The 54,781-nt window shown below is 72.7% G+C and carries 60 protein-coding genes and 1 tRNA gene (2 of these 61 cut by a window edge); 24 read left to right on the top strand and 37 right to left on the bottom strand.

What is annotated here, in order from left to right; all coding sequences use genetic code 11:
* The 3 genes from AB0F89_RS08340 to AB0F89_RS08330 form a co-directional block, all read right to left on the bottom strand.
* Window positions 1-576, bottom strand: partial view of a TAXI family TRAP transporter solute-binding subunit gene (locus tag AB0F89_RS08340; protein ID WP_367134218.1) — the 5' portion only. 420 nt of this gene lie to the left of the window's left edge; 576 of the gene's 996 nt are visible here — the first part of the coding sequence; it begins with the start codon at window positions 574-576; its stop codon lies off the left edge, out of view.
* Entirely contained in the window at window positions 557-2,539 is a 1,983-nt protein-coding gene (locus AB0F89_RS08335; RefSeq protein ID WP_367134216.1) for a TRAP transporter permease, read from the bottom strand. Before AB0F89_RS08335 ends, AB0F89_RS08340 begins: the two co-directional genes overlap by 20 nt.
* Before the next feature lie 107 nt (window positions 2,540-2,646).
* Window positions 2,647-2,907 (bottom strand): UBP-type zinc finger domain-containing protein, encoded by a 261-nt coding sequence (locus tag AB0F89_RS08330; RefSeq protein ID WP_367134214.1) that lies wholly within the window; start codon window positions 2,905-2,907, stop codon window positions 2,647-2,649.
* Between the two features lie 28 nt (window positions 2,908-2,935).
* Here AB0F89_RS08330 and AB0F89_RS08325 point away from each other — a divergent pair, with 28 nt between their 5' ends.
* Both AB0F89_RS08325 and AB0F89_RS08320 read left to right on the top strand, forming a co-directional pair.
* On the top strand, window positions 2,936-4,489 hold the full coding sequence (locus tag AB0F89_RS08325; RefSeq protein WP_367134212.1) for a Na+/H+ antiporter: 1,554 nt from the start codon (window positions 2,936-2,938) through the stop codon (window positions 4,487-4,489).
* A 138-nt stretch (window positions 4,490-4,627) separates the two neighbouring features.
* Complete coding sequence (locus tag AB0F89_RS08320) at window positions 4,628-5,731, top strand: glycerophosphodiester phosphodiesterase (RefSeq protein ID WP_367134209.1); 1,104 nt, start codon at window positions 4,628-4,630, stop codon at window positions 5,729-5,731.
* Between the two features lie 52 nt (window positions 5,732-5,783).
* Here the strand turns inward: AB0F89_RS08320 and AB0F89_RS08315 are convergent, their stop codons facing one another.
* The 5 genes from AB0F89_RS08315 to AB0F89_RS08295 form a co-directional block, all read right to left on the bottom strand.
* Window positions 5,784-6,959 (bottom strand): LLM class flavin-dependent oxidoreductase, encoded by a 1,176-nt coding sequence (locus AB0F89_RS08315; protein WP_367134207.1) that lies wholly within the window; start codon window positions 6,957-6,959, stop codon window positions 5,784-5,786.
* Window positions 6,956-7,909 (bottom strand): ABC transporter substrate-binding protein, encoded by a 954-nt coding sequence (locus AB0F89_RS08310; RefSeq protein ID WP_367134205.1) that lies wholly within the window; start codon window positions 7,907-7,909, stop codon window positions 6,956-6,958. Before AB0F89_RS08310 ends, AB0F89_RS08315 begins: the two co-directional genes overlap by 4 nt.
* A complete protein-coding gene (locus AB0F89_RS08305; protein WP_367134203.1) occupies window positions 7,893-8,594 on the bottom strand; it encodes an ABC transporter ATP-binding protein in 702 nt (233 codons plus the stop codon). The genes AB0F89_RS08310 and AB0F89_RS08305 overlap by 17 nt, the downstream gene beginning before the upstream one ends.
* Window positions 8,579-9,403 (bottom strand): ABC transporter permease, encoded by an 825-nt coding sequence (locus tag AB0F89_RS08300; protein ID WP_367134201.1) that lies wholly within the window; start codon window positions 9,401-9,403, stop codon window positions 8,579-8,581. The genes AB0F89_RS08305 and AB0F89_RS08300 overlap by 16 nt, the downstream gene beginning before the upstream one ends.
* A 152-nt stretch (window positions 9,404-9,555) precedes the next feature.
* Window positions 9,556-10,845: an adenylosuccinate synthase gene (locus AB0F89_RS08295; protein ID WP_367134199.1), complete on the bottom strand. Its 1,290-nt coding sequence runs from the start codon at window positions 10,843-10,845 to the stop codon at window positions 9,556-9,558.
* 95 nt (window positions 10,846-10,940) lie between these two features.
* Here AB0F89_RS08295 and AB0F89_RS08290 point away from each other — a divergent pair, with 95 nt between their 5' ends.
* The 3 genes from AB0F89_RS08290 to AB0F89_RS08280 all read left to right on the top strand — a co-directional run bounded on the left by AB0F89_RS08290 (window position 10,941) and on the right by AB0F89_RS08280 (window position 12,635).
* Window positions 10,941-11,612 (top strand): hypothetical protein, encoded by a 672-nt coding sequence (locus tag AB0F89_RS08290; protein WP_367134197.1) that lies wholly within the window; start codon window positions 10,941-10,943, stop codon window positions 11,610-11,612.
* A 108-nt stretch (window positions 11,613-11,720) separates the two neighbouring features.
* Entirely contained in the window at window positions 11,721-12,380 is a 660-nt protein-coding gene (locus AB0F89_RS08285) for an HNH endonuclease family protein (protein ID WP_367134195.1), read from the top strand.
* Window positions 12,381-12,386: 6 nt separating this feature from the next.
* On the top strand, window positions 12,387-12,635 hold the full coding sequence (locus AB0F89_RS08280; RefSeq protein ID WP_367134193.1) for a hypothetical protein: 249 nt from the start codon (window positions 12,387-12,389) through the stop codon (window positions 12,633-12,635).
* On the opposite strand, the gene AB0F89_RS08275 is transcribed toward AB0F89_RS08280, so the two are convergent.
* A complete protein-coding gene (locus AB0F89_RS08275; protein ID WP_367134191.1) occupies window positions 12,632-13,735 on the bottom strand; it encodes an aromatic acid exporter family protein in 1,104 nt (367 codons plus the stop codon). The genes AB0F89_RS08280 and AB0F89_RS08275 overlap by 4 nt on opposite strands.
* Before the next feature lie 5 nt (window positions 13,736-13,740).
* Window positions 13,741-14,148, bottom strand: coding sequence for a DUF3151 domain-containing protein (locus AB0F89_RS08270; protein WP_367134189.1), 408 nt, complete (start codon window positions 14,146-14,148; stop codon window positions 13,741-13,743).
* A 343-nt stretch (window positions 14,149-14,491) separates the two neighbouring features.
* Between AB0F89_RS08270 and AB0F89_RS08265 the strand changes: the two genes are divergently transcribed.
* Complete coding sequence (locus AB0F89_RS08265) at window positions 14,492-15,589, top strand: hypothetical protein (RefSeq protein ID WP_367134187.1); 1,098 nt, start codon at window positions 14,492-14,494, stop codon at window positions 15,587-15,589.
* Between the two features lie 66 nt (window positions 15,590-15,655).
* Window positions 15,656-16,849, top strand: a complete 1,194-nt coding sequence (locus AB0F89_RS08260; protein ID WP_367134185.1) for a serine hydrolase domain-containing protein — start codon at window positions 15,656-15,658, stop codon at window positions 16,847-16,849.
* Window positions 16,850-16,908: 59 nt separating this feature from the next.
* On the opposite strand, the gene fbaA is transcribed toward AB0F89_RS08260, so the two are convergent.
* Window positions 16,909-17,943 (bottom strand): class II fructose-bisphosphate aldolase, encoded by a 1,035-nt coding sequence (gene fbaA / locus AB0F89_RS08255; RefSeq protein WP_106616058.1) that lies wholly within the window; start codon window positions 17,941-17,943, stop codon window positions 16,909-16,911.
* 94 nt (window positions 17,944-18,037) lie between these two features.
* Here fbaA and AB0F89_RS08250 point away from each other — a divergent pair, with 94 nt between their 5' ends.
* From AB0F89_RS08250 to AB0F89_RS08240, 3 genes are all read left to right on the top strand, one after another.
* Window positions 18,038-18,325: a DUF427 domain-containing protein gene (locus AB0F89_RS08250; protein WP_367134182.1), complete on the top strand. Its 288-nt coding sequence runs from the start codon at window positions 18,038-18,040 to the stop codon at window positions 18,323-18,325.
* A 259-nt stretch (window positions 18,326-18,584) separates the two neighbouring features.
* Window positions 18,585-19,517 (top strand): aldo/keto reductase, encoded by a 933-nt coding sequence (locus tag AB0F89_RS08245; protein ID WP_367134180.1) that lies wholly within the window; start codon window positions 18,585-18,587, stop codon window positions 19,515-19,517.
* Window positions 19,518-19,587: 70 nt separating this feature from the next.
* A complete protein-coding gene (locus AB0F89_RS08240; protein ID WP_367134178.1) occupies window positions 19,588-20,442 on the top strand; it encodes an SDR family oxidoreductase in 855 nt (284 codons plus the stop codon).
* Between the two features lie 28 nt (window positions 20,443-20,470).
* Here the strand turns inward: AB0F89_RS08240 and AB0F89_RS08235 are convergent, their stop codons facing one another.
* Entirely contained in the window at window positions 20,471-20,749 is a 279-nt protein-coding gene (locus AB0F89_RS08235) for a YciI family protein (RefSeq protein WP_367134176.1), read from the bottom strand.
* A gap of 66 nt (window positions 20,750-20,815) precedes the next feature.
* Here AB0F89_RS08235 and AB0F89_RS08230 point away from each other — a divergent pair, with 66 nt between their 5' ends.
* The 5 genes from AB0F89_RS08230 (at window position 20,816) to AB0F89_RS08210 (ending at window position 24,625) form a co-directional block, all read left to right on the top strand.
* Window positions 20,816-21,394 (top strand): SigE family RNA polymerase sigma factor, encoded by a 579-nt coding sequence (locus AB0F89_RS08230; protein ID WP_367134174.1) that lies wholly within the window; start codon window positions 20,816-20,818, stop codon window positions 21,392-21,394.
* A 221-nt stretch (window positions 21,395-21,615) separates the two neighbouring features.
* The gene (locus AB0F89_RS08225; RefSeq protein WP_367134172.1) at window positions 21,616-22,521 is read left to right on the top strand and encodes an ROK family protein; all 906 of its coding nucleotides are present in this window, start codon (window positions 21,616-21,618) and stop codon (window positions 22,519-22,521) included.
* Window positions 22,518-23,675: an N-acetylglucosamine-6-phosphate deacetylase gene (gene nagA, locus AB0F89_RS08220; protein ID WP_367134170.1), complete on the top strand. Its 1,158-nt coding sequence runs from the start codon at window positions 22,518-22,520 to the stop codon at window positions 23,673-23,675. The genes AB0F89_RS08225 and nagA overlap by 4 nt, the downstream gene beginning before the upstream one ends.
* A gap of 4 nt (window positions 23,676-23,679) precedes the next feature.
* Window positions 23,680-23,865, top strand: a complete 186-nt coding sequence (locus tag AB0F89_RS08215) for a hypothetical protein (RefSeq protein ID WP_367134168.1) — start codon at window positions 23,680-23,682, stop codon at window positions 23,863-23,865.
* Window positions 23,866-23,875: 10 nt separating this feature from the next.
* Window positions 23,876-24,625, top strand: coding sequence for a DedA family protein (locus AB0F89_RS08210; protein WP_367134166.1), 750 nt, complete (start codon window positions 23,876-23,878; stop codon window positions 24,623-24,625).
* 15 nt (window positions 24,626-24,640) lie between these two features.
* Here AB0F89_RS08210 and AB0F89_RS08205 read toward each other — a convergent pair whose 3' ends face one another.
* The gene (locus tag AB0F89_RS08205; RefSeq protein ID WP_367134163.1) at window positions 24,641-26,020 is read right to left on the bottom strand and encodes an FAD-binding oxidoreductase; all 1,380 of its coding nucleotides are present in this window, start codon (window positions 26,018-26,020) and stop codon (window positions 24,641-24,643) included.
* 213 nt (window positions 26,021-26,233) lie between these two features.
* Between AB0F89_RS08205 and AB0F89_RS08200 the strand changes: the two genes are divergently transcribed.
* On the top strand, window positions 26,234-26,899 hold the full coding sequence (locus tag AB0F89_RS08200; protein WP_367134161.1) for a DedA family protein: 666 nt from the start codon (window positions 26,234-26,236) through the stop codon (window positions 26,897-26,899).
* A 22-nt stretch (window positions 26,900-26,921) separates the two neighbouring features.
* Here AB0F89_RS08200 and AB0F89_RS08195 read toward each other — a convergent pair whose 3' ends face one another.
* Entirely contained in the window at window positions 26,922-27,557 is a 636-nt protein-coding gene (locus tag AB0F89_RS08195; protein WP_367134159.1) for a nucleoside/nucleotide kinase family protein, read from the bottom strand.
* Entirely contained in the window at window positions 27,539-28,363 is an 825-nt protein-coding gene (locus AB0F89_RS08190) for a PfkB family carbohydrate kinase (protein ID WP_367138780.1), read from the bottom strand. The genes AB0F89_RS08195 and AB0F89_RS08190 overlap by 19 nt, the downstream gene beginning before the upstream one ends.
* Window positions 28,364-28,439: 76 nt before the next feature.
* Here AB0F89_RS08190 and AB0F89_RS08185 point away from each other — a divergent pair, with 76 nt between their 5' ends.
* Both AB0F89_RS08185 and AB0F89_RS08180 read left to right on the top strand, forming a co-directional pair.
* Window positions 28,440-29,396: a LacI family DNA-binding transcriptional regulator gene (locus tag AB0F89_RS08185; protein ID WP_367134157.1), complete on the top strand. Its 957-nt coding sequence runs from the start codon at window positions 28,440-28,442 to the stop codon at window positions 29,394-29,396.
* Window positions 29,397-29,409: 13 nt separating this feature from the next.
* Window positions 29,410-30,174, top strand: a complete 765-nt coding sequence (locus AB0F89_RS08180) for a TIM barrel protein (protein ID WP_367134155.1) — start codon at window positions 29,410-29,412, stop codon at window positions 30,172-30,174.
* On the opposite strand, the gene AB0F89_RS08175 is transcribed toward AB0F89_RS08180, so the two are convergent.
* The 5 genes from AB0F89_RS08175 to pyrE are packed head-to-tail and all read right to left on the bottom strand — an operon-like array spanning window position 30,161 to window position 33,679.
* Window positions 30,161-31,222, bottom strand: a complete 1,062-nt coding sequence (locus tag AB0F89_RS08175) for a glycoside hydrolase family 76 protein (protein ID WP_367134153.1) — start codon at window positions 31,220-31,222, stop codon at window positions 30,161-30,163. The two genes, AB0F89_RS08180 and AB0F89_RS08175, sit on opposite strands and share 14 nt — an antisense overlap.
* A gap of 25 nt (window positions 31,223-31,247) precedes the next feature.
* On the bottom strand, window positions 31,248-31,952 hold the full coding sequence (locus tag AB0F89_RS08170) for a TrmH family RNA methyltransferase (protein WP_367134151.1): 705 nt from the start codon (window positions 31,950-31,952) through the stop codon (window positions 31,248-31,250).
* Window positions 31,953-31,998: 46 nt separating this feature from the next.
* Complete coding sequence (locus AB0F89_RS08165; RefSeq protein WP_367134149.1) at window positions 31,999-32,376, bottom strand: DUF2784 domain-containing protein; 378 nt, start codon at window positions 32,374-32,376, stop codon at window positions 31,999-32,001.
* 57 nt (window positions 32,377-32,433) lie between these two features.
* Window positions 32,434-33,123, bottom strand: coding sequence for a hypothetical protein (locus tag AB0F89_RS08160; RefSeq protein WP_367134148.1), 690 nt, complete (start codon window positions 33,121-33,123; stop codon window positions 32,434-32,436).
* 1 nt (window position 33,124) lies between these two features.
* Window positions 33,125-33,679 (bottom strand): orotate phosphoribosyltransferase, encoded by a 555-nt coding sequence (pyrE, locus tag AB0F89_RS08155; RefSeq protein ID WP_367138778.1) that lies wholly within the window; start codon window positions 33,677-33,679, stop codon window positions 33,125-33,127.
* Between the two features lie 53 nt (window positions 33,680-33,732).
* On the opposite strand from pyrE, the gene AB0F89_RS08150 reads away from it, so the two are divergent.
* Window positions 33,733-34,302 carry a hypothetical protein gene (locus AB0F89_RS08150; protein WP_367134146.1) on the top strand — a complete coding sequence of 190 codons (570 nt, stop codon included), beginning with the start codon at window positions 33,733-33,735 and terminating at the stop codon, window positions 34,300-34,302.
* Between the two features lie 45 nt (window positions 34,303-34,347).
* On the opposite strand, the gene AB0F89_RS08145 is transcribed toward AB0F89_RS08150, so the two are convergent.
* From AB0F89_RS08145 to clpB, 6 genes are all read right to left on the bottom strand, one after another.
* A complete protein-coding gene (locus AB0F89_RS08145; protein WP_367134144.1) occupies window positions 34,348-34,782 on the bottom strand; it encodes a hypothetical protein in 435 nt (144 codons plus the stop codon).
* Window positions 34,779-35,708, bottom strand: coding sequence for a WXG100 family type VII secretion target (locus tag AB0F89_RS08140; protein WP_367134142.1), 930 nt, complete (start codon window positions 35,706-35,708; stop codon window positions 34,779-34,781). The genes AB0F89_RS08145 and AB0F89_RS08140 overlap by 4 nt, the downstream gene beginning before the upstream one ends.
* The gene (locus AB0F89_RS08135) at window positions 35,705-36,061 is read right to left on the bottom strand and encodes a hypothetical protein (protein ID WP_367134140.1); all 357 of its coding nucleotides are present in this window, start codon (window positions 36,059-36,061) and stop codon (window positions 35,705-35,707) included. Before AB0F89_RS08135 ends, AB0F89_RS08140 begins: the two co-directional genes overlap by 4 nt.
* A 66-nt stretch (window positions 36,062-36,127) precedes the next feature.
* A complete protein-coding gene (locus tag AB0F89_RS08130) occupies window positions 36,128-36,907 on the bottom strand; it encodes an SDR family NAD(P)-dependent oxidoreductase (RefSeq protein WP_367134138.1) in 780 nt (259 codons plus the stop codon).
* A complete protein-coding gene (locus tag AB0F89_RS08125; RefSeq protein WP_367134136.1) occupies window positions 36,904-37,599 on the bottom strand; it encodes a hypothetical protein in 696 nt (231 codons plus the stop codon). Before AB0F89_RS08125 ends, AB0F89_RS08130 begins: the two co-directional genes overlap by 4 nt.
* A gap of 188 nt (window positions 37,600-37,787) precedes the next feature.
* Window positions 37,788-40,373 carry an ATP-dependent chaperone ClpB gene (clpB, locus tag AB0F89_RS08120; RefSeq protein WP_367134134.1) on the bottom strand — a complete coding sequence of 862 codons (2,586 nt, stop codon included), beginning with the start codon at window positions 40,371-40,373 and terminating at the stop codon, window positions 37,788-37,790.
* A gap of 176 nt (window positions 40,374-40,549) precedes the next feature.
* On the opposite strand from clpB, the gene AB0F89_RS08115 reads away from it, so the two are divergent.
* Window positions 40,550-40,930, top strand: a complete 381-nt coding sequence (locus tag AB0F89_RS08115; RefSeq protein ID WP_367134132.1) for a VOC family protein — start codon at window positions 40,550-40,552, stop codon at window positions 40,928-40,930.
* Window positions 40,931-41,436: 506 nt separating this feature from the next.
* The gene (locus AB0F89_RS08110) at window positions 41,437-42,540 is read left to right on the top strand and encodes an FAD-binding oxidoreductase (RefSeq protein ID WP_367134130.1); all 1,104 of its coding nucleotides are present in this window, start codon (window positions 41,437-41,439) and stop codon (window positions 42,538-42,540) included.
* Window positions 42,541-42,589: 49 nt separating this feature from the next.
* Here the strand turns inward: AB0F89_RS08110 and AB0F89_RS08105 are convergent, their stop codons facing one another.
* From AB0F89_RS08105 to AB0F89_RS08070, 8 genes are all read right to left on the bottom strand, one after another.
* A complete protein-coding gene (locus AB0F89_RS08105) occupies window positions 42,590-43,012 on the bottom strand; it encodes a helix-turn-helix transcriptional regulator (RefSeq protein ID WP_367134128.1) in 423 nt (140 codons plus the stop codon).
* Complete coding sequence (dnaJ, locus tag AB0F89_RS08100) at window positions 43,009-44,184, bottom strand: molecular chaperone DnaJ (protein WP_367134125.1); 1,176 nt, start codon at window positions 44,182-44,184, stop codon at window positions 43,009-43,011. The genes AB0F89_RS08105 and dnaJ overlap by 4 nt, the downstream gene beginning before the upstream one ends.
* A gap of 18 nt (window positions 44,185-44,202) precedes the next feature.
* Entirely contained in the window at window positions 44,203-44,925 is a 723-nt protein-coding gene (gene grpE, locus AB0F89_RS08095) for a nucleotide exchange factor GrpE (protein WP_367134123.1), read from the bottom strand.
* On the bottom strand, window positions 44,922-46,772 hold the full coding sequence (gene dnaK / locus AB0F89_RS08090) for a molecular chaperone DnaK (RefSeq protein ID WP_367134121.1): 1,851 nt from the start codon (window positions 46,770-46,772) through the stop codon (window positions 44,922-44,924). Before dnaK ends, grpE begins: the two co-directional genes overlap by 4 nt.
* Before the next feature lie 236 nt (window positions 46,773-47,008).
* Complete coding sequence (locus AB0F89_RS08085) at window positions 47,009-47,791, bottom strand: DUF4097 family beta strand repeat-containing protein (protein WP_367134119.1); 783 nt, start codon at window positions 47,789-47,791, stop codon at window positions 47,009-47,011.
* Window positions 47,792-47,911: 120 nt separating this feature from the next.
* Window positions 47,912-48,481, bottom strand: a complete 570-nt coding sequence (locus tag AB0F89_RS08080; protein ID WP_367134117.1) for a hypothetical protein — start codon at window positions 48,479-48,481, stop codon at window positions 47,912-47,914.
* Window positions 48,482-48,504: 23 nt separating this feature from the next.
* Complete coding sequence (locus AB0F89_RS08075; protein ID WP_367134115.1) at window positions 48,505-49,038, bottom strand: TetR/AcrR family transcriptional regulator; 534 nt, start codon at window positions 49,036-49,038, stop codon at window positions 48,505-48,507.
* On the bottom strand, window positions 49,025-49,357 hold the full coding sequence (locus tag AB0F89_RS08070; protein ID WP_367134113.1) for a multidrug efflux SMR transporter: 333 nt from the start codon (window positions 49,355-49,357) through the stop codon (window positions 49,025-49,027). Before AB0F89_RS08070 ends, AB0F89_RS08075 begins: the two co-directional genes overlap by 14 nt.
* A gap of 137 nt (window positions 49,358-49,494) precedes the next feature.
* Between AB0F89_RS08070 and AB0F89_RS08065 the strand changes: the two genes are divergently transcribed.
* Complete coding sequence (locus AB0F89_RS08065) at window positions 49,495-51,768, top strand: (Fe-S)-binding protein (RefSeq protein WP_367134111.1); 2,274 nt, start codon at window positions 49,495-49,497, stop codon at window positions 51,766-51,768.
* 70 nt (window positions 51,769-51,838) lie between these two features.
* Here the strand turns inward: AB0F89_RS08065 and AB0F89_RS08060 are convergent, their stop codons facing one another.
* Window positions 51,839-52,222 carry a phage holin family protein gene (locus AB0F89_RS08060; protein ID WP_367134109.1) on the bottom strand — a complete coding sequence of 128 codons (384 nt, stop codon included), beginning with the start codon at window positions 52,220-52,222 and terminating at the stop codon, window positions 51,839-51,841.
* Window positions 52,223-52,351: 129 nt separating this feature from the next.
* Between AB0F89_RS08060 and AB0F89_RS08055 the strand changes: the two genes are divergently transcribed.
* Window positions 52,352-53,350 carry a cation diffusion facilitator family transporter gene (locus AB0F89_RS08055; RefSeq protein ID WP_367134107.1) on the top strand — a complete coding sequence of 333 codons (999 nt, stop codon included), beginning with the start codon at window positions 52,352-52,354 and terminating at the stop codon, window positions 53,348-53,350.
* Here the strand turns inward: AB0F89_RS08055 and dcd are convergent.
* On the bottom strand, window positions 53,347-53,928 hold the full coding sequence (dcd, locus tag AB0F89_RS08050) for a dCTP deaminase (RefSeq protein WP_367134105.1): 582 nt from the start codon (window positions 53,926-53,928) through the stop codon (window positions 53,347-53,349). The genes AB0F89_RS08055 and dcd overlap by 4 nt on opposite strands.
* A gap of 83 nt (window positions 53,929-54,011) precedes the next feature.
* Between dcd and AB0F89_RS08045 the strand changes: the two genes are divergently transcribed.
* A tRNA-Gly gene (locus tag AB0F89_RS08045) sits at window positions 54,012-54,082 on the top strand.
* 54 nt (window positions 54,083-54,136) lie between these two features.
* Here AB0F89_RS08045 and AB0F89_RS08040 read toward each other — a convergent pair.
* A protein-coding gene (locus tag AB0F89_RS08040; RefSeq protein ID WP_367134103.1) for a phosphotransferase enzyme family protein crosses the window boundary here: on the bottom strand, window positions 54,137-54,781 show its 3' portion. Its footprint extends 309 nt past the window's final position; the window shows 645 of its 954 coding nt (coding positions 310-954); the start codon falls outside the window, past its right edge; the stop codon is at window positions 54,137-54,139.

The following is a 54,781-nucleotide window of genomic DNA, read 5'->3' as shown; positions in this document are numbered from 1 at the left end:
CAGGTCGAGCCGCTGGGCCTGCACGTCGGTCTCCGGGTTCAGCCCGGCGGCGGTGAGCAGCCGGTTGGCGATCACCTCGGTGCCGGACTTGGGCGACCCGGTGGAGATCCGCTTGCCGCGCATGTCGGCGATGGAGTCGATCCCGGAGTCGGCCCGCACCAGCACCTGCGTGTAGTTCGGGTAGAGCCTGGTCAACGCCTGCACCTGCTGCGGCTCGCCGTCGAACGCGCCCTTGCCCGCGACCGCGTCGGCCGCCGTGTCGGCCAGCGAGAACGCCACGTCGTAGTCGCCCGCGACGAGCTGCTGGATGTTCTGCACGGACGCGCCGGTCTCGGCGGCGGTGGCCTTGAGCCCGGTGTTGTCGCTGATCAGCTTCGCCAGCCCGCCGCCGATGACGTAGTACACGCCGCCGGAGTTGCCGGTGGCGATGGTGATCCGGCCGTCGCCCGCCTCGCAGGCGGCCCCGCCCGCGGTGCCGCTCGGCGACGCGGCCGGGGTCTGCTTGCCCCCGCACCCGGCGGCGACGAGACCGACGGCGAGCACGCCCGTGGCGGCCCTAAGCGTCCAGCTGCGCATGCTGATCCTTCCTCCTCAGGAGAACGTGCACCACGACCGCGGCCAGCAGGAAGCCGACGCCGACGGCGATGGTGACGGGTTGCAGGTAGAGCAGGGCGACGGCGGCGGGCGCGCACAGCACGCGTTCCGGCCACCGGGCCCGACCGATCAGCCAGCCCCCGGTGAGCACGGCCAGCGCGGCCACGCCCAGCGCGGAGACGGCGAACGCCCAGAGGCCGCCGAGGAACGACGTGCGCAGCAGCAGCCCGGCGCCGTTGTCGGTCAGCACGAACGCCAGCGGCACGAGGAACGCGGGCAGCGTGTACTTCCACGTGCGCCACATCGTCTTCATCACGTCGCCGCCGGTGATGGCCGCGGCGGCCACGGCGGCCAGCGCCGTCGGCGGCGTCACCTCGGACAGCACCGCGTAGTAGAAGATGAACATGGCCGCTTCCTCGCGCGCCACGCCCAGCTCGATCAGCGCGGGCCCGATGACGACCCACGCGATGATGAACGACGCGGTCACCGGCACGGCCAGGCCGAGCAGGCTCACCGCGACCGCCGCGAGCACCACGGTCACGAACAGCACCGCGGTCGGGTTGGACGAGATCGCGCCGGCGATGTCCACCAGCGCCGACGCCAGCTCCTGCCCCAGCCCGGTCTTGGTGATGGTGGACGTGATCACGCCCGCCGCCGCGCACACCGCGATCACCGGCAGCGCCGACCGCACGCCGCTGGACAGCGAGTCCGCCATCGCCCGCAGCCACTCCCGCACGTCACCGCGCTTGGCGACCAGCGCGAACAGCGCCGCGACGCCGGTCGCGTAGACCACGGCCGAGAACACCGGGATGTCCAGGGCGAGGAACACGACGATCACCGCGAGCGACAGGAAGTGGTAGCCGCCCTGCTTGAGCAGCGCCCACGGGCTCGGCGAGTCGATGTCGACCGCCTTCGCGCCGAACTTGCGGGCGTCGATCTCGACGGCCAGCGCGATGCCCAGGTAGTACAGCAGCGTCGGCAGGATCGCCCAGACCAGCACCTGCAGGTACGAGGTCTCCAGGTACTCGGCGATGATGAACGCCGCCGCGCCCAGGGTCGGCGGCGACAGGATCGCCCCGATGCCGGAGGCGGCGAGCAGCCCGCCCGCGCTCTCCTTGGGGTAGCCGGCCTTCTTCAGCATCGGCCACGTCACCGCGCCCAGCGACACGGTCGTCGCGGTGCCCGAGCCGGACACGGTGCCGAGCAGGAACCCGGCGGTGGCGGCGGTGCGGCCGGGCGCGGTGCGGGACCTGCGGAACGCGGAGAAGCTGATGTCGACGAAGAACGTGCCCGCGCCGGACGCGTTGAGCACCGAGCCGTAGATCGTGAACAGCACGATGTACGTGGCGGCGACGTCCAGCGGCGTCCCGTAGAACCCGGTCGCGTCGTTGTAGAAGCCGTTGATGATCTGCGAGAAGTCCACGCCGGCGTGCGAGATCGCCCAGGACGGCGGCAGGAACCCGCCGTAGTAGGCGAACGCGACGAACGCGACGCAGACGACCGGCAGCACCCAGCCGGTGGTCCGCCGGCACGCCTCCAGCACCAGCACCAGCAGCAGGGTCCCGGCGACCACGTCCAGCGCGGTCAGCTGCCCCTGGCGGTCGAGGAACGCGTCGAACCCGCCGAACAGGGGGTAGGCGCCGACCACGAACGCCAGCAGCGCCGCCGCCCAGTCGAGGACGCCGGGGTCGTCGGTGTCGCCGCGCCTGCCGCGCGGCCGGTAGCAGAGGAAGACCAGCGGCAGCGTGACCGCCAGGAAGATCACCAGGTAGTACTGGCCGCCCTTGCTGAAGGGCCAGAACACCTGTTTGAGCACGAGCAGCGCGATGGCGAGGCCCGCCACCCACACGCCCAGCTCCCAGCGCCGGGACAAGGCGCGCGAGGGGCGCTCCTCGTCGTACTCGGCGAGCAGTTCATCGACTTCGACCTGCGACTTGGTCGGCACGCGCACCCCTTCGTGTCGCGCTTGATCCAGCGCTCACGAAGCTAGCTGTGTCGACCGTCACAGCCATAGACCGACCGTCTAAAGGGACTGTAAAGACGGTCGGAGGGTCACACGACCCGGGCGTCCAGGTAGCACCAGCGCCAGTCCTCGCCCGGCTCGAACGAGCGCATCACGGGGTGCTCGGAGGCGTTGAAGTGCGCGGTCGCGTGCCGGCGCGGGCTGGAGTCGCAGCACGCGACGTGCCCGCAGGACAGGCAGATCCGCAGGTGCGCCCAGTTGTGCTCGCCGACGGCGAGGCAGTCCGCGCAGCCCTCGGGGTGGTCCGGGGCGACCGACGGCGGCAGGTCCGCGACGTGAGGACAGGTCATACCGGCCATCATCACGCAAGATTGCGCCATGCACGGACCGGAACTGCTCCTGCTGCTCGTCGGCGCGCTGCTCGTCACGGCCGCGGCCAAGCGCCTCAACTGGTCGGCGCCGCTGGTCCTGGTCGGCGTCGGGCTGGCGGTGTCGTTCATCCCGGGCCTGCCCGAGTTCGGCCTGGACCCGGAGCTGATCCTGGTCCTGGTGCTGCCGCCGCTGCTGTACTCGGCGGCGCTGGACAGCTCGTACCACAACATCCGGGCCAACCTCAGGCCGATCGGGCTGCTCGCGGTGGGCCTGGTGCTGGCCACCACGATCGGCGTCGGCTGGGTCGCGCACCTGGTGCTGCCCGGCCTGTCGCTGCCGGCGGCCCTGGTGCTGGGCGCGGTGGTCGCGCCGCCGGACGCGGTCGCCGCGGTCGCCATCGGCCGCAGGCTCAACCTGCCGCGCCGGACGATGACGCTGCTCACCGGCGAGAGCCTGATCAACGACGCGACCGCGTTGACGGCCTACAAGGTGGCCGTCGCGGCGGCCGCCGGCGTCACCGCCACGTGGGTCGACGGCACCCGCACGTTCGTGATCAGCGCGGGTGGCGGTGTGCTCGTCGGCCTGGCCATCGGCTGGGCCGTGCGGCGGGTGCGGGCCCGGCTGGACGACGGCGTGCTGGAGAGCGCGCTCGGCATGCTGGTGCCGTTCGGCGCGTACATCTTCGCCGAGGAGCTGCACGCCTCCGGTGTGCTCGCGGTGGTGATCGCCGGGCTCTACATCGGGCACAACGCGCCGCGCAGCTCGTACTACACCCGCCTGCAGGACGGCGCGGTGTGGCGGTCGGTGGACGCGCTGCTGGAGTCGTTCGTGTTCGCGTTGATCGGCCTGCAGCTGAACAGCGCGGTGCGCGACGTGGACGTCACCGCCGGGTTGGTGTGGGCGGCGGTGGTCGTGCTGCTGGCGACGATCCTGGTGCGGTTCCTGTGGATGTACCCGGCGGCGTACCTGCCCCGGCTGCTGTCGAAGCGGGTCCGGGAGCGGGAGGGCTCGCCGGGGTGGCGCGGCGTGACCGTGCTGTCGTGGGCGGGGATGCGGGGCGTGGTGTCGCTGGCCGCGGCGAGCGCGCTGCCGCTCGACCTGCCCGGCCGCGAGGTGATCGTGTTCTGCGCGTTCGTGGTCACCGTCGGCACGCTGCTGATCCAGGGCCTGACGCTGCCGCTGGTGATCCGCGAGCTCGGGTTCCGCGGTGACGAGGAGCGGACCGACGCGCTGGCTGAGGCGCAGGTGCAGCACGCCGCCGCGCAGGCCGCCGTGCGCAGGCTGGACGAGGTCATCGGCGACGACGAGGACACGCCGGGCGACGTCGTGGACCGGTTGCGGATCATGGCCGAGCACCGGGGCAACGCGGCGTGGGAGCGGCTGGGCAGGCAGGAGGACGAGAGCCCCGCGGCGGCGTACCGGCGGTTGCGGCGCACGATGCTGGAGGCCGAGCGGCAGGTGTTCGTCCAGGCGCGCGACGAGGGGCGGATCGACGACGAGGTGCTGTTCCGGGTGCTGCGCGAACTCGACCTGGAGGAAGCGGCCATCGCCAGGGAGTGACGACCACCGAACCTCCCACCACGCGTTCACTGGGACGTTGCCCCCGATTCGCCCTAACGTGACCGGGACGTCGCGGTGCGCGACGAGGCTGCCGCGCGTCGGGAATCTCTGAGCGGGAACCCTTTCGGGAGGTCGGCGATGGTGCGGACGAGGATCGTCGGGGTGGCGCTGGCGGCGCTCGCGGTGGCGGGGGCGGTGGTGCTGCCGGCGGCGTCGGCGAGCGGCGGCCCGGAGCAGGCGGCGTCCCGCAAGGGCCCGCTGGTGATCGGCCACCGGGGCGCGTCGGGCTACCGGCCGGAGCACACGCTGGCGGCGTACGAGCTGGCCGCGCGGATGGGCGCCGACTACGTCGAGCCCGACCTGGTCGTCACCAAGGACGGCAGGCTGGTCACCCGGCACGAGAACGAGATCGGCGGCACCACGGACGTGGCGGCGCACCCGGAGTTCGCCGCGCGCCGGACCACCAAGGTCATCGACGGCACGGCGATCACCGGCTGGTTCACCGAGGACTTCACGCTCGCCGAGCTGAAGACCCTGCGGGCCACCGAGCGCATCCCGGACGTCCGGCCGCGCAACACGCTCTACAACGGGCGGTTCGAGGTGCCCACGCTGGAGGAGGTCGTCGACCTGACCCGGCGGCTGTCGCGGGAGCTGGGTCGCGACATCGGCCTGTACCCGGAGACCAAGCACCCGACCTACTTCCAGGACATCGGCCTGCCGCTGGAGCCGCGCCTGGTCGACGTGCTGACCAGGGCGGGCCTGAACCGGCACGGCGCGAAGGTGTACGTGCAGTCGTTCGAGGTGGCCAACCTCAAGCAGCTGAAGCCGAAGCTGCGCGTGCCGCTGGTGCAGCTGGTCAACGCGTCCGGCGCGCCGTACGACTTCGTCAAGGCGGGCGACAAGCGCACGTACCGCGACCTGGTGACGCCGGCGGGGCTGCGCGAGATCCGCACCTACGCGTCCGGTGTCGGCGCGGCGAAGGACCTGGTCATCCCGCGCGACGCGGCGGGCTTCCTGAGCGAGCCGACCAGCCTGGTGCGCGACGCGCACACGCGCGGCCTGGTCGTGCACGCCTGGACGTTCCGCAACGAGAACGCGTTCCTGCCGGCGGACTTCCGCACGTCCACCGACCCGGCCGCGTACGGCGACGCGTTCGGCGAGTACGCGAGGTTCTTCGCGACCGGCCTGGACGGCGTCTTCGCCGACAACCCCGACACCGCCGTGGAAGCCCGCCGGGGCTGACCGCCGAACCCGGGGGCGCCCGCACCCGCGCGGGTGCGGGCGCCCCCGGTGGTCAGGACCCCCCGACGGGCACGACGCCGGAGGGGACCGACAGCTCCGGTCCAGTGCGCGGATCGCCTGTCGCGGAGGTGTGCGCGAGCAGGCCGCGGGCCGCCAGGATCGGGCGGACGCCCTCGCCGAACCAGAACGCCTCTTCCAGGTGCGGGTAACCGGAGAGGACGAACTCCTCCACGCCGATCGCGTGGTACTCCTCGATGAGGTCCGCGACCTCGGCGTGGCTGCCGACCAGCGCCGTGCCCGCGCCGCCGCGCACCAGCCCGATGCCCGCCCACAGCCCGGGGTGGACCTCCAGGCCGCGCACCCCGCGGCTCAGGTCGCCACCGTGCAGGGCCACCATCCGCTGCTGACCCACGGACTGCGACGCGCGCAGCTGCTCCTGCGCCCTGGCCACCTGCTCCGGGTCCAGGGCCTCCAGCAGCTTCTCCGCCTCGCGCCACGCCTCGGCCGACGTGTCGCGGCTGATCGTGTGCAGCCGCACGCCGAACCGGATCGGCCGGTCACCGGCCAGCGCCCGCACCCGGCCGATCTTCTCCGCCACCTGCGCCGGCGGCTCGCCCCAGGTCAGGTACACGTCCGCCCGCCGGGCCGCGACCGGCAGCGCCGCATCCGACGAGCCGCCGAAGTAGATCGGCGGCACCGGGTCCGGCGCGGCGAGCAGCGTCGCGCCCGAGACGCGGTAGTGCTCGCCCTCGAAGTCCACCGGCCGGCCGGACCACACCGCCCGCACCACGTGCAGGAACTCGTCGGTCCGCGCGTACCGCCGGTCGTGGTCCAGCCAGTCGCCGAACCGGCGCTGCTCGACCTCGTCCCCGCCGGTCACCACGTTGAGCAGCAGCCGGCCGCGGGAGATCCGCTGGTAGGTCGACGCCATCTGGGCGGCCAACGTCGGCGAGATGACGCCCGGCCGGAACGCCACCAGGAACTTCAGCGCGGACGTCCGCTCGATCAGCGCCGCCGTCGTCAGCCACGCGTCCTCGCACCACGTCCCGGTCGGCGTCAGCACGCCGGTGAACCCGTTGTGCTCGGCCGCCCGCGCGACCTGCGCCAGGTAGTCGAGGTCCGGCTCGCGCAGCGCCGCCGCGCCGAGCGACCGGTTGGCGTGGAACCGCTCGACCACCGTCCGGCCGTCACCGGAAGTGGGCAGGAACCAGTGCAGGACCACGCTCATGACAGCTCCCCCTGGAAACGCGCGTCCACGAAGTCCTTGAACTCCACCCGACCGGGCAACGTGCCGTCCGCGGTGAACGCGTCGGCCAGCTCCTGCTCCGACGCGACCACGGCGTCGTCCAGCTCCACCGGCAGGTCGCCGCCCCGCTCCACGGCGGCCAGCGCGACCTCCGGCTTCAACCCGGTCTCGGACGCCCACACCCGCGCCCACTCCGCGCGGTTCGCGTCGGCCCACCGCTGGGCCTGCCCGATCCGCTTCACGAACTCCCTGATCGCGGATTCCTTGCCCGGGTCGCCCAGCGCGGCCCGCCCGGCGACCTGGAACGTGTAGCCGTTGGACTTGCCGCGCCCGTCGGTGAGCACCCGCGCGCCCGCCTCCAGCTGGGCCTGCGCGGTGTAGGGGTCCCAGACCGCCCACGCGTCCACCCGCTTCTGGGTGAACGCCGAGTACGCGTCGGACGGCTGCAGGAAGTTCAGCGTCACGTCCTTCGTCGTCAGCCCGGCCGAGGCGAGCGTCAGCAGCACCTGCCCGTGCGCCGAGCTGCCCTTGGCCACGGCGATGCTGCGCCCCCTCAGCTCCGGCACGGACTTCAGCGGCGAGTCGGCGGGCACCAGCAGGGCGTCGCCCTCCACGCTGCCCTTCGCGGAGTACACCGCGGCGATCTTCGCCTTCGCCGCGGCCGCGAAGATCGGGGGCGTGTTGCCGACGCCGCCGATGTCGATCGCCCCGGCGGACGCCGCCTCCAGCAGCGGTGGTCCGGACGTGAACGTGGACCACTCGATCCGGTGCGGGAAGCCGTCCAGCAACCCGGCCGCGGTGAGCAGCGCCTTCGAGCCGCCCTTCTGGTCGCCCACCCTGAGCACGACCTCGCCGTCGCCGGACGACTGCGCCGTGCCGCAGCCCGCCAGCGCCAGGACCGCGACCGCCAGGGCGCTAAGCAGCTTCGACATCGTCCACCCCCAGGTTCGACAGCACTCCCACCCGCAGGTCCGCGAAGGACGCGCGGCGCCGCGGTCGCGGCAGGTCGACGCGGTGCTCGGCCACGATCCGACCCTCGTCCAGCACCACGACGCGGTCGGCCAGCAGCAGGGCCTCGTCCACGTCGTGCGTCACGAACAGCACGGCGGGCCGGTGCTCGCGCCACAGCTGCTCCACCAGGTGGTGCATGGCGAGCCTGGTCAGCGCGTCCAGCGCGCCGAACGGCTCGTCCAGCAGCAGCAGCTCCGGCTCGCGCACCAGCGCCCGCGCCAACGACACGCGCTGCGCCTCGCCGCCGGACAGCGTCAACGGCCAGGCGTCGGCGTGACCGGCCAACCGCACCTCGGCCAGCGCCCGGTCCGCGACCGCACGCCCATCAACGCCGCGCAGCCCCAGCGAGACGTTGCGCCACACCTTCCGCCACGGCAGCAGCCGGGGCTGCTGGAAGGCCACCGACACCCGGTCCGGCACCGAGAACGTGCCGCCGACCGCGGGGTCGAGCCCGGCCAGGACCCGCAGCAGCGTCGACTTGCCGCACCCGCTGCGGCCCAGCAGCGCCACGAACTCACCGGCCGCGACGTCGAGGTCCAACCCGTCCAGCACCCGGCGCGGCCCGAAGTCCTTGACCAGCCCCCTGATCGTCACCGCGCCTGCCACCGCAGCACCCTCCTCTCCAGCGCGCGCACCAGCGCGTCCGTGGTCAGGCCGAGCAGCGCGTAGACGAGCAGGCCGACCACGACGACGTCGGTGCGCAGGAACTCGCGCGCGTTGTTGATCAGGTAGCCGATGCCCGCGTCCGCGTTGACCTGCTCGCCGACGATCAGCGACAGCCACGCCGTGCCGAGCGCGATCCGCAGGCCGACGAGGGTCTGCGGCACCGCGGCGGGCAGCACGACGTGCCGGACCCGTTCGACGCGGGAGTAGCCGAGCACCCGCGCGGCCTCCAGCAGCGCCGGGTCGGCCTGCCGGATGCCCGCGTGCAGGTTGAGGTAGAGCGGGAACGCCACCCCCGCCGCGACCAGCGCGAGCTTCGGCTCCTCCCCGATGCCGAACCACAGGATGAACAGCGGGACCAGGCCCAGGTGCGGCAGCGTGCGCAGCATCTGCACCGGCGGGTCGAGCACCCGCTCGCCCCAGCGGGACAGCCCGGACACCAGGCCCAGCGCGCCGCCGACGACCGAGCCGATGGCGAACCCGACCGCGACCCGGCTCAGCGACACCAGGAAGGCGTCGACCAGCTGCCCGTCCACGACCAGCTCGTAGCCGGACCGGAACACGGTGACCGGCGACGCGAGCTTGTCCTCGGGGAGCAGGCCGGTGCTGCTCGCGACCTGCCACAGCAGGACCAGGCCGAGCGGGCTCAGCCACCGGCGCAGGTCGGGCGACTTGCGTTTCTTCAGGGCGGGCGGGCGCGCCGGGATTGCGGGTTCCGGGCGCGCGACAAGACCCGCGGTGGAAATCGACACGGATTTCTCCCAGCGGAGGGGAACATCGGACGCGCTGATCAGCGAGTCAGAGTCTCGATATCCGGCTGGGGCAAGTCAACGGCTCCCGAATTGTGAAAATGCCTCCGGGACCGATTGCGTCGGCCCCGGAGGCATTTCTTCCGAGCGCGGTGTCAGCCGAGCATGTCGTGGCGGACGATCGTCTGGTCGCGACCCGGGCCGACGCCGATCGCGGACATGCGGGCGCCCGAGATCCGCTCCAGGTGCTCGACGTACGCCCGCGCGTTGGCGGGCAGCTCCTCGAACTCGCGGCAGTGGCTGATGTCCTCGAACCAGCCCGGCAGCTCCTCGTAGACCGGCACGGCGTGGTGCACGTCGGTCTGGGTCATCGGCATCTCGTCGACCCGCTCGCCGTCGATCGTGTAGCCGACGCAGACCGGCACCTTCTCCAGGCCGGACAGCACGTCCAGCTTGGTCAGGAAGTAGTCGGTGATGCCGTTCACCCGCGCCGCGTACCGGGCGATCACCGCGTCGAACCAGCCGGTGCGCCGGGACCGCCCGGTGGTCACGCCGAACTCGCCGCCGGTCTTGCGCAGGTGCTCGCCCATGTCGTCGTTCAGCTCGGTCGGGAACGGGCCCGAGCCGACCCGGGTGGTGTAGGCCTTCAGGATGCCGATCACCGTGGTGATCCGCGTCGGCCCGATGCCGGAACCGGCGCTGGCGCCGCCGGAGGTCGGGTTGGACGACGTGACGAACGGGTAGGTGCCGTGGTCGACGTCGAGCAGGGTGCCCTGCGAGCCCTCCAGCAGCACGGTCTCGCCGCGCTCCAGCGCCTGGTTGAGCAGCAGCCGGGTGTCGGCGATCCGGGAGGTGAACTTCGTGCCGTGCTCCAGCACGCTGTCGACCACCTGCTCCGGGTCGAGCGCCTTGCGGTTGTAGACCTTGACCAGCACCTGGTTCTTGAAGTCCAGCGCGGCCTCGACCTTCTGCCGCAGGATCTTCTCGTCCAGCAGGTCCTGGGCGCGCACGCCGACCCGGGCGATCTTGTCCTGGTAGCACGGGCCGATGCCGCGACCGGTGGTGCCGATCTTGGCCTTGCCCAGGTAGCGCTCGGTGACCTTATCGATCGCCACGTGGTACGGCATGATCAAGTGCGCGTCCGCGGAGATGAGCAGCTTGCTGGTGTCGACGCCCTGCTCGTCCAGGCCGGCCAGCTCGTCGAGCAGCACGCCGGGGTCGACCACGACCCCGTTGCCGATGACGCTGGTGACGCCGGGGGTCAGGATGCCGGAGGGGATCAGGTGCAGGGCGAACTTCTGGCCGTCGGGCAGCACCACGGTGTGCCCGGCGTTGTTGCCGCCCTGGTACCGGACCACCCACTGCACCCGGTCACCGAGCAGGTCGGTTGCCTTGCCCTTGCCCTCATCGCCCCACTGGGCACCGATCAGCACGACGGCCGGCATGTGAAACTCCAAGCGGTTGGACGGGTAGAGAGCCGAATGCCTGCGACGGCCGAGCCGTCAGTGGACGGCTGTTGAGGGTAGACCAGGAGATGAAGGTGCGCGGAATCGTGCTGGCCTGCGGAAACTCGCAGTCGCCAAAGATCACGGACGGTGACCGGTTCGAGGTGCGCCAGGTGGCCGCACGGCCCGGAAAGGCCGAGGTGGACGCCGTTCTGGCGGAATCGGGTGACAAACGTCTCGTCGTCCAGGGGACGGACGCCGACCTGAACGCCGTGGTGCTGCGGCTGCTGAGGTCCGAGCGGCTGGCCGACGTGCCGGTCGGGTACGTGCCCACCGACCCCCGCTCCGGGGTGGCCAAGCTCTGGGGCCTGCCCACCGATCCCGGCCGCGCGCTCGACCTCGCCCTGGCCGGTGAACCCGATCGGGTGCCACTCGTCCGGGACGACGTGGGCGGCGTGCTCGTCGGGCTCGGCTCGCTCGGGCCGGTGCGCGGCGTCGGCTACGGCGACGACACGGTCGTGCTGCGCGGCCAGGCGACCCGGATCGAGGTGACGCCGGACCCGGAGGGCGGGCTCGGGCTGGTCGTGCACGTCATCCACAAGCGGCTGCTCGGCCGGAAGGTGACCAGCACGGCGGCGCGCGCGTTCCAGCTCGGCTGCCTGCCGGTGCAGGTCGACTCGGACGGGGTCGCGCACCCGCGGCCGATGGGGAAGTGGACCTGGTACCGCCACACGGTCGACCTGCGGCTGGTCCGCGGGTTGCAGTGACGGAGGAATTCTTCCGCCCGCCATTCAGGCGTCACTCGAAAGCATTGTCACGAAAGGAGAATTGACCCAAGGTAATTCCGACAGCTTCCAACTAGGAAGGTCGGAATTATGTCAACGGTCAACAGAACCGCGCGATTCACCGCTTCCCTGCGACTTCCGGCTCTTTCCCTGCTCCTGGCTGGTGGGCTGGCAGTCGGTCTGGTCTCCCCTGCCCGGGCGACGCCGCCGAACATCCCCAGCACCAGCACCGCGCTCGCGGAGCTGGCCGCGCTGAGGGTGGCTGCCGAGGGGTCCACGAGCGGCTACTCGCGGGACCTGTTCCCGCACTGGAGCACCGTCTCGGGCGCCTGCAACACCCGCGAGACCGTGCTCAAGCGGGACGGCGCGAACGTGGTCACCGATTCGAGCTGCGCGGCCACCTCCGGCCGCTGGCACAGCCCCTACGACGGCGCGACCTGGACCGCCGCCTCCGACGTCGACATCGACCACGTCGTGCCGCTGGCGGAGGCGTGGCGCTCCGGCGCGTCGTCCTGGACCACGGCCCGGCGGCAGTCGTTCGCCAACGACCTCAGCGCTCCGCAGCTCATCGCCGTCACCGACAACGTCAACCAGGCCAAGGGCGACCAGGACCCGGCCCGGTGGAAGCCGCCGCTGTCCTCGTACTGGTGCACCTACGCCAAGATGTGGACGCGCTCCAAGCACAAGTGGGGTTTGGCGGTGGACTCCTCGGAGAAGTCTGCACTGCAAAGCATGCTGGGGAGGTGCTGACGACCGATGGCTGAGCTCTCTTCGCCCTTCGTGGCCGGACCGGGCGGCGTGATGACCGACGAGGTCGGCGTGGTGACCGGCGACCTGGAGCTGCGCACCACGCTCGACAAGGGCGAGCTGCGCGCGACCGTGCGCTACGAGGGCGCGGAGGAGTGGTACGCCGTCACCGGTGCGTCCTGCCGGCTCACCGACCCGAAGGACCACGAGGCGGTGCACGCCGTCCTGCTCGGCGTGCTGAACCGGCCCCAGGGCTAGGTCTTCGACGAGTCGTTGCCGCCCTTGCGGGTCAGCGGCGGCAACGACCCGACCGCGTCCGCCCGGGACAACCCCGTCGCCTGGAGCAGGTCCACCGCCACCGACCTGACCTGGGCCAGCACCACCCTGGTCGAGAAGCCCTCGCCGCCGAGCCGGTGCGTGGTCGCCGACGCCGCCGCGCAGACCGCCGACCGCGCCCGCTCCGGCACCTCGCCGCGCCCCAGCTCGCCCCGCAGCACGTCCACCGCGTCCGCGTACTGCCGCAGCACGTCGGGCAGCACGTCCGGCATCCGCTCGCCGTCCCGCAGCGCCGCCAGCGCCCGCCGGGCCAGCACCCTGGTGTTGCGCAGGGCGTAGTCCACCGGCGTGGCGGCCGTCTCGTACCGGCCCAGCTCGTGCCGACGGCGCCGGCGGATCGGCGCGATGGTGGCGATCTCACCGCCGGTCTTCAACGCCGACGCGAACTCGTCCACCGCCTCCTGGCTGTCGCGCAGCCGGGCCAGCACCCCGGCGGCCCGCACGGCGTCGTGGTCGGACACCGCCGCCGCCACCCCGCGCAGCGCCTCGCTGAGCTCGCCGAACACCACCTTCGCCTGCCGGTGCGCCACGGTCAGCGGGTTCGCGGGCAGCAGCGCCGTCACGGCGAGCCCCACCAGGCCGCCGACCAGCGCGTCCACCATCCGGTCCAGCCCGCCGCCCGCGCTCGGCGGCAGCAGCGTGGCGACCAGCACCGCCGACGAGCCGGACTGCAGCGCGATCACCGCGCCACCGTCGAGCAGCACGGCCGCGGACATCGCCAGCGCCACGACCAGCGCGATCTGCCACGTCCCCGAGCCGATCAACGAGATCAGCACGTCGCCGACGCCGACGCCGACGGACACGCCGACGACCAGCTCCACCACCCGCCGCAGCCGCTGCCCCAGCGACACGCCGAGGCAGACGACGGCGGCGATCGGCGCGAAGAACGGGTGGGCGTGGCCGACCACCTCGGTGGCGACCAGCCAGGACAGCCCGGCGGCGAGCGCGGCCTGGCCGATCGGCAAGGCCGTGCTCTGCCACCGCTTCAGCCTGCGCGCCACCTCGTCGCGCACGGCTCCCACGCGGCTCAGCTCAGGCCGAGGGCGGACGGGGCCGCGGGGTCGCTGTCGGCGAGGAACTTCCGGCAGCGCTCGTGCTCCTCGGTCTCGCCGATCTCGTCGGCGGCCCTGGCCAGGGCGGCCAGCGCGCGCAGGAAGCCCTGGTTGCCGCGGTGCGACCAGGGCACCGGGCCGTGGCCCTTCCAGCCCGCGCGGCGCAGCTGGTCCAGGCCGCGGTGGTAGCCGGTGCGGGCGAACGCGTAGCCGGCGACGGGGTCGCCGGTCTGCAGCGCCCGCTCGGCGAGCAGCGCCCACGCCTCGCTGAAGTCGGGGTAGGCGCGAACGATCTTGGCTGGGTCGGTGCCCGCCTCGGCGGCGGCCTGCGCCTCCGGGCGGTCGGGCAGCAACGTGGGTCCGGGACCGAGCAGGTTGTCCATGCGATCAGCTTAGGAACACCCGCGCCACGGCAGCGACCAGTGCCAGCACCAACGCGGTGACGATCAGGCCGGCCACAACCCTCTGGCCCATGGAAGCGCTCCTCGGTGTGCTCAGTGCGGTGTGCTCAGTGCGGTGTTCTCAGCGGACTCTCAGTGCGGCACCCTTCCCGTTAGAGCCATTCAGAGCAACGAGACTCATCCGTTAGCATGAACGAAACAGGGGAAAGTGCTGGTCATCGCCGCCCCCTAAGGGACAACCCCGGAAAAACCAGGGCAGGGCACCCTTCCTGCCACCCCTGGTGGGACGCATCATGGGCGGGTGAACATGGGGGTTACCAATCGCGTGGCGCGCTTCCGGGACGAGCACTGGGAGCGGGGCGAGCCCGGCCGCGACACGCCGCCTGCCCTCGTCACGGCGCTCTACAAGCTCTGGCTGGCCGGTCTGCTGCTCAAGCTGATCGGCTCGTCCTGGGACGTCGCCTGGCACTTCAAGTGGCTGCGCGACGAGCTGGCGCCGCCGCACCTGATCAACACCCTGGGCACGGTGATCGTGGTCGGGCTGACCCTGTTCCACACCTACACCGGCTACGGCGCGGACCGGACGTCGCTGCGGCTGATGCAGGTCGGCACCGGTGTCTTCCTGATCGCGCTGCCCATCGACCTGATCAACCACCGGATCAACGGCCTGGACATCACGTCGTGGAGCGGGTCGCACGCCCTGCTGTACCTGGGCACCGCGATCATGCTGGCCGGCGCGATCCGGGGGTGGGTCGGGCACTTCCCGGCGGGCGGCCGGTGGCCGGTGCTCGGCCTGGCGGGCCTGTGGTTCTTCTTCCTGGAGAACACGTGGTTCCCCAACCAGCACCAGGAGTACGGCGTGCTGGAGATCGCCTCGTGGGACCGCGGCGAGCCGTACGCCGAGCCGAGCCTGCTCCAGTTCGCCGCCGACCAGATCGGCCGCCCGGTCGACCGCGAGTCGATCGTGCAGTTCTCGCTGCCCATCCCGGACTGGGTGTACCCGGTGTGGGGCCTGGTGGCGGCGGCGGTCGTGCTGGTCGTCGCCCGGCGCACGATCGGCGTGCGGTGGGCCGCGACCGCGGTGGCGGGCGCCTACGTCGCCTACCGCCTGCTGATCTGGCCGCTGCTCGGGATCGCCGACTTCCCGCTGTCGGCGGTGCCGGTGTTCCTGCTGCTCACCGGCCTGGCGGTGGACGCGGCGCACCTGGGCCGGGTGCCCGCGCCGGTGGCCGCGGTCCTCGGGTCGGCGGCCGTCACCGGGCTCGGCTACGGCGGCATCTGGGTGCAGCGGGCGCTGGACGCCGCGCCCCCGGTCCTCTACCCGTCGGCCGCCGTGGCGTTCGGCGTGCTCGCGGTGCTGTGGCTGGCCGTCGACCGGTTCGCGGTGGGGCTGTCCCCCCGGCGATCACTGGTGCCCGCCTGATCCCGCTCGACCCCGCTCCCCCCGGAGGATCGACCACGTCGATCCGATCCTCCAGGGGGAGTTCTCATGCGCCGACTTCTGCGCGCGACCGCGGCAGCCGCCTCGGTGGTGTCGCTGACCGCGGTGTCGCTGACCGCGGCCACCGCCGGCCTCGCGACCGCCGGCCCCGACCGGCTGACCGACGTGGTCGAGCGGGCCGTGGCGGCCGGCGTGCCCGGTGTCGTCGTGCGGGTGGACGACGGGCGCGGCCGACCGGTGGAGGTCGTCCGGCAGGCCCGCTGGACGGTCCCCGACCACCGGCTGCGAGTGGACGACGAGTTCAAGATGGCGTCCAACACCAAGACGGTGTCCGCTGCGCTGGTCCTGCAGCTCGTCGCCGAGGGCCGGCTGGACCTGGCCGACCCGGTCGAGCGGTGGCTGCCCGGCGTGGTGCCGAACGGCTCGGCGATCACGCTGGAGATGCTGCTCCGGCAGACCAGCGGGCTGTTCGACTACCTGGACGACCCGCGCCTGCTCGGCCTGCTCACCGGGCAGCGGCCCGCGCCCTGGCCGCCCGCCGACCTGGTCGCCGTCGCCGTGTCGCACCCGCCGCTCTTCGCGCCGGGCGAGCGGTGGGACTACAGCAACACCAACTACACGCTCACCGGCATGGTGCTGGAGGCCGCGACCGGCCGGTCGTACGCCGACCTGGTCGAGCGCCGGGTGATCCGGCCGCTGGGCCTGCGGGACACCTACCTCGCCACCGGCGCCGGGTTCCGGGGCAGGCACGCGCACGGGTACGAGCCCGACGCCGAGCACCTGGGCCCGCTGCTCCCGCCCGGCACGCCCGTCGGCGACGGCTTCGCCGGTCCGCGGCTGCACGAGCACGTCGACGTCACCGGGATCGACCTCAGCCCGGCGTGGGCCGCGGGCGGGCTGGTGTCCACCGCGGAGGACTGGAACCGGTTCCTGACCGCGTTGATGTCGGGCCGGCTCGTCCCCCGGCGCCTGCTGGACGAGATGCGCGACCCGGTGCCCCAGGGCGGGGGCAGCGCCAACGGCTACGGCCTGGGCGTCATGGAGGTCAGGACGTCCTGCGGGACGGTCTGGGGCCACTCCGGCGGCTTCCCCGGCTACCGCAGCCACAACTACACCGACGCCGCCGGGACCCGCACCGCCACCGTGCTGATGACGACCACCTTCGAGCTCGCCGACCCCGACCTGGCGGCCGCCCAGACCGCCCTCGTGGACGCCGCCGTCTGCCGCATGAACCGCCGTTAGGACGCGGAACGGCCCCCTCCGCCGAACCGCGGAGGGGGCCGTTCGCCGTGCGGGGCGCCTCAGCCGGCGATCATGCGGCCGGACGACTTCAGGTGCTCGCACGCCTGCGCGATGCGGGCGGCCATGCCCTGCTCGGCGGCCTTGAGGTAGGAGCGCGGGTCGTAGGCCTTCTTGTTGCCGACCTCGCCGTCCACCTTGAGCACGCCGTCGTAGTTCTGGAAGAAGTGACCCACGATCGGCCGGGTGAACGCGTACTGCGTGTCCGTGTCGATGTTCATCTTGATGACGCCGTAGGTCAGCGCCTCGTGGATCTCCTCCAGCAGCGAGCCGGAGCCGCCGTGGAAGACCAGGTCGAACGGCTTGGAGCCGGCCGGCAGGCCCAGCTTCTCGGCCACCACGTCCTGACCCTGCTTCAGGATCTCCGGGCGCAGCTTCACGTTGCCCGGCTTGTACACGCCGTGCACGTTGCCGAACGTCGCCGCGACCAGGTAGCGGCCCTTCTCACCGGCGCCGAGGGCGTCCACCGTCTTCAGGTAGTCCTCGGGCGAGGTGTACAGCTTCTCGTTGATCTCGTGCGCGACGCCGTCCTCCTCGCCGCCGACGACGCCGACCTCGATCTCGAGGATGATCTTCGCCTTGGCGGTGAGGTCCAGCAGCTCGGACGCGATCTTCAGGTTCTCGTCCAGCGGCACGGCCGAGCCGTCCCACATGTGGGACTGGAACAGCGGGTTCAGCCCGCGGTCCACCCGCTCCTGGCTGATCGCGACGAGCGGGCGGACGTAGCCGTCCAGCTTGTCCTTGGGGCAGTGGTCGGTGTGCAGCGCGATGTTCACCGGGTACTTCTCGGCGACCACGTGCGCGAACTCCGCCAGCGCAACCGCGCCGGTCACCATGTCCTTGACCTTGGTGCCCGAGGCGAACTCGGCACCACCGGTCGAGACCTGGATGATCCCGTCGCTCTCGGCTTCTGCGAAACCACGCAGGGCCGCGTTGAGGGTCTCGGACGAGGTGACGTTGATCGCGGGGTAGGCGAACTCGTTCGCCTTCGCGCGGTCGAGCATCTCGGCGTAGACCTCGGGGGTTGCGATGGGCATCGGTGGGTCCTCCTCGGGTGCCCGGAACGCGGTGTCGGCAGCATCCTACGGGCACCGCCCGGCGCGGAAAGATGATCAACGGCATAGTGGTGTCATGGCGATCGCACGGTGGAACGGCGAGATCATCGCCGAGAGTGACAAGACCGAGGTGGTGGAGGGGAACCACTACTTCCCCCTGGAGTCGGTGAAGGCCGAGTACCTGAAGCCCTCCGACACCACCACGACCTGCGCCTGGAAGGGCCAGGCCAGCTACTACACGCTGCACGTCAACGGCAAGGACAACCCGGACGCCGCCTGGTACTACTCGGCGCCCAAGTCGGCCGCGACCAACATCAAGGACCACGTCGCGTTCTGGAACGGCGTCGAGGTCTCGGACAACTAGTCGGCGGCGGGGTCGCGGCCGGCCCGCCACGGCGGCCGCGACCCCGCGCGACGCCTGCCGATCGCGCGGCACGTCCAGGTGGTGGGCCGGCTTCCGGTAGCGACTGTGACGCACCTCACCTGCGCATTCGTGGCGCCCGACGCTGATGTCGACCGGGAACCGGTCGGGTCACGCCGATGACCGGCGACCGCGCCGGACCACGATTTAGCCCTGGCTGCTCCATTCGGCGCGAATGGAGCACCGGCCGTAGCTTCGCGACATGACGAAACTGGGAACCAGCGACCTGGACGTGTCGCGGCTGTGCCTGGGCGGCAACGTGTTCGGCTGGACCGCCGACGAGCGGACCTCGTTCGCCGTGCTGGACGCCTTCGTGGCGGCGGGCGGCAACTTCGTGGACACCGCCGACGCGTACTCCGCGTGGGCCGAGGGCCACACCGGCGGCGAGTCGGAGACGATCATCGGCCGGTGGCTGCGCGCCCGCGGCAACCGGGACCGGGTCGTGGTCGCGACCAAGGTCGGGATGCTGGGCGGGCTGGACGACCTGCGGGCGGGCACCGTCGAGCGGGCCGCCGAGGACTCGCTGCGCCGCCTCGGCGTCGACCACATCGACCTGTACTACGCGCACCAGGACGACCCGGACACGCCGCAGGAGGAGACGCTGGCCGCCTTCGACCGGCTGGTGACCAGCGGCAAGGTCCGGCACGTCGCGGCGTCCAACTACACCGCCGACCGGCTCGCGTCCGCGCTCGCGGTGTCCGAGCGGGAGGGCTTCGCCCGGTTCGTCGCGCTGCAGCAGGCGTACAACCTGGTCGACCGGTCCTACGAGGGCGAGCTGTCCCGGGCGGTGGCCGACCACGGGCTGTCCTCCGCGCCGTACTGGGGCCTGGCGAAGGGCTTCCTGACCGGCAAGTACCGGCCGGGCGTCGCGGTCGAGAGCGCGCGGGCCGCCGCCGCGTCGAAGTACCTGGACGAGCGCGGGCTGCGGGTCCTCGCCGCGCTGGACGAGGTCGCCGAGGCCCGCGGCGCCACCCAGTCGGCGGTCGCCCTGGCGTGGCTGGCGCAGCAGCCGACCGTGGCCGCGCCGATCGCGTCGGCCCGCACCACCGAGCAGCTCGCGGACCTGCTGCCCGCGTTGGAGCTGGAGCTGGGCGCGGACGAGGTGGAGGCGCTGACCACCGCGAGCCGAGTTTAACTCTCCAGTAGCTTACTGGCGGTAAGTTGCGTTACGGTGGCCTCCCGGCACAGCGGCTGAGGAGGTCACCGTGGACGTTGCGGGCAAGGTCGTCCTGATCACGGGTGCGGCGAGGGGCATCGGCGCGGAGGTGGCGCGGCGCCTGGCGGCGAAGGGCGCGAAGCTCGCGCTGGTCGGGCTGGAGGGCGAGCAGCTGCGGCAGGTGGCCGAGCGGTGCGGCGGCCGAGCGTGGGAGGCCGACGTCACCGACTGGGAGGCGCTGGGCGCCGCGGTGGACGGCGTGGTCGACCACTACGGGGGCATCGACGTCGTGGTGGCGAACGCGGGCGTCGCCGCCACCGGGTTCATCCGGTCGATGGACCCGGCCGCGTTCGAGCGGGTCATCGAGGTCAACCTGCTCGGCGTGTGGCGCACGGTCCGGACCTGCCTGCCGCACCTGGTCGCGAGCCGCGGCTACTGCCTGGTCGTGTCGTCGCTGGCGGCGATCGTGCACATCCCGGGCAACGCGGCGTACTCGGCGGCGAAGGCGGGCTGCGAGGCGTTCGCCGACAGCCTGCGGGCCGAGGTGCGGCACCTGGGCGTCGACGTCGGCGTGGCGTACTTCTCGTGGATCTCCACCGACATGGTCGAGAGCGCCGACGAGCACCCGGTCTTCGGCCCGCTGCGCAGCGGCATGCCCGGCCTGGCGAGCAAGAAGTACCCGGTCGCCGACGTCGGCAAGGCGGTGGTGCGCGGCATCACCCGGCGGTCCAGGGCGGTGCACGTTCCGGGCTGGGTCGGCGGTCTGAAGCTGTTCCGCGCGCTCACCCCGAGGGTGGTCGACCGCCAGGCGCCCAGGTCGGTGCCCGCGGCCGACCGCGAGATGGCGGCCAACGACCTGTCCGGCCTGGTGGGACCGGGCGGGCAGGCGGCCCGAAAGGGTTAGAGCACCGGAGGGTCAGAGCGCCGGGGGCCTAGAGCCAGGAGCCCATCAACGTCGCCCACTCGTGCACGCGCGTCTCGGCCACCACGCCGGCGGGCGTGTACGGGTCGGCGGCGAGGACGTCGCGCAGCTCGGCCTCGTCGGCGACCTCGTAGACCAGCAGGGCGCCGGACTGGTCGGTCCAGGGACCGGACACCAGCAGCACACCGCGCTCGACCAGCTCCGCCAGGTACTCGCGGTGCGCGGGCCGGACCGCCATCCGCGCGTCCTGGTCGTCCCCGAACACCAACTCGACCGCGTACCGAGCCATCGAAAGCCCACCTCCGTTGTGCAGCGCCGCGCCGAAGCTACCCCGTGAGGAGGTAACGTCTTTTCCGTGGTCGGTCCTGATCGGAACAGCGGCGGCATCGCGCGTGTGCAGGACACGCTGACGAACCTGCGGATCCAGGACGGCGCGGCACCGGCCCCGACCGGCCCGCTGACCCTGGAAGACCTCTACCGCCAGCACCGGATGCGGCTGGTGCGGCTGGCCCTGCTGCTGGTGGACGAGCCGGCCACGGCGGAGGACGTGGTGCAGGAGGCGTTCACCGGCCTGCACCGCAACTGGTCCAACCTGCGCGACGCCCAGGCGGCCGTCGGCTACCTGCGGACCGCCGTCGTCAACGGCTCCCGCAGCGTCCTGCGCCGCCGCAAGACCGCCCGCGACTACACCCCGCCGCACGTGGCGAACGCCCGGTCGGCGGAGAGCCTGGCCATGCTGACCGCCGAGCACCAGGCGGTCGTGGCGGCGCTGTCCCAACTGCCGCCGCGGCAGCGCGAGGTGCTGGTGCTGCGGTACTACGGCGACCTGTCGGAAGCCGAGATCGCCGAGGCCACCGGCATCAGCAAGGGCACGGTGAAGAGCACGGCGAGCCGCGCGCTGGACGCGCTGCAGAAGATCATGGCCGGCAAGTAGCGGCCTGAACACCCGGTCGCGGCGTGGAATCGACCACCGCCCGCACGGCTTCGCAGGGGTCCCCGCCCAGGGACCCCTGTCTTGATTCTCCCGGAGGGGACCGACGTCCCCGGTCCGGCGATCCCGACCTGTGGACAACCGTCTTCCGAACGTCACCGGACTGACCCAATCGGACACTTGGTATAGACCAATGGCGGTCGGATGCCGCAGTATCGGTCCTCGTGGCGCGCACCAGACACGTGATAGCCGTCGACGTCGGCGGAACGGGGACCAAGGCGGCCCTGGTCAGCGGCACCCCTGATGGGGTGCGGCCGGTCAAGCAGCAGCGCCGGCCCACCCGGCGCGGCGGGGAGGCCGTGGTCGAGGACGTGACCTCCCTGGTCGACGAGCTGCGCGCGGCCTGCGAGCACCCCGTCGACGCGATCGGGCTGGTCGTGCCCGGCATCGTGGACGAGGCGGGCGGCACCGGGGTGTACTCGGCCAACCTCGGCTGGGAGCGCTTCCCGTTCCGCGAGCGGGTGGCGGCGGCCACCGGGTTGCGCACCGCCTTCGGGCACGACGTGCGGGCCGGCGGGCTCGCCGAGCTGCGCCAGGGCAACGCGCGCGACCTCGCCAACGCGGTGATCATGCCCATCGGCACCGGCATCGCCGCCGCCCTCGTCCTGGACGGCCGGGTCTCGCCGGCGCCGGGCGAGGTCGGGCACGTGGACGTCGGGCACGGCGACCCGTGCGGTTGCGGCCAGACGGGTTGCGTCGAGGCGCGGGCGAGCAGCGCCGCGATCGCCCGCCGCTACACCGAGCGGACGGATCGCCAGGTGGACGGCGCGGCGGAGGTGGCGAGGCTGCTCGGCGCGGGCGACGCCGACGCGGCGGTGGTGTGGCGGGAGGCGGTCGACGCGCTCGCGAGGGGCATCCTGCTGGTGGCCGCCCTGCTGGGGCCGGAGGCCGTGGTGCTGGGCGGCGGCCTGGCGCTGGCGGGTCCGCAGCTGACGGATCCGCTGGGTGGACGACTGGACGAGCTGATCACGTTCCAGCGACGCCCGGAACTGCGGTTGGCGGCGTTGGGCGACGAGGCCGGGTGCCTCGGGGCCGCGCTGCTGGCCATCGACATGCTGGAGGAGAGATGAGCACGTGGGGTGGACCCGTGGACGTGACCCTGACCGGTGGTCGGGTCGTCACGCCCGACGGGGTGCTCGACCAGGGGTGGGTCGCGGTCCGGGACGGCCTGATCGCCGCCGTCGGCGAGGGGGCGCCGCCGGACGGGCCGACCGAGGACGTGGCCGGGAGCTGGCTGGTGCCGGGCTTCGTGGACATCCACTGCCACGGTGGCGGCGGTGAGGCGTTCACCAGCGCCGACCCGGCCCGGGTGCGCAAGGCGGCGAACGCGCACCGCAGGCACGGCACGACCACGCTGCTGGCCAGCCTGGTGTCCAGGCCGATCCCGGAGCTCGCCGACCAGGTCAAGGCGCTGACCGAGCTCGTGCACGACGGCGTGGTCGCGGGCATCCACCTGGAGGGCCCGTTCCTGTCCGCCGCGCGCTGCGGCGCGCACGACCCGGCCATCCTGTGCCCGCCCGACCGGGCGTCGATCGACCGGCTGCTGGACGCGGGCGGCGGCGCGGTCCGGATGATCACCGTCGCCCCGGAGCTGGAGCACGGCGTGGACGCGGTGCGCCACCTCGTGGACAACGATGTCCTGGCCGCGATCGGCCACACCGACGCGACCGAGGCGCAGATCCGGCCGGCCGTCGAGGCGGGCGCGACCGTCGCCACCCACCTGTTCAACGGGATGCGCCCGCTGCACCACCGCGAACCGGGTCCGATCGGCGCGCTGCTGGACGACGAGCGGGTCACCGTGGAGCTGATCTGCGACCTGGTGCACCTGCACCCGACCGCCGTGCGCCTCGCCGCCCGGCACGCGGGCGCGCGGCGGACCGTGCTGGTCACCGACGCGATCGCGGCGGCGGGCGTCGGCGACGGCGTGTACGACGTCGGCGGCCTGGAGGTCCGGGTGGTGGACGGGGTGCCGACGCTCGCCGGCGGCGCGGCGCTGGCCGGCAGCACGCTGACCATGGACGCCGCGTTCCGCAACGCGGTCCAGTCGTGCGGGCTCACCGTCGAGGAGGCCGTGCGCGCCACCTCCACCCACCCGGCCGCGCTGCTGGGCCTGCGGGGCCGCACGGGTGAGCTGCGCGCGGGTCTCGCGGCCGACGTCGTGGTCCTGGACACCGAGCTGAAGCCGCGCGAGGTGATGAGCCGGGGCGAGTGGGTGAAAGACTGACCCGGTGCCCGAAGACCACGAGAAACTGGTGGCCGACGCGTTGCGCGCGCAGGCCGCCGGCACCGGCGCGCACCCGCGCGTGCCGGTGCGGCAGGTCCGGCCGCCGCTCGGCGCGGGGTGGGTGCTGCTGCTCGCGGTGCTGCTCGGCCTGGCCGCCGGCACGGTCGTGGCGGTCATGACGCTCAGTTGATGCCTGTACCGTGGTCGCCGTGACGGTCGCGCTCACCTCCACGGTTGCCCTCGGTCCGGACTGGCTCGACCCGCAGGTCCTGCTCCAGGGGCTCGGACCGTACATGCTGGTCGGCCTGTGCTTCATCGTCTTCGCGGAGTGCGGGCTGCTGGTCGGCTTCTTCCTGCCCGGCGACTCGCTGCTGTTCACCGCGGGCCTGTTCGTGGCCTCGGGGCTGCTGGATTACCCGCTGTGGCTGGTGTGCCTGCTGCTCACGGCGTGCGCGCTGGTGGGCAACGTGGTCGGGTACTGGATCGGGTACCGGGCCGGGCCCGCGCTGTTCAGCAAGCCCGAGTCGAAGATCTTCAAGAAGGAGTACGTCGACAAGACGCACGAGTTCTTCGACAAGTACGGCGCCCGCGCGATCGTGATGGCGCGGTTCGTGCCGATCGTGCGCACGTTCATCACCGCGATGGCGGGCGTGGGCCGGATGGACGCGCGCAAGTACTTCACGTACTCGCTGATCGGCGGCATCGCGTGGGCCGCGGGCCTGACCGTGCTCGGCTACTTCCTCGGCCAGATCCAGTTCGTGCGCGACAACCTCGAGATGATGTTGATCCTGATCGTGCTGCTCTCGGTCGTCCCGATCATCATCGAGGTGGTCAAGGCGCGGCGGGAGAAGAAGTCGCTGCTCGCCCAGGAGGCGGCCGACATCACCGAGGTCATCGACATGGTGGACGACCGGATGGACGAGACCCAGCGGATCCGCCGCGTCGACTGAGCCGGCGCCGCCGCGCTAGCCGGGGGCGTCGAACATCGAGCCCGGGTTGAACAGGTTGCCCGGGTCGAGCGCCCGCTTGATCTCCCGGTGCACCCGCAGGCCGACCGGCCCGATCTCGCGGGCCAGCCAGTCGCGCTTGATCTTGCCGACGCCGTGCTCGCCGGTGATCGTGCCGCCCAGCGCGAGCCCCAGCCCCAGGATCTCGTCGAACGCCCGCCGCGCCCGCGCGAACTCGTCCTCCGACGCCGGGTCGTAGACGATCGTCGGGTGCATGTTGCCGTCGCCCGCGTGGCCGACCACGGCGATCCGCAGCCCGGCCGACTCGCTGATCCGCTCGCACCCGGCGATCAGGTCGGCGATCCGCGTCCGCGGCACGCACACGTCGTCGGTCAGCCAGGCGCCGTAGACCTCCAGCGCGGTCAGCACCGCCCGCCGCGCCGCGAGCAGGTCACGGCCCTCGCCCAGGTCCTCGGTCGCGTAGACCAGCTCGGCGCCCGCGGCCACGCACGCCTGCTCGATCGCGGCCAGCTCGCGCCGACCCGCCTCGCCGCCCGAGTCGGACTGGCAGAGCAGCAGGGCCGCCTCGGCGCTCAGGTCGGTCTTCAGGTACTGCTCGACCGCGCGGATCGAGGTGCGGTCCATGATCTCCATCAACGAGGGCACGACGCCCTCGGTCACCACCCGGCTCACCGCCGCGCCCGCGTCCGCCGTGCTGCCGAACGAGGCCACCAGCGTCGCCGGGGACTGGGGCAGCGGGCGCAGCGCCAGGGTGGCGCGGGTGATCACGCCGAGCGTGCCCTCGCTGCCGACGAACAGCTTGGTCAGGTCGTAGCCCGCGACGCCCTTGACGGTCCGCCGGCCGGTGCGCAGCAGCTCGCCGTCGGCGAGCACCACGTCCAGCCCGAGCACGGAGTCCGTGGTGACGCCGTACTTCACGCAGCACAGCCCGCCCGCGTTGGTGGACAGGTTCCCGCCGATCGTGCACCAGTCGTAGCTCGACGGGTCCGGCGGGTAGAACAGCCCGTGCTTCTCCACGGCGGCGCGCAGGTCGAGGTTCACCACCCCGGGTTCGACCACGGCCAGCCGGTTGTCCGGGTCGATCTCCAGGATGGCGTTCATCTTCGTGGTCACCAGCACCACGCAGCCCTCGACGGCGTTCGCCGCGCCGGACAGGCCGCTGCCCGCGCCGCGCGGCACGATCGGCGTCCGCGCCGCCGCGCACGCCCGGACCACCGCCCGCACCTGCTCGGCGGACGTCGGCAGCACCACGGCCAGCGGCCGGCCGTGGGGCGCCAGCGGCATCATGTCCCGCCGGTAGCTCGCGGTGACGTCGGGATCGGTCAGCACCGCGTCGACGCCGACGGCGGAGCGGAGCTCGGCGAGCAGGGACTCCATCCGTCCACGCTAACCGCTGACCGGCCCGGTGAGCAGGGGGTCGCATCGGACTGCGGAATGCCGTAGGGACCTCTCTTGGAGGTCGCCCGAGAGGGCAGCAGCCGCTCCAGCGCGTGTTCGGGCGCGCACTGCCCGCCACGAAACCCGGGCTTCGGCAAGCTGTTATCCCCATGTGGCCCAGAAGTCCGCGCGGTCCCACGTAGTCTGGGCCACGTGGAGTTGTCCGCAACGTCCGAAGCTGTCGCGTTCATCCAGCTCGATTCCGCAGGCCCGCTGGCCGTGTGGCTGATCACGCTGAGCTTCATCTTCTTCGAGTGCGCGTTCGTCTTCGGCCTCTTCCTCCCCGGCGACTCGCTGCTGTTCGCCGCCGGTGTGGTGCTGGCGTCGCACGACGGCGAGCTGTCCGCGTGGCTGCTGTCGCTGGCCGCGCTCCTGGTGGCCGTCGTCGGCAACCAGATCGGCTACTACATCGGCAGGCACACCGGCACGCGCCTGCTGGCCCGCCGCGGCGGCCGGGTGCTCAACAAGGAGAACCTGGCCAAGGCCCGGGACTTCCTCGACCGGCGGGGCTTCTGGGCGATCGTGCTCGCCCGGTGGATCCCGTGGGTGCGCACGCTGGCCCCGATGATCGCGGGCGCGGCGAGGATGGACCCGAAGCGGTTCATGCTGGCCACGACCATCGGCGCGATCGCGTGGGTGCCGACGCTGGTGCTGGCCGGCTACTACGGCGCGGGCCTGCTGGCCGCCGTGCCGTGGCTGGAGACGGTCGCGGTGGTCGTCAGCATCGCGTTCTTCGTCGGCGGCACCGCCTACGGCCTGTACCGCTACCGGCAGGAGATGCGCAAGCCGGTGGACGAAGAGGTCAGCACCGCCTCGTAGCGGTCACAGCCACTCGTAGCGGTCACAGCACTTCGGTGATGACCAGGTCGGCGGTGGCCTTGGAGGCGTTCACCATGAGCGCGTTCACGTGGTCGGTGCCGTGCAACACCCGTTCGCGGGCTTCCTCGACGGACCGCCCGTAGCGGACGTGGCGGTCGATCAGGCGGGCCACCCGCAGGTCCTCGTCGACCTCCAGGAACCACGCCTCGTCCAGCACCACCCGCACGCGCTTCCACTTGTCGTACTGCATCAGCAGGTAGTTGCCCTCGGTGACGACCAGCGGCACGGAGGGGTCGACCGGGACGGCGCAGGCGATCGGCTCCTCGACCTCGCGGCGGAACTCCGGCGCGTAGACGACGTCCGGGCCGCACGCCTTGAGCCTGCCGAGCAGGTCGACGTAGCCGGGGACGTCGAACGTGTCCGGCGCGCCCTTGCGGTCGGCGGCGCCGAGCCGTTCCAGCTCCTGCTGGGCCAGGTGGAAGCCGTCCATCCCGACCAGGGCGGCGTCGTCGCCCAGGGCGTCGACCAGCCGGCGCGCCAGCGTCGACTTGCCCGAGCCCGGCGCGCCGCCGATGCCGAGGATGCGGCGCTCGCCCGCGTCCACCAGCAGCCGCGCCCGGTCGACCAGCTCGTCGAACCTCACCCGCTGTTCCGCCACCGTCCCAGCTCCTCCACCCAGTCCCGCGCGGTGTGGCGCACGCGCACCGCGGCGACCTCGTTCGCCCACCGGACGGCCTCGTGCACCGCCAGCCCTTCGGCGACCGCGATCGCCAGCGCACCGTGCCACACGTCGCCGGCGCCGTTGGTGTCGCGCGCCTCGACAACAGGTACCGGTTGGGAGCCGGTGGCACCACCGCTCGACCACGTGACGGGACGCGGGCCGTGCGTGCGGATCACCAGCGGCACCCCGCGGGCGTGCAGCTCGGCCTCCGGCAGCTCGAACGCGGCCGAGCACGCGGCGACGTCCACGAGCGGCAGCAGGTCGGCCAGCACGGGTTTCCAGCTGCCCGCGTCCAGCACCACCGGCACGCCCGCCCGCCTGGCCAGGCGCGCCGCCCGGAGCGCCAGCGGCCCGAGGTGGCCGTCCACCAGCACCACGTCCGCCGCCGCCACCAGCTCCGGGTCCACCTCGACGTCGGCGTCGAACCCCACCGCGTTGCGCGAGATCACGGTCCGCTCGCCGTCGCGCTCGCGCACCGCGACCGCGCTCAGCGCCGGACCGCCCGCGCCGACCGAGCGCACCTCCACCGGGTGCAGCCGGGACCGGGCGAACGCGCCCAGCTCGCCGTCCACCGCGGTCAGCAGCACGGCCCGGCGCCCCAGCGCCGCCACCGCGCGCGCCGCGTTGGCGGCCGGACCACCGGGCGACAGGTCCACGCCGAGCGACTGGACCTTCTGCCCCGGCGCCGGGAACTCCGCGACGCGCTGGCTCACGTCGACGGTCGTCAGCCCGACACACAGCACGGACACCACGCGCGTGCCTCCTGGCAGGTAAAGTCCCCACGCAATCGCTTGCGCAAGCCCGAACGGGGACGAGTCCATGGTCACCATGCGGGAGGTCGCCCAGCTCGCGGGCGTCTCCATCACCACGGTCTCACACGTGATCAACGAGACCAGGTCGGTCGCCGCCGACACCCGGGAGCGGGTGCTCAAGGCGGTCGAGGAGACGGGGTACACCGGGGACGCCATCGCGCGGTCGCTGGTCACCGGCGGCACGAAGTCGCTCGGCCTGGCCGTGTCGCTGGTGTCGCACCCGTACTTCGCCGAGCTGATCGCGGCGATCGAGGGCGAGGCGACCAGGGCCGGCTACACGCTGGTGCTGATCGACACCCGCGACACCGCCGAGTCCGAGCGGGCCGCGGTGCGGATGCTGCGGTCGCGTCGGGTGGACGGGGTGCTGCTCACGCCGACGTCCGGCTCGGCCGCGCTGCCCGAGCTGCGCCGGCTGGGCGTGCCGACGGTGCTGGTGGACCGGCTGACCGTGGCGCAGGACACCGACCAGGTCGGCCCGGAGAACGTGCAGGCGACGTCCGCGCTGGTGCGGCACCTGGCGGAGCTGGGGCACCGGCGGATCGGCCTGGTGTCGGGCCGACCCGGCCTGGCGACCACGGACGAGCGGGTGCTCGGCTACCGGCTGGGCCTGGGCCGGGCCGGGCTGGCGTGGGACGAGGACCTGGTGCGGCCGGCGCTGGAGCCGCTGCTCGGGCAGGTCACCGGCGTGGTGGTGAACGACCACCAGGCGCTGATCGAGGTGCTGCGCGCGGCCCGGTCGCGCGGCGTGCGGATCGGCTCGGACCTGGCGCTGGTGACCTACGACGAGGTGGAGTGGGCCGAGCTGGTCGACCCGCCGCTGACCGCGATGGCGCAGCCGGTGGAGGAGATCGGGCGCACGGCGGTGCGGCTGCTGCTGGCCCGGATCGAGGACCCGGACCGGGCGCCGGAGACGATCCGGCTGCCGCCGGTGCTGCGGCACCGCCGGTCCTGCGGCTGCCGCTGAGCGGCGTGGCGACGTGCTGACACCCGGCCTGGCCTCGGTCACGTTCCGCGCGCTGCCGGTGCCGGAGGTGGTGGCCCTCGCGCACGAGTGCGGCCTGTCGGCCGTCGAGTGGGGCGGTGACGCGCACGTGCCGCTGAACGACCTGGCGGCGGCCCGGGACGCGCGGCGGCGGTGCGCGGACGCCGGGCTGGTCGTCTCCGCCTACGGCTCCTACCACCGGGCGGGCGTCTCCGACCCGGCGGAGTGGGACGCCGTGCTGGCGACGGCGGTGGAGCTGGGCGCGCCGCGGGTGCGGGTGTGGGCGGGCACGACCGGGTCGGCCGACGCGTCGGCCGGGCAGCGGGCGGCGGTGGTCGACGCGCTGCGCGCGGCGGCCGTGGCGGCGGAGGCGGCGGGCGTCGTGGTGGCGGTGGAGTACCACCCGAACACGCTGACCGACGCGCTCCCGTCCGCGACCCGGTTGTTCGCCGAGGTGGGGCACCCGTCGCCGGCGCCCTACTGGCAGCCCGGCGGCGCGCAGGACGTGCCGGCCGCGCTCGGCGAGGTGCGGGCGCTGCTGCCGGCGCTGACCACCGCCCACGTGTTCTCCTGGGGCCCGGGCGGCTGGTCGGACCGGCTGCCGCTGGCCGCGCGCGAGGACCTGTGGCTGCCGGTGCTGCGGGAGGTGGGCCGCGACGGCGTCGACCGGCACGTGCTGCTGGAGTTCGTCGCCGACGACTCGCCGGCGGCGTTCCGGGCGGACGCGGCGACGCTGCTCGGGTGGCTCAGGTCCGGGTGAGCCCCTTGCGCTCCAGCAGCGCGGCGGCCTCCAGCGCCATCCACCCGCCCAGCTGGACGGACAGGTCCCGACCGGACTCCGCGGTCGCGGGCTCGGTCCACTCCGGACCGAACAGCGGCCCGCTCACCACCGCGGTCCGGTTGGCCCACACCGCTTCCGCCGAGTCGAGCACCAGATCCGCGGCGCGGGCCGCCTCGGGCCGGTCGAGCCGCAGCGCGGCCTGGGCCAGGTACCGGGTCAGGATGCCGCCGAACAGGCCGCCGTCGCCGGCGCCGTGCCCGCGCGGCACGCCGTCGGTGGTGAGGTGCTTGTCGACGGCGGTGATGATCCGCGCCGCCTTGTCCTCGTAGCGCGCGGAGCCGAGTTCCACGCACGCGCCGAGCAGCACGCCCTGGCAGTAGGTGTAGAAGTTCTTCTCCACCTCGCGGACCGTGCCGTCCGGGTGGACGTGCAGCCCGTCCCACGCCAGCCCGGTCTCCGGGTCGACCAGGTGCTCCTCGACCCAGTCCACCGTGGACCGCGCGCGGCCGAGGTCGCCGCGCTCGCCGAGCCGGGCGAAGAAGATCGCCGCCGGGCCGTTGGCGGGCACGTTCTTGAAGTCGTCGTCGCGCTTCCACCAGATCCCGCCGCCGCCGTGGTCGGTCCACCCGGAGCGCAACCGGTCGGCGATGGCGGCGACGGCCTTCGGCCGGGCGACGCCGACCTCCCGCTCGGCCCGCAGCAGCGCCAGCCCCAGCCACGCGACGTCGTCGTAGAAGTCGTTGGTCCAGCCGACCAGGTTGCGCAGCCGGATGCCGCGCACGAGCCGCCGCACCAGGGCCACCCGGGCGTCGCGCGGGGAGCGGAGCTGGGCGTCGAGGACGCAGTCCAGCAGGTGCGCCTGCCACCAGTAGCCGAACCGGGCGTGCACCCGGCCGGGCCAGTCGACCGGCCACGCGGCCGCGCCGAGGGCCGTGCCCGGCACGCCCCAGACCCGGCGCAGGTGCCGGGACTCGACCGCCCGTTCGGCGACGCCGGCCCGCGCGGCGGACAGCTGTGGTGTCGTCACCGCACCAGGGTGCCCACTGAACCGTTCAAGAAGCGCGGCGGAGCAGTTCCCAGTGGTACAGGCCCATGGCGACGCTGGTGGTCAGGTTGTAGCTGGAGACCAGCGGTCGCATCGGCAGCGAGACGACCAGGTCGGCCCGCGCCCGCACCTCGGCCGACAGCCCGTGCCGCTCCGAGCCGAACGCCAGCACGGCGTCGTCGGCGATCCGCACGTCCCGCAGGTCCGCGCCGCCCGCGTCGAACGCGACCACCGGGCCCTCGACCTCGCCGGCGCCGGCCAGCCGCGCGACCGGCACCGCGAAGTGCAGCCCCGCGCTGCCGCGCAGCACGGTCGGGTGCCACGGGTCCACGTCGCCGAGCGACACCACGCCGCTCGCGCCCAGCCCGGCGGCCACCCGGATCACCGCGCCGAGGTTGCCCGGGTTGCGCGGGTTGTCCAGCAGCACGAGCGGCGAGGTGCGCGCAGCCGCCACCGCCGAGGGCGCCGCCGCGGGCCGTTCGGCCAGCCCGCCGACGCCGGTCGGGTGCGACCGCCCCACGACCCGCTCGAACTCCGCGGGCGCCACCACCTCGGCCCGCTCCTCGAACACCCCGACCAGGTCCGGCGCGTGCGACCGGGCCAGCGCGACCGCCTTGCCCCGGTCGAGCACCACCACCCGGCCGACCGCGGCCCCGAACCGGACCGCGTGCTTGACCGCGTGAAAACCTTCGAGGACCACTCGCCCGACCACGTCGCTCCCGGTGTCAGCAGACCGGGCGATCGTAGTCGCGGCGACGTCAGCGGCAGGCCTCGGCGCCGGCCGGCTCGGACCGCCGCCTGAGGTAGTAGCCGGTCCACGAGCCGACCACCACGACCGCCACCAGCACCTGCACCAGCCCGGCCGCCGAGTCCGGGTACAGCACGCCGTCGATGTGGGTGTCGATGAAGCCGGTCGTCATCCGCGGTTGACCGGCGGCGGCGCGGAACTCGTTCTCCAGCCAGGTCAGCGGGCAGGAGATCGGGAACAGCACGACCAGCAGGCCCCAGGTGGCCATCGCCAGGTGGAAGTACAGCACCCGCGGCCACCGCCAGGCCAGGAAACCGCCGACCAGCAGGAAGACCAGGACGGCGTAGTGCACCACCATGACGAGCTCCGCCAAAGCGCGCGCGACCATAGCGACCTCCCTGGTACCCCAGAGTAGGCCGCCCGGCGATCAAGTGCGCGGCGAATATCAGCCCCTGGGCAGGGACTGCCAGGGCACCCGGCCCGCCACGTCCAGCAGCAGGTCGGCCAAGTGCGCCAGCGGCGCCTGCAGCAGCGGGCCGGGCACGGCGGCGGCGAGGTTGTGCTCGTCGAACGCGATCGCGACCCCGGCCGCCCGCGGGTCCTGCAGCAACGCCTGCGCCAGACCCGAGCCGAGCAGCGCCGAGGCGAACGCCGGGTTGCGCCGGCGCACCTCGTAGCGGCCGTCGAACACCGGGTCGCCGGTCTCCGCGAACTGCTCGAACAGGCCCCACACCGAGTCGTTGCGCGGGCTGATCAGCACCCACGGCCCCGGCATCGGGCGCGGCACGACCACGACGGTGTAGGTGCGGTACTCGGACGTGACCACGTTGTCCGCCCGGAACACCACCTCGACCGCCAGCACGGGCACGCCGCGCCAGTGGCCGACGAGCTGGAACTTCACCCGGCTCCGGTCGGCCTCCAGCATCCGGCCGACCTGCGGCACCCGCTCCTGGAAGCCCTGGTCCTCGGCGACGAACCGCCAGCCGAGCGCGGCCTCCAGGGCCCGCATCCGCTGCTCCCACTGGCTCACGAACGCCTGGTTCGCGAACGGGTTCCGCTTCCGGCGCGACAACCCCACGGCGACCCCGACACCGAGGATCGCCACGATCACCACCAGCAGGACCAGCGAGACCACGTCAGGCCAGGCCCAGGTCGGCGAGGTCCAGCAGGTGCCGGTACGGCAGCCCGGCCTCCTCGATCACCTCGCGCGCGCCCGTGCCCCGGTCCACGACCGTCGCGACGCCGACGACCGTCGCGCCCGCCTCGCGCAGCGCCTCGACCGCGGTCAGCACGCTGCCGCCGGTGGTGGAGGTGTCCTCGACCGCGAGCACCCGCTGCCCGGCGACCTCGATGCCCTCGATCCGGCGCTGCATGCCGTGCTGCTTGGCCGCCTTGCGCACCACGAACGCGTCCAGCACCTCGCCCGCGCCCGCCGCGGCGTGCATCATCGCGCACGCCACCGGGTCCGCGCCCAGCGTGAGGCCGCCCGCGGCGACGTAGCCCCAGTCGGCGGTGAGCTGCCGCAGCAACCGGCCGATCAGCGGGGCGGCGGCGTGGTGCAGGGTCGCCCGCCGCAGGTCGATGTAGTAGTCGGCCTCGGCGCCCGAGGACAGCGTCACCTTGCCGTGCACCACGGCCAACTCGCTCACCAACCGCGCCAGCTCGGCCTTCGCCGCGGCGTCCAGGACCACATCAGTTCGCACGGGTCCCAAGAGTGTCATACCGCGCCGTACGCTGGCACACCGTGACCCTCCCCGGCGTCGACACGCTGATCATCGAGCAGCCCTGGGGCGCGCTGCGCCACCTGCTGGGCACCGCGTACCGGAACGACGTCCACGACGGGCACGGCGCGCTGGTCGCGTCGGTCGCCGAACGGGGGTTCGTCGGGCCGCTGCGGAAGCTGCTGCGGGTCACGGCGTTCGCCGGGCGCACCAGGTTCGACCTGGCGCTGACGAGCCGCGGGCAGCAGGTGCTGCTGATCCGCAAGGGCGCCGGCAAGCCGCCGACCCTGGTGACCCGGCCGGACGGCGGGGCGATCGGGTCGGTGCGGCACGAGGGGCACGGCGCGTACGGCCTGCTCGACCCGGCCGGGCAGCGGCTGTGCCTGCTGCACGAGGTGGCGTCGTTCAGCCCGGGCGCCCTCGCCAAGCGGGACGGCCGGCGGGTGCGGCGGGACGTGCTGACCCTGCGGCCGGGCACGCCGGAGCCGGTCCGCTCGCTGGCGATCGCCGCCGCGGTGGCCTACGACGTGGTGCGCGGTGTCGGGACGAACCACACCGGCGGCGGGTCGTTCGACTTCCCCACGCTGACCTGAGCGCGGGACCGGGCGCGGGGACGTCCCCGCGCCCGGCGACCACGCCTACCAGGCGTCCTCGGTGAACCTGCCCGGCTCGTCGTCGTCATCGCCGCGCCGGCCGCCCGGCCGGGGCGAGCCCGCCGAGACGACGTCCTCGGGGTCGTTGCCCTCCTGGATCGCCGTGTACGCGCGCTGCAGGTCCGGCACACCGGTCCGCAGCGCCGCCTGCACGCCCTCGTCGTCCACCGCCCGCCCGGACGCGACGTCCTCCCAGGACATCTCGCCCGCGTCGACCCGCCGCGCGAGCTCCTTCAGCTCGCGCGGCGCGCCGGGGCTGTTGGCGAACCGGGAGATCTCGGCGAAGTCGGCCTGCGACAGCCCGCGCGAGCGCAGTTGCACCCGGCTCGCCTCGCGCGCCGTCCGGTCGACGGCCGCCACGCGCTGCTCGACGTCGGCGACCAGCGCGTCCAGCCGCGCCTTGTCGTACGGGAACGTCATTCCCCGCCACCCCCGCCGGAACCCGCACCGGAGCCGGAGCCCGAACCGGAGCCCGCGGCGGCCGGGGCGGGTGCGGGTGTCGCCGGCGGCGGCTGGTTGTAGCGGCCGTGCGCCGCGTGCCCCGCCTTGCCCAGGCCGTACGCGCCGAGGCCGACGCCGATCGCGCCGGACTTCGCCGCCGCCAGGCCGTTGTCGAACTTCTCCCGGCCGTCCTGGTACCCGTCGACCACGTCCAGCAGGTCGCTGACGTCGCGCACGTCCTTGAGCTTGGCCAGCGCGGTGCCCATCGCGACGATGCCGTCGACCATGCCCTGGACGCCCTCGATCAGCGTCTGGATGGCGATGATGATCTTGCGGATGGCGTCCACGATCTGGATCGCGTCGTAGACCATCCACACCGCGCGGCCCCAGCCGACGACCGGGATCCACGCCGTCATCGCGGCTTCCATCAGCTTGCCGACCAGCATGTCCAGCAGCGTCAGCGCCAGCCCGCACGCGGTGCGGCAGGTGCTCGCCGTCGACCGGAACTGGTTGCCGATGATCCGCGCGACCTGCGAGTCCGCCTCGATGGCGATCACCCACATGGTGCCCATGCGCGTCTCGAACGCCTTGGCCGCGTCACCGTCCCAGTGCGACGACAGCTGCTCGGCGCCCGCGTCGACGTTGTGCCGCACCGAGTCCAGCGCCTTGGCCACCCGGTCCCACGCGTTGGCGTTCTCGTCGATCTTCTCGAAGTCGCCGAGCAGGGGGTTGATCAGCGCTTCGACCAGGTTCTCGCCGGTGACCTTCTCGTAGATCCAGTTGACGCCCTGGATCTTCCAGCCGGCCTTCTCGATCAGCTCCCTGGTCGACTGCCGGCCGGGCCGGTCCTCCGCCGCCGCGCCGAGCGCGACCGACGGGTCCTCGACGTCCGCGTAGGCGGTCACCGCCCGCCACCCCCGAGCGACGGCGCCTCGGCGACCGCGTGCAGCTGCGACAGCACCTGGTCGAGGAGGGTCAGCACCAGCTCCTCGCCCTGCTCGTAGAGGTCCGCGGTCTTGTTCAGCGCCTCGGCCTCCTTGACCATCATCTGGTTGGCGAAGTCGAGGGTTTCGCCGTACAGCGACGCCACGCCGGTGACGACGGGCTGCAGCAGCGAGAGCAGACCGGTGAAACCGGAGGTGTCGCCGCCCTTGGCAACCGCGTGTTCCTTGATCGTCATGAAGTGCTGCGCGTTGCGCGTCAGCAACTCCCCGTACCCGCGGAGCTCCGGCGGCTCCACTCTGAACTGCTCGCCCATGGGCGGTCCCTCCCTGTTCCAACTAGTGGAGTGGGACGGACCGGACGGGGTCCGGGTTCCCGGGAGTTAGGTGCGCCCCCGCCCGCCCGCCGCGCGGGAGGCGATCCGCCGCACCAGGGCCCGCGGGACCAGGCGCGCGAGCAGCGTGATGGCCTTGTACTGCGCGCCCGGGACGGACAGCGCCTTGCCCGCGCGCAGGTCGGCCAGGCAGTCGTGCACCACCCGGTCGGCGTCGAGGTAGAGCAGGTCGGGCGTCTTCGACATGTCGATCCGCGCCCGCTGGTGGAACTCGGTGCGCACGAAACCGGGGCACAGCGCCAGCACCCGCACGCCGGTGCCCTCCGTGGCCATCGCCATGCCCTCGGAGAACGCCGTCACCCACGCCTTGTCGGCGCTGTAGGTGGTGCCGCGGCCGGGCAGGAAGCCCGCCACGCTGGACACGTTGACCACCGCGCCGCGACCGCGCGCCACCATGCCGGGCAGCACCGCGCGGGTCAGCCGCAGCACGCTCGTCACGTTCACGTCCAGCTGGGACCGCAGTTCGAGCGGGTCGGCGGCCATGAACTCCGCGGAGATGGCGAAGCCCGCGTTGTTGACCAGCAGGTCCACCTCGCGCTCGGCCAGCAGGTCGGCCACCAGCGACCGACCGGCGTCGGTGGCCAGGTCGGCGGGCAGCACCTCGGCGGCGATGCCGTGCGCGGCCCGCAGCTTGGCCGCGGTCTCCTCCAGCCGCCGCTCGTCCCGGGCGACCAGCACCAGGTCGTGGCCCTCGGCGGCGAGCCGGCGGGCGAACGCGGCCCCGATGCCCGACGACGCGCCGGTGACCAGGGCGGTCGGCGGCGTCACGGCTTGCGCCCGAACTGCGGGCGGTGGACCTCGCCACCGGCGTCGGCCTCGGGGTCGGCCTCGAACGGGTCGATCACGTCGGCCAGCTCGCCGAGGTCGCGCAGCAGCCGCTCCAGCCGGGCGGGTGACGAGTTCGGCGGCGCGGCGGCCAGCACCCAGTCGTCCTCCAGCCAGACCACGGTGACGTCCGCGCCGATCTCCTCGGCGGCGTCGACCAGGTCGGGGGTGATGAGCTTGCGCGCGGCGGGCAGCTCGCTGACGAACGCGTACCGCGAGCCGACCGGGCCGAGCAGGTCGGGCATCTGGTCGCGCTGGAACGGCACGCTCGGCAGCCACAGCTCGACGACCACGGACAGCGCCCGCCGGCAGCGCACGCCGACCAGCACCGAGTTGACCTTGCCGCCGGTCTCGTGGTCGAGCACGTAGACCTGCCGGCGGCCGTCCGCGGTGAAGGTCGAGCCCGCGACCACGTCCTTGGCGACGCCGGCGCCGTAGTAGGCGATCGCGCCGCTCTCCCAGCGGGTGGGCAGCACGTGGTCGGTCTCCTCGAACTGCCAGCCGCGCAGCGCCGCCCAGCGGCGGCGTTCGCGGTTACGCGCGGTTCGCTGCGCCCGGTCGGTCGCGAGCAGGGCGAACCCCGCGACGCCCGCGACCGCGGCGACGGTGAACCAGACCCACGCCGGTATGCCCACGGTGCGAGAGTAGCGGTCGGCGGGGAACAAACGAAGATCACTTGGCGCGTGGGTCGCGCGAACGGATCAAGCTGTTACCCGGATCGCTGGTCACAGCGGGTGGCGATCACGGTCGCACCCCGACGCGGGGTCCCCCGGTCGGGGAAGGGCCCGACGGTCGTCGAGCCCGTCCCGGCCGGGGGTGGGCCTCAGGCCGAGCGGCCGACGACCAGGCCGGAGCTGTCGCCCAGGACGTCGACCCGCACCGTGTCGCCGTCGCGGACCTCGCCCGCCAGCAGCTCCCGGGCCAGCTGGTCGCCGATGGACGACTGCACGAGCCGGCGCAGCGGCCGGGCGCCGTACAGCGGGTCGAAGCCGTTCAGCGCCAGCCACTCGCGCGCCGCCGGCGTGACGTCCAGCGCCAGCCGCCGCTGCCCGAGCCGCCTGGCCAGCCGGTCGACCTGGATGTCCACGATCGACGTCAGCTCCTCGGTGGCCAGCGAGCGGAACACCACGACGTCGTCCAGCCGGTTCAGGAACTCCGGCTTGAAGTGCGAGCGGACCACGGCCATGACCGCGTCCTCGCGCTGCCGCTCGTCCAGGGTGGCGTCGGCGATGAGGTGCGAGCCGAGGTTCGACGTCAGCACCAGGATGGTGTTGCGGAAGTCGACCGTCCGGCCCTGGCCGTCGGTGAGCCTGCCGTCGTCCAGCACCTGGAGCAGCACGTCGAACACGTCCGGGTGGGCCTTCTCGACCTCGTCCAGCAGCACGACGGAGTACGGCCGGCGGCGGACCGACTCGGTGAGCTGGCCGCCCTGGTCGTAGCCGACGTAGCCGGGGGGCGCGCCGACGAGCCTGGCCACCGAGTGCTTCTCGGAGTACTCGCTCATGTCGATCCGGATCATCGCCCGCTCGTCGTCGAACAGGAACTCGGCCAGCGCCTTGGCCAGCTCGGTCTTGCCGACGCCGGTCGGGCCGAGGAACAGGAACGAGCCGGTCGGCCGGTCCGGGTCCGCCACGCCCGCGCGCGTGCGCCGCACCGCGTCGGACACGACCCGGACCGCCTCGCCCTGGCCGACGACGCGCTTGGCCAGCTCGTCCTCCATGCGCAGCAGCTTGGCCGTCTCGCCCTCCAGCAGCCGGCCGGCCGGGATGCCCGTCCACGCGGAGACCACGTCGGCCACGTCGTCCGGCCCGACCTCCTCCTTCAGCATCACGGCGGCGTCCTGGGTGCTGCGGGTGGCCTCCTCCAGCTCCTTCTCCAACGCCGGGATGCGCCCGTACCGCAGCTCGGCGGCCCGGCCCAGGTCGCCGTCGCGCTCGGCCCGCTCCGACTCGCCGCGCAGCTGCTCCAGCTGCTCCTTGAGGTCGCGGACCTTCTCGATCGAGCCCTTCTCGTTCTGCCAGCGCGCGGTCAGCCCGGCCAGGTCCTCGCGCTGCTCGGCCAGCTCGGCGCGCAGCGCGGCGAGGCGTTCGACCGAGGCCGCGTCCGACTCCTTGGCCAGCGCCATCTCCTCGATCTCCAGCCGGCGCACCGCGCGCTCGACCTCGTCGATCTCGACCGGCCGGGAGTCGATCTCCATCCGCAGCCGGGACGCGGACTCGTCCACCAGGTCGATGGCCTTGTCCGGGAGGAAGCGGGCGGTGATGTACCGGTCGGACAGGGTGGCGGCGGCGACCAGGGCGGCGTCGGTGATGCGCACGCCGTGGTGCACCTCGTAGCGGTCCTTGAGGCCGCGCAGGATGCCGATCGTGTCCTCGACCGACGGCTCGCCGACGAAGACCTGCTGGAAGCGGCGCTCCAGGGCCGGGTCCTTCTCCACGTGCTCGCGGTACTCGTCCAGCGTGGTCGCGCCGACCATCCGCAGCTCGCCGCGGGCCAGCATGGGCTTGATCATGTTGCCCGCGTCCATGGCGGACTCGCCGGTGGCGCCCGCGCCGACGATCGTGTGCAGCTCGTCGATGAACGTGATGACCTGGCCCGCGGAGTCGGTGATCTCCTTCAGCACGGCCTTCAGCCGCTCCTCGAACTCGCCGCGGTACTTCGCGCCCGCCACCATCGCGCCGAGGTCGAGCGCGACGACCTTCTTGCCGCGCAGGCTCTCGGGCACGTCACCGGCCACGATGCGCTGGGCCAGGCCCTCGACGATCGCGGTCTTGCCCACGCCGGGCTCGCCGATCAGCACCGGGTTGTTCTTCGTGCGCCGGGACAGCACCTGCACGACCCGGCGGATCTCGGTGTTGCGGCCGATGACCGGGTCCAGCTCGCCCTTGCGGGCGCGCTCGGTGAGGTCGACGCCGTACTTCTCCAGCGCCTGGTAGGTGCCCTCCGGGTCGGGGCTGGTGACCCGCGCCGAGCCGCGGACCCGGACGAACGCCTCCTTCAGCGCCTCGGGGTTCGCGCCGTGGCGGCGCAGCAGGTCGGCGACCTGGCCGCCGTGCTGGGCCACGCCGACCAGCAGGTGCTCGGTGGACACGTACTCGTCGCCCATCTCGGTGGCGAGCTCCTGCGCCCTGGTGAGCACGCGGACCGCGTCGCGGGAGAACTGGGGCGCGGACACGGACGACCCGCTGGCCGCGGGCAGCGCCCTGGTCAGCTGCTCCAGCTCCTTGTGCACCTGCTTCGGGTCCGCGCCGACGGCGGAGAGCAGGGGCGCGGTCAGGCCGTCGCCCTGGGCGAGCAGCGCGCCGAGGAGGTGGACCGGGCCGACGTCGGGGTTGCCCGCGATGGTCGCGGCCTGCACGGCGGCGGAGACGGCCTGTTGCGTCTTCGTGGTCGGGTTGAAAGCGTCCATTCCTCACCTCGGTCGGGTGTTCGTGCGCAGGGGCCGGGCGTCGCGCACCAGCCGTCATCCACCTCAACGTCAGAAAAGTTGAGTCCGTTCCGCTCAACCTAGTCGAAGTGTGTGGCGTGGGCCACGGCGGGAAAACTCAAGTGCACCCGATCGGCCGTCACCGCCACGATCTGCCGATGACCTCTCTCGTGCAGCACATCACGATCGACTGCCAGGACCCCTACGCGCTCGCCGGCTTCTGGAGCCTGGTGACCGGCCGGCCGCTGACCGACGAGGACTCCCCGGGCGACCCGGAGGTGCTGGTCGACCTCGGCGGCGGTCCGGCCCTGCTGTTCATCCGGGTCCCCGAAGCCAAGAGCGGGAAGAACCGCGTGCACCTCGACCTGCGACCGGACACCACCCGGGACGCCGAGGTCGAGCGGCTGGTCGGGCTCGGGGCCGCGCTGGTGTCCGACATGCGCCGGCCGGACGGCACCGGGTGGGTCGTCCTGGCCGACCCGGAGGGCAACGAGTTCTGCGTCGAGCGCAGCGCGGCGGAGCGGGGCGCCGGGGCCTGAGGCCCGTCACCCACATGTCGCAGCCGGTTGTCCACACCGGCGGCCGAGTTGTCCACAATCCGCAGGTGGGAATCCACAGGCCCCTGCGGTCCACCGCACCAGCCCGCCCGGCCGGCCGCCACCGGGGTGAACGTCCCCGGTGGTCCGACGGCGGTGCGTGATGATCTTCCGGAGCCGGAAGTGCCGCACATCTTGTGAGAGATGTTCACCCGGCAGTGGGCCACAGGCCCTGAGTTCGGTATATGTGGTGGGGAATGTCCACCCGTTCGCGGGAGCTGTGCGCGACCGTCCGTAATCGCACTGCACTCGAAGGTGGCATCAAGGAGTCGACCGGCCAGTTGGCGGGTTAGTGTCCCCTCGTCGGGGATGGAAGCTTGACGAGGACGTAGCGCCCTTGCTGGCGCCGCCAGAAACGTGGAGACTGCGCCCGGACCATGACTGCGAACGCCGTGTTGAGCCCCATCCCGAGCCCACCACACCGCGAACCTCCTCCTGGTGTCACCGCCATGGTGCGGATGATCCGGGAGAGCTTCGCGGTGGTGGAGCCGCGCCAGGACGAAGTCGCGAAGTTCTTCTACGGCATGCTCTTCAGCCTCGCGCCGGCGACCCGTGAGATGTTCCCCGCGAACATGGAGGTCCAGCGCAGCCGACTGCTGCGCGCCCTGGTCCACGTCGTGCAGATGGTGGACCGCCCCGACGACCTGATCCCGTTCCTGCGCCAGCTGGGGCGGGACCACCGCAAGTTCGGCGTCGTCAACGCGCACTACGAGTCCGTCGGCACGGCGCTGCTGGCGGCGGTGAAGAAGTTCGCCGGGCCCGCGTGGACGCCCAAGGTCGAGATGGCCTGGGCCGAGGCGTACACGATCATGGCCCGGGCGATGCAGGAGGCGGCGGCGGCCGACGACGGCCCGGCCTACTGGCACGCCACCGTGCTGGAGCACCAGCGGGTGAGCTGGGACCTGGCGGTCGTGCGGCTGCAGCCGGACCACCCGGTCGGCTACCGCTCGGGGCAGTACGTCAGCGTCGAGACGCCCCAGCGGGCCCGGATGTGGCGGTACTACTCGCCCGCCAACGCGCCGCGCGAGGACGGCATCATCGAGTTCCACATCCGCTCGGTCGAGGGCGGGTGGGTCAGCCGGTCGATCGTCGGCCACACCCAGCGCGGCGACGTCTGGCGCCTCGGACCGCCCATGGGCCGGCTCACCGTCGACCGCAAGTCGGGCCGGGACGTGCTGATGGTCGCCGGCGGGACCGGTGTCGCCCCGATGCACGCGATCATCGACGAGATGGCGCAGTGGGGCGAGAACCCTCGGGTGCACCTGTTCCTGGGCGGGCGGACCCGCGAGGACCTGTACGACCTGGACAACCTGCAGCGGTTCGCCATGACCAACCCGTGGCTGACCGTCGTCCCGGTGCTGGAGTCCGACCCGGGCGCGCGCGGCGTCGAGCAGGGCACGCTCGCCGACGTGGTCACGCGCTACGGGGCGTGGGAGGACCGGGACGTGCTGGTCTGCGGCTCGCCGTCGATGATCCGGGCGACCGTGTCGCGGATGCTGGTCGCCGGCACCCCGCTGGACCGGATCAAGTACGACCCGTTCACGCTGGACTGAGCAGGCTCCGGAGCCGGGCGTGGCGCCGCGGTCGTGCGACCGCGGCGCGTCAGCGCCTCGGCTTCCAGACGACCAGGGCCGTCTCGTGCCGCACCGGCACCAGGTCGCGGCGGTACGATGCGTGCACCGACGCGGCGGCGTGCTCGGCGGCGGCCATCGCGGACGCCAGCTCCTCGGTCAGCTCCTGCACCCTGGCGCGCAGCGCGCCGACCTCGTTCTCCAGCTCGATGATCCGCTTGACGCCGGCGAGGTTCACGCCCTCCTCCTGGGAGAGGCGCTGCACCTCCCGCAGCAGCACGATGTCGCGCATCGAGTACCGCCGCCCGCCGCCGGACGTGCGGCCGGGCGAGACGAGGCCCAACCGGTCGTAGGCGCGCAGCGTCTGGGCGTGCAGACCGGACAACTGGGCCGCCACGGAGATGACGAAGAACGGGGTGTCCTCGTCGGTGCCGGGCGGGAACGGGAAGCTCACACCGACCTCTTCTCCAAAAGGGCGTTGAGCTCGGCGCGCGGGTCGTGCTCCGCCGTCACCGACGCGTAGTGCTCCAACGCCTCGCGAGCCGCGGCGTCCATGTTGTTCGGCACCGCCACGACCAGCGTGATCAGCAGGTCGCCGACCTGGCCGTCGCGCTTGGCGATGCCCTTGCCCTTCGCCCGCAGCACCCGGCCACCGGCCGTGCCCGCGGGCACCTTCAACGTCACCTTGCCCTCCAGCGTCGGCACGGTCAACGTCGTGCCGAGCGCCAGCTCGGGGAAGGTCACCGGAACGGTCACGGTCAGGTCGTTGCCGGTCCGGCCGAAGATCGGGTGCGGGTTGACGTGCACGCGCACGAACAGGTCGCCCGCGGGACCGCCGTTGCGCCCCGGCTCGCCCTGCCCGGCCAGCCTGATCCGCTGGCCGTCGTCCACGCCGGGCGGGATGCGGATGGTGAGCGTCCTGGTCCTCGTGCTGACGCCGTCGCCGCCGCACTCCGGGCACGGGTCGTCCACGATCCGCCCGGTGCCGCGGCAGTCGGCGCACGGCTCGGAGAACGCGAACGCGCCCTGGTTGCGGGTCACCAGGCCGGCGCCGTCGCAGTTCGGGCACGTCCGCGGCGACGTGCCGGGACGCGCGCCGGAACCCGCGCAGGTGCCGCAGGACGCCGGGCTGGACAGCCGCATGGGCACGGTCGCGCCCTTGACGGCCTCGGTGAAGTCGATCCGGACGTCGGTCTCCACGTCCTCGCCGCGCCGCGGCCTGGTCGCGGACGCCGACGCGCCGCCGCGGCGGTTGAACAACCCGCCGAGCAGGTCGCCGAGCCCGCCCATGCCGCCGGCCTGCGCCCCGCCCTGGCGGCCGAACAGGTCGCCGACGTCGAACCCGCCGCCGCCACCCGTGCCGAACCCGCCCGGGAACCCGCCGCCCCCGGCGAAGAGGCGGCGGGCCTCGTCGTACTGCTTGCGCTTCGAGGCGTCGGAGAGCACCCCGTACGCCTCGGAGACCGCCTTGAAGCGCGCCTCGGCCTTGGCGTCACCGGGGTTGGCGTCGGGGTGCAGCTCCCGCGCCAACTTCCGGTACGCCTTCTTGATCTCGTCGGCCGAGGCGTCGGAGGAGACGCCCAGCTCGCGGTAGAAGTCCTTCTCGATCCAGTCGCGAGCGCTCAACGGACGCCGCCCCCCTTCTCAGTCCTGCTGCTCTTCGGCAGGCTTCTCGGCTGCCTGGTCGACCGGCTCGGCCGCCGGCTCGTGGTCGGTCACCGCGACCAGCGCGGGCCGCAGCACGCGCTCGCCGTACCGGTAGCCGCGGCGCAGCACGGCGGTGACGGTCGGCCCGCTGACGTCCGGGGACGTGCTGTGCTGCACGGCCTCGTGGACGGACGGGTCGAACTCCTCGCCCTCGTGCCCGAACGGCTCCAGCCCGGTGCCGTGCAGCGCGCCGACCAGCTTGTCGGCCACCGCCTTGAACGCGCCGGTCAGGTCGCCGTGCGCGCCGGCCCGCTCGATGTCGTCGAGCACGCCGAGCAGTTCGCCCGCCACCTGCGCCTTGGCCGTGGTGATCACCAGTTCCCGGTCGCGCTCGACGCGCTTGCGGTAGTTGGCGTACTCCGCGGTCAACCGCTGGAGGTCGGCGGTCCGCTCCTCCAGCTGCGCCTTGAGCTGGACCGACGGGTCGTCGGCCACGGCGTGGGACTCGTCGGGCAGGTCGGGGGCGGCGTGCTTGCCGCCGCCCTCCGCACCCGCGACGACCTCGGGCTCGACCGGCGCGTCGTCCCGGTCCTCGACCCGGACGTCGCCACGGTCCTCGACCGGGGCGCCCTCGTCCGAGGGCCGGACCTGGCCCGTCTCGGCGTCGACGCGCCTGCGGTCGCGCACCACCACGTGGGGCTGTTCCTCGTGCTGGGTCACTTCTTCTCGTCCTCGTCGACGATCTCCGCGTCCACGACGTCGTCGGCCTTGGGCGCGTCACCGGTGGGCGCGCCACCGGGGGCGCCCGCGGCGTCGGCCGTGGGTGCGTTGGCGTACAGGGACTGGCCGATGGCCTGGGACTCGGTGGCCAGCTTCTCCACCGCGGTGCGGATCTGGGCGATGTCCTCGCCCTTCAGCGCCTCGGTGGTCTCGGCGATGGCCGCGCCGACCTTCTCCTTGACCTCGGCCGGGATCTTGTCCTCGTTCTCCTTGAGGACCTTCTCCGTCTGGTAGACCAGCGTCTCGGCCTGGTTGCGGACCTCGGCCTCGTCGCGGCGGCGCTTGTCCTCCTCGGCGTGCGCCTCGGCGTCCTTGATCATCCGCTCGATGTCGTCCTTCGGCAGCGCGGAGCCGCCGGTGATCGTCATCCGCTGCTCCTTGCCCGTGCCCATGTCCTTCGCGGACACGTGCACGATGCCGTTCGCGTCGATGTCGAAGGTGACCTCGATCTGCGGGACGCCGCGCGGCGCGGGCGGCAGGCCGGTCAGCTCGAACATGCCGAGCTTCTTGTTGTCCCGGGCGAACTCGCGCTCGCCCTGGAAGACCTGGATCTGCACGGACGGCTGGTTGTCGTCGGCGGTGGTGAAGATCTCCGAGCGCTTGGTCGGGATCGTCGTGTTCCGCTCGATGAGCTTGGTCATCACGCCGCCCTTGGTCTCGATGCCCAGGGACAGCGGGGTGACGTCGAGCAGCAGGACGTCCTTGACCTCGCCCTTCAGCACACCGGCCTGCAGGGCCGCGCCGACCGCGACGACCTCGTCCGGGTTCACGCCCTTGTTCGGCTCGCGGCCGCCGGTCAGCTCCTTGACCAGCTCGGCCACCGCGGGCATGCGGGTGGAGCCGCCGACCAGCACCACGTGGTCGATGTCGCCGACGCTGATGCCGGCGTCCTTGATCACGTTGTTGAACGGCGAGCGGGTGCGCTCCAGCAGGTCGTTGGTGATGCGCTGGAACTCGGCGCGCGACAGCGTCTCGTCCATGAACAGCGGGTTCTTGTCCGAGTCCACGGTGATGTAGGGCAGGTTGATGGAGGCGTTGTTCGAGCTGGACAGCTCGATCTTGGCCTTCTCCGCCGCCTCGCGGATGCGCTGCAGGGCCATCTTGTCCTTGGTCAGGTCGATGCCGTTGCCCTGCTTGAACCGCTCGACCAGCCAGTCGACGATGCGCTGGTCCCAGTCGTCGCCGCCGAGGTGGTTGTCACCGGAGGTCGCCTTGACCTCGACCACGCCCTCGGCCAGCTCCAGCAGCGAGACGTCGAACGTGCCGCCACCGAGGTCGAAGACCAGGATGGTCTGCTCCTTGTCGCCCTTGTCCAGGCCGTAGGCCAGGGCGGCGGAGGTGGGCTCGTTGACGATGCGCAGCACGTTGAGGCCCGCGATCTGGCCGGCCTCCTTGGTGGCCTGGCGCTGGGCGTCCTCGAAGTAGGCGGGGACGGTGATGACCGCGTCGGTGATCTCCTCGCCCAGGTACGCCTCGGCGTCGCGCTTGAGCTTCATCAGCACGCGCGCGCTGATCTCCTGCGGCGTGTACTTCTTGCCGTCGACGTCGTCGGTCCGCCAGTCCGTGCCGATGTGGCGCTTGACGGACCGGATCGTCCGGTCGACGTTGGTCACCGCCTGGTTCTTGGCGGGCTGACCGGTGAGCACCTCGCCGTTCTTGGCGAAGGCCACGATGGACGGGGTGGTGCGCGACCCCTCGGAGTTGGCGATGACCGTCGGCTCGCCACCCTCGAGAACCGCGACGACGGAGTTGGTCGTCCCCAGGTCGATGCCGACCGCTCGCGCCATTGGATTCCTCCTGGTAGTGCGTCTGTGAGAGCCCCGCGTTGAGCGGTACCGGCTCAAGTTTAACCGGCTCCGACGGACTTGAGTCCACCCGGCTCAATCTTCCTGCCTGTCCAACGGCCGGGAGCGCTCGGGTGTTCCCGCCGCGGGGTGATCCGGGACACTCGCGGGCCGGTGACGCCGGACGGCCCCGGCCGGCGACCCACGAGGGGCGCCGGCCGGGGCCGGAGGGTGCTCGCCTAGGCGTTGCGGACGGTCACGTCGCCGCTGCTGGTGTGCAGCAGCAGCTCGGCGTCGGCGTTCGGGTCGTCCTCGACGTCGACGTTCCGGTCACCGCTGCCGGTCTCGACCTGGACCCGGTAGGCGCCCTGCGGCACGTCCACGGTGAGGGCGCCGCTGCCCACGTCGGCGCGCACCGAGTTGACGGCGTCGAGCCGCACGGTCACGTCGCCGGAGCTGCTGTCGATGACGACGTCGCCGCGCATGCCGGACAGCCGGGCGGCGCCGGAGCCGATCCGGCCGGTGAAGTCGCCCGCCACGCCGGCCACCTCCACGTCGCCCGAGGAGTTGATGACGCGGACCACGCCGGACACGTCGAGGACCGTCGTGTCGCCGGAGCCGACCTCGACCTCGACGCTCGCCACGCCTTCGAGGCGGACGTCGCCGGAGCCGTTCTCACCGACGATCCGGACGTCCTTGGTGGGGACGGTGACCTCGTAGTCGACCGTGCAGTTGTTGCCGCAGTCGGCGAGGACCAGGGTCGAGCCCTCCACCCGGTGCGACGCGCCGGGCTTGTCGTCGCTCTTGGGGAACCGCACGCGGCGGCGGACCTCGGTCCCGGTCGCGCCCTCGCGGCCGCGGACGGTGACGCCGCCCGAGCCGTTCTGCAGCCGGACCTCGGTCACCCGCTCGGACACCGAGTGCTGGTCGTCGAAGCCGTTCTGCACCAGCCGCACGCACGACGTGAGCGCCAGCGCCGCGGCGACCGCCACCCCCACCGCCACCGTGATCCGCTTAGCCACCGCTGCCCCCTCAGGCGTTGATGTTGTCGCGACCAACGGTAGGGGGGCTGGGCCGACCGGCCCACCGGGGAAGCCCCCGAGCCGGTACGGGGGTTGTCCCTACCCAAGGGGCCGGCGGGGTCAGGCCAGGGACTCGACGACGGCGCGCAGGGCGGGCGCGGAGCGGTACTGGTCGGCCAGGAAGCGCTGCGAGGCGATCACGTGGGTGTCGGTCATCCGCTCCCAGACCAGCCCCCGCACCGGCACCTCGGTGATCACCAGGCGGAACGGCCGCACGTGCCGCCCGAGCCGGCCCTCGACCCCGCGCACCACCTCGCCGATGGGCAGCGCGCTGTGCGGCGTCACGTGCTGCTGCCCGTACTCCGCCGCCGCGGCGCGGAGCGCCAGCGCCGCCGCCCGCAGCGCGGGCCGGAACTGCAGCGACCGCCCGCCCGGGTCGTCCGGCGGGGAGCTCGCCGGTTCGGCGCGGGCGTGGTCCAGCACGTCGGCCCACCAGCCCAGCCACTCCTCGGCCGCCGCCGCGCGGTCGACGCCGGGCGGCACCACGACCGGCACCGACGGGTCCAGGCCGGGCAGCTCGGGCACGGTCTCGACCGAGAGCGCGAGCGTGTCGCGGAGGAACAGGGCGGCGTTGACCGTCCGATTCCTCCCGTGCGACACCTGCCACGACTCCCGACCGGCGAACCTCATGCCACCAGTGTCCCGCGCGAAGGTCATCCGCCGGGCATCAGAAGGGACACGACCGGCTCCAAATCCTCCGCCATTGGGGGGAAATCCGCGATCAGCGCCTGGATCAGCAGCCCGTCGAGGGCCGCGAGGACCACCCGCAGCGCCACCGGGTCCCGCGGCCCGGCGACCTCGGCCACGAGCGACGTCCACCGGCGCGCGGCCGCGCGCAGCTCCGGTCGGCGGGCCGCGAGCAGGTACAGCTCGTACTCGGCGAGCGTCCGCCCCCGGTGCGGTCCGGCGGCGTCGGCGATGAACCGCGCCACCGACGCCGGGGTCGGCGCCACCTCGCGGAAGCTCGCCGCCATCCGGTCGGCCGACCAGGTGAGCGTCGCGACCAGCAGGTCGTCCAGCGTCGCGAAGTAGTAGGTGGTCGACGTCGTCGGCACGCCCGCCTCGCGCGCCACGGCCCGGTGGCTCACCCCGGCCACGCCGTCGCGCTCCACCACCCGCAGCGCCGCCTCCAGGACGGCCCGCCGGCGCCGGTCGCCGCGGGCCCGGCGGCCGTCAGGCGGCGGCACCGCTGCCCAGCTCGATGGTCACCACGCCGGCGATCACGAGCAGCAGCCCGACGACCATCGTGGCGTTCAGCGGCTCGCCGAACAGCACCACCCCGAGGCCCGCGACCGCAGCGATCCCGAAGGCGCACCAGATCGCGTACGCCACGCCGATCGGCATGCCCAGCTGCAGCACCCGGCTCAACGCGCCGAACGCGACCAGGTACCCGACGATGACGACCACGGACGGGAGCGGCTTGCTGAAACCGTCGGACAGCTTCAGGAACACGGTCGCGGTGATCTCACCGATGATCGCCACCGCCAAGGTGAGGTACACAAGCACGGTCCGCCCCCAACAAGTTGAACGTTTGTTCCACTAGTCTACGGCCTATGCGATCGACCACGTCCCAGTGGTTACCGGCGAGTAATCGGGCGTAGGCTGCCCAGCCAGGAGAACGGACGAGAAAGGCCACCACCACAATGGGAGCCCTCCAGCTCACCCTCGGCGCCATCGGCGTCGCCGTCAGCGTGTTCGCCTGGGGTCTGTTCGTCGCCGGTGTGCTGCGGATGATCAGGATCATCCGCCTCGGGCAGCCCGACGCGACCCGCAACGGGCCGTTCGGACCACGCCTGCGCACGCTGGTCGTGGAGTTCGCCGCGCACACCAGGATGGCCAAGTTCCGCAAGGTCGCCCCCTGGCACTGGATGGTGATGTGGGGCTTCCTGATCGGCTCCGCGGTGCTGTTCGAGGCCTACGGCGAGGTCTTCTACCCCGGCTTCCACTGGCCGGTCATCGGCACCTGGTCGCTGTGGTCGCTGCTGGTCGAACTGCTCGGCATCGGCACGGTGGCCGGCGGCGTCGCGCTGGCCGTCATCCGCCAGCTCAACCACCCGCGCCGCGCCGACCGGCTCTCCCGGTTCGCGGGCTCCAGCTTCAAGTCCGCGTACTTCGTCGAAGCGGTCGTGATCATCGAGGGCCTGGGCATCCTCGGCGTGAAGGCGTTCAAGCAGGCGTCCGGCCTGGAGGACCCGCCGCTGTGGTCGTCGTTCGTGACCGCGCCGCTGTCGACCCTCCTGCCCGCGAGCCCCGACTGGGTCTCGATCATGGCGATCACCAAGCTGCTGTCCGGCATGATCTGGCTGATCGTGGTGGCCAAGAACCTCACCATGGGCATCGCCTGGCACCGGTTCAGCGCGTTCTTCAACATCTACTTCAAGCGCGAGGACGACGGCGGCGTCGCGCTCGGCGCGCTCAAGCCGATGATGAGCGGCGGCCAGGTGCTCGACCTGGAGGAGGCCGACCCCGACAAGGACGTCTTCGGCGTCGGCAAGGTCGAGGACTTCTCCTGGAAGGGCTGGCTGGACTTCAGCACCTGCACCGAGTGCGGCCGCTGCCAGTCCCAGTGCCCCGCGTGGAACACCGGCAAGCCGCTGTCGCCGAAGCTCGTCATCACCCAGCTGCGCGACCACGCGTTCGCCAAGGCCCCCTACCTGCTGGCCGGCGGTTCCCGCGACATGGCCGGTGACGAGGTCGGGCTGACCGAGGACAAGTACGAGGACTACAAGAAGCGCCTGGAGTCCGTCGACGTGCTGGCGATGGCCGAGTCCGAGCGGCCGCTGGTCGGCGGGCCGGACGAGCTGGGCGTGATCGACCCCGAGGTGCTGTGGTCGTGCACCACGTGCGGCGCGTGCGTCGAGCAGTGCCCGGTGGACATCGAGCACGTCGACCACATCGTCGACATGCGCCGCTACCAGGTGCTGATCGAGTCGAACTTCCCGTCCGAGCTGGGCGGCATGTTCAAGAACCTGGAGAACAAGGGCAACCCCTGGGGCCAGAACGCCAAGGACCGCCTGGCGTGGGCCGACGGCCTCGACTTCGACGTGCCGGTGTTCGACGGCGAGCTGGGCGACGCCGAGTACCTGTTCTGGGTCGGCTGCGCGGGCGCGTTCGAGGACCGGGCGAAGAAGACCACGCGGGCGGTGGCCGAGCTGCTGCACACCGCGGACGTCAAGTACACGGTGCTGGGCCCGGAGGAGAGCTGCACCGGCGACCCGGCGCGGCGCGCGGGCAACGAGTTCCTGTTCCAGATGCTGGCGCAGCAGAACGTCGAGGTGCTGAACACCGTGTTCGACGGCCGGCCCGCCGGTCAGCGCAAGATCGTCGTGACGTGCGCGCACTGCTTCAACACGCTGGCCAACGAGTACCCGCAGGTCGGCGGCCAGTTCGAGGTCGTGCACCACACGCAGCTGCTCAACCGGCTGGTGCGCGAGCGGCGGCTGGTGCCGGTGGCCGAGGTCGCGGAGGACGTCACCTACCACGACCCGTGCTACCTGGGGCGGCACAACAAGGTCTACGAGGCGCCGCGCGAGCTGGTCGGCGCGTCCGGCGCCACGCTGCGCGAGATGCCGCGCCACGAGGAGCGCTCCATGTGCTGCGGCGCCGGTGGCGCCCGCATGTGGATGGAGGAGCGGATCGGCAAGCGGATCAACCTCGACCGGGTCGACGAGGCGCTGGGCACCGCGCCGTCGAAGATCGCGACGGGCTGCCCGTTCTGCCGCGTGATGCTGACCGACGGCGTGACCGCCCGGCAGAACGAGGGCGTCGCGGGCTCGCACGTCGAGGTCGTGGACGTGGCGCAACTGCTGCTGACGTCCGTGCGCCGGGGCCTGGCCCTGGAACGCGGCGACGTCCCGACGGACGAGTCCCCGACCGGCACCCCCCTGCCGGACGAGGACAAGGCTTCGTCCAACTAACCGGCTGCGCAGGCGCCCCCGGTCCACTTCGGACCGGGGGCGTCCGCGTCCCGTGGGCCGCGTCCGGGCGTCAGTCGCGGTCGGTGACGCGGTCGTAGGCGAGGTTCAGCGCCCAGCTCGCCAGGGCCACGATGATCGCGCCCCAGAACGCGGGCCAGAAGCCGGTGACGTCGAACGGCAGGCCCAGCTCGCCCGCCAGCCAGCCGGTGAGCCAGAACAGCAGGGCGTTCACGACCAGGCCGATCAGGCCGAGCGTGACCACGTAGAACAGGCAGCCGAAGAACTTCACCAGCGGCTTGACGACGGCGTTGACCAGGCCGAAGAGCAGCGCGACGCCGATCAGCGTGCCGATCTTCGCGGGCGTCGACGCGCCCGCCTCCAGGTCGATGCCCGGGATGAGCGTGGCGACCCAGACCGCCACCGCCGTCAGCAGTACGTGCACCAAAATGCCCATGCCGCAGGCTAGCGGTGGCAGTGGGCCGAACGGGTCAGGCGCGACGACGCCGGCGTGCCACCAACCGGTCGTCCCGCGGTGGCGGCCACACGACGAGCGGGGCGCGGTGGTCCGGCCTAACGTCGGGGCATGGCAGCTGAGCGGACCGGTGACGAGCGGCCGGGCGGCGGCGAGAGCACGGTCACCGTCCTGGTCGCGTTGGCGGTGAACCTCGCCATCGCGGTGATGAAGACGATCGCCGGGGTGATCACCGGGTCGGCGGCGATGATGTCGGAGGCCGCGCACTCGGTCGCGGACACGTTCACCGAGGGCCTGCTGCTGACGGCGCTGCGCCGGTCGGCCCGGCCCGCGGACCGCAGGCACCCGTTCGGGTACGGCAAGGACCGCTACTTCTGGTCGCTGCTCGCAGCCGTGTCGATCTTCGTGTCCGGTGCGGTGTTCGCGTTCTACGAGGGCTTCCGGACCGTGTTCGGCGCGCCGGAGGAGCAGGGCAACCCGGTGGTCGGGTACGTCGTGCTGGCGATCGCGTTCGCGCTGGAGTCGGTGTCGTGGGGCCAGGCCGTACGGCAGGTGCGCAAGGAGTCGCGGGCCGAGGGCCGGTCCGTCCTCGCGTTCCTGCGGGTGTCGGACGACCCGACGGTGAAGACGGTGTTCCTGGAGGACTCGGCCGCGCTGGTCGGGTTGCTGCTGGCGTTCGGCGGGCTGGGGCTGCACCACCTGACCGGGTCGTCGGTGTGGGACGGGGTGGCGTCGCTGGCGATCGGCGTGCTGCTGGCGTTCGCCGCGTACACGCTGGCGTCGACCAACCGGGGGCTGCTGATCGGCAGGCAGGCCGACCCGGTGCTGGTGCGGGCGGTGTGGTCGGAGCTGAAGGCCGCGCCGGAGGTCGAGCAGGTGGTGGACCTGCTGACGATGGCGGTCGGCACCGATCGGGTGCTGGTGTGCGCGCGGCTGGACTTCGACGACTCGCTCGGCGCGGCCGACCTGGAGCACGCGTGCGTCCGGATCGACGCCGAGCTGCGCGCCGCGCACCCCGAGCTGGACGAGGTCTTCCTGGAGCCGGTGCCGCGGACCGACCCGGAACTGCGGTCGCGCGTGCTGGCCAGGTACGGGGACCTGCGGCTCTAGCGCTTGGTGTCGGTGCGGTGGAAGTTCAGGTACGCGCGCGACGGCGTGGGGCCGCGCTGGCCCTGGTAGCGGGAGCCGGCCTGGGTCGAGCCGTACGGGTGCTCGGCCGAGCTGCTGAGCCGGAACAGGCACAGCTGGCCGATCTTCATGCCCGGCCAGAGGGTGATGGGCAGGTTGGCGACGTTCGACAGCTCCAGCGTGATGTGGCCGGAGAAGCCGGGGTCGATGAAGCCCGCCGTGGAGTGCGTGAGCAGGCCGAGGCGGCCGAGCGAGGACTTGCCCTCCAACCGGCCCGCCAGGTCGTCGGGGAGGGTGACGAGCTCGTAGGTCGAGCCGAGCACGAACTCGCCGGGGTGCAGCACGAACGGCTCGTCGTCGGCCGGCTCGACCAGCGAGGTGAGGTCGTCCTGCTGCACCGCGGGGTCGATGTGCGTGTAGCGGGTGTTGTTGAAGACCCGGAAGAAGCGGTCCAACCGCACGTCGATGCTGGACGGCTGCACCATGACGTCGTCGAAGGGCTCCAGCACCAACCGGCCGGAGTCGACCTCTTTGCGCAGATCGCGGTCACTGAGCAGCACGGGCACAGCCTAGGCGGCACAGCCCGGGTGACCACACCGCCCCACCCGCCCACCGGCTGTGTGTATGATCGGGCACGCACCACGCGGGTGTAGTTCATTGGTAGAACGACAGCTTCCCAAGCTGTAGAGGCGGGTTCGATTCCCGTCACCCGCTCTTGATCGAAAGGCCCAGGTCAGCGCCGGTTCAGCCGGATGACCTGGGCCTTCGTCATGAGCGCAGGCGCTGCACCCAGTCGTCCAGGCGGGCCAGGGAGGTGCGCAGGTCGGCCAGCAGTTCCAGCGCGTGGGGCTCGGCGGCGGTGCGTTCGGCGGGGGTGACGGGGCGGTGGCCCAGGGCGCGCCACACCATCCAGGCGGCGCCGCCCAGGTAGGTGCGGAGCAGGCCGGCGAACGCGGTGGGGGACGCGGGTGGGCGGGGGCCGCCGGCTTCCCGGTAGGAGGCGATCACGGTGTCGAACGCGGGGCGGTTCTCGCCCAGGGCGCTGAAGTGCAGGGCGGCGCGGGTCAGTTCCCACTCCGCGTAGTCCGGGCCGGCGCCGTCCCAGTCCACCAGGAGGGGGCCGTCGGGGGTCTCCAGGACGTTGTCCGGCTTCACGTCGCGGTGGGTCCGCACCAACGTCAAATCACCCGTGGCCAGGGCGATCGACCTGGCCTCGGCGATGTCGGGCAGGTACGCCCGCACGGCGTCGGTGAAGTCGTTCGGAGCCTCGTCCAGCCACTCCCGCCACTCCTCGACGGGGTGCGGCGGGTACGCGGGTTCGCCGCCCGGCTGGAGGCGGTGCAGGGATGCCAGCGTGCCGCCGACCCACGCGGAGACGTCGGACGTCAGCGGGTGGCCTTCGTGCCACTCGTG

It is taken from the genome of Saccharothrix sp. HUAS TT1 (assembly GCF_040744945.1).
Taxonomy (GTDB): domain Bacteria; phylum Actinomycetota; class Actinomycetes; order Mycobacteriales; family Pseudonocardiaceae; genus Actinosynnema.
The sequence above is the reverse complement of the archived record's forward strand: the minus strand, read 5'-3'. Positions and strand labels throughout refer to the sequence as shown.

Excerpts from the sequence above, each read along its gene's own strand:
- AB0F89_RS08330 (WP_367134214.1), bottom strand. The coding sequence starts at position 2,907 with ATGACCTGTCCTCACGTCGCGGACCTGCCGCCGTCGGTCGCCCCGGAC.
- fbaA (WP_106616058.1), bottom strand. The coding sequence starts at position 17,943 with ATGCCCATCGCAACCCCCGAGGTCTACGCCGAGATGCTCGACCGCGCG.
- AB0F89_RS08250 (WP_367134182.1), top strand. The coding sequence starts at position 18,038 with ATGGCGATCGCACGGTGGAACGGCGAGATCATCGCCGAGAGTGACAAG.
- AB0F89_RS08310 (WP_367134205.1), bottom strand. The coding sequence starts at position 7,909 with ATGTCGAAGCTGCTTAGCGCCCTGGCGGTCGCGGTCCTGGCGCTGGCG.
- AB0F89_RS08285 (WP_367134195.1), top strand. The coding sequence starts at position 11,721 with ATGTCAACGGTCAACAGAACCGCGCGATTCACCGCTTCCCTGCGACTT.
- AB0F89_RS08235 (WP_367134176.1), bottom strand. The coding sequence starts at position 20,749 with ATGGCTCGGTACGCGGTCGAGTTGGTGTTCGGGGACGACCAGGACGCG.
- AB0F89_RS08315 (WP_367134207.1), bottom strand. The coding sequence starts at position 6,959 with ATGAGCGTGGTCCTGCACTGGTTCCTGCCCACTTCCGGTGACGGCCGG.
- AB0F89_RS08135 (WP_367134140.1), bottom strand. The coding sequence starts at position 36,061 with ATGGGCGAGCAGTTCAGAGTGGAGCCGCCGGAGCTCCGCGGGTACGGG.
- dnaK (WP_367134121.1), bottom strand. The coding sequence starts at position 46,772 with ATGGCGCGAGCGGTCGGCATCGACCTGGGGACGACCAACTCCGTCGTC.
- AB0F89_RS08245 (WP_367134180.1), top strand. The coding sequence starts at position 18,585 with ATGACGAAACTGGGAACCAGCGACCTGGACGTGTCGCGGCTGTGCCTG.
- AB0F89_RS08110 (WP_367134130.1), top strand. The coding sequence starts at position 41,437 with ATGGTGCGGATGATCCGGGAGAGCTTCGCGGTGGTGGAGCCGCGCCAG.
- AB0F89_RS08145 (WP_367134144.1), bottom strand. The coding sequence starts at position 34,782 with ATGACGTTCCCGTACGACAAGGCGCGGCTGGACGCGCTGGTCGCCGAC.
- AB0F89_RS08260 (WP_367134185.1), top strand. The coding sequence starts at position 15,656 with ATGCGCCGACTTCTGCGCGCGACCGCGGCAGCCGCCTCGGTGGTGTCG.
- AB0F89_RS08295 (WP_367134199.1), bottom strand. The coding sequence starts at position 10,845 with ATGCCGGCCGTCGTGCTGATCGGTGCCCAGTGGGGCGATGAGGGCAAG.
- AB0F89_RS08080 (WP_367134117.1), bottom strand. The coding sequence starts at position 48,481 with ATGAGGTTCGCCGGTCGGGAGTCGTGGCAGGTGTCGCACGGGAGGAAT.
- AB0F89_RS08165 (WP_367134149.1), bottom strand. The coding sequence starts at position 32,376 with ATGGTCGCGCGCGCTTTGGCGGAGCTCGTCATGGTGGTGCACTACGCC.
- clpB (WP_367134134.1), bottom strand. The coding sequence starts at position 40,373 with ATGGACGCTTTCAACCCGACCACGAAGACGCAACAGGCCGTCTCCGCC.
- nagA (WP_367134170.1), top strand. The coding sequence starts at position 22,518 with ATGAGCACGTGGGGTGGACCCGTGGACGTGACCCTGACCGGTGGTCGG.
- AB0F89_RS08055 (WP_367134107.1), top strand. The coding sequence starts at position 52,352 with ATGGCAGCTGAGCGGACCGGTGACGAGCGGCCGGGCGGCGGCGAGAGC.
- AB0F89_RS08280 (WP_367134193.1), top strand. The coding sequence starts at position 12,387 with ATGGCTGAGCTCTCTTCGCCCTTCGTGGCCGGACCGGGCGGCGTGATG.
- AB0F89_RS08320 (WP_367134209.1), top strand. The coding sequence starts at position 4,628 with ATGGTGCGGACGAGGATCGTCGGGGTGGCGCTGGCGGCGCTCGCGGTG.
- AB0F89_RS08325 (WP_367134212.1), top strand. The coding sequence starts at position 2,936 with ATGCACGGACCGGAACTGCTCCTGCTGCTCGTCGGCGCGCTGCTCGTC.
- AB0F89_RS08205 (WP_367134163.1), bottom strand. The coding sequence starts at position 26,020 with ATGGAGTCCCTGCTCGCCGAGCTCCGCTCCGCCGTCGGCGTCGACGCG.
- AB0F89_RS08270 (WP_367134189.1), bottom strand. The coding sequence starts at position 14,148 with ATGGACAACCTGCTCGGTCCCGGACCCACGTTGCTGCCCGACCGCCCG.
- AB0F89_RS08060 (WP_367134109.1), bottom strand. The coding sequence starts at position 52,222 with ATGGGCATTTTGGTGCACGTACTGCTGACGGCGGTGGCGGTCTGGGTC.
- AB0F89_RS08065 (WP_367134111.1), top strand. The coding sequence starts at position 49,495 with ATGGGAGCCCTCCAGCTCACCCTCGGCGCCATCGGCGTCGCCGTCAGC.
- AB0F89_RS08115 (WP_367134132.1), top strand. The coding sequence starts at position 40,550 with ATGACCTCTCTCGTGCAGCACATCACGATCGACTGCCAGGACCCCTAC.
- AB0F89_RS08185 (WP_367134157.1), top strand. The coding sequence starts at position 28,440 with ATGGTCACCATGCGGGAGGTCGCCCAGCTCGCGGGCGTCTCCATCACC.